Source organism: Pseudonocardia ailaonensis (genome assembly GCF_039531635.1).
GTDB lineage: Bacteria > Actinomycetota > Actinomycetes > Mycobacteriales > Pseudonocardiaceae > Pseudonocardia > Pseudonocardia ailaonensis.
Map to the genome: position 1 here is coordinate 223218 of NZ_BAAAQK010000018.1, position 56704 is coordinate 279921.

Genomic DNA, 56704 nt, shown 5'->3' on the forward strand with positions numbered 1-56704 from the left:
CGCCCGGAGCCTCGGGCTCCGGGCGCGTCGGGTGGACGGGTGGGGTTACTTCTTGGCCTTGGCCTTCTTGGCGGCCGGGGCCGCCTTGGCCGCCGGGGCCTTCTTGGCGGCGGGCTTCGCCTTGGCCGCCGCGGCGGCGGGCTTGGCGGCGGCCGTCTTGGTGGCCGCGGCCGCCTTCGCCGGAGCCGCCTTGGCCGCCGTGGTCTTCGCCGCCGTGGTCTTGGCGGTGGTCGCCTTGGCCGGGGCGGCCTTGGCGGCGGTGGTCTTCGCGGCCGCGGTCCGGGTGGTGGTGGCCTTGGCGGGAGCCGCCTTCGCCGCGGTGGTCTTCGCCGCGGTGGACCGGGTCGTGGCCGCCTTGGGCGCGGCCGTCTTCGTGGCCGTGCTGCGGGTGGTCCGGGTGGTCGTGGTGCCGGCAGCGGCCTTCGCCGTGCCGCGGGTCGTCGTGGACTTGGCGGGCGCCTTCGCCGCCGTGGACCGCGCCGCGGTCGTGCGGGTGCGGCGCGCCGGAGCGGCGGCCTCCTCGCCCGAGAACGACGCCGTGGAACGCGCCGCGGTCGAGCGCCGGGTGCGCGAGGCGGTGGTCCCGCCGGCCGCCGCGCGGCGGGTGCCGCGCTTCGGGCCGGACGAGCTGCCGCTGCCGCTCACCGTCGTCTTGAACGCGGTGCCGGGACGGAACGCGGGCACCGTGGTGGCCGGGACGGCCACGCTCTCGCCGGTCCGCGGGTTGCGCGCGACCCGCGGCGCACGGGCACGGGGCTCGAACACCCCGAAGCCCGTGAGCGTCACCGAACCGCCCGATCCGACCGCGTCGACGATGATGTCCAGGACACCGTCCACTGCGGACGCCGCGGTTCGCTTGTCACCGATGCGCTCCGCCAGGGCTTCCACCAGCTGGGTCTTGTTCATGGCCACGCACCGTAGAGCCTCGAACTCCGTTGCGCCAGAGGGAACACCCGGAAATGTCCTTGTGGCCCAAGGGGAAAGACCAACGCCCAGACGAACGGCCCGCGGAGAGGATCTCCGCGGGCCGCCGTTTCGGCAACGAATCGCCAGGTCAGAGCGTCGTGACGGGCTTGTGCGAGGGCCGGGAGGCCTCGAAGGCGTCGATCTGTGCCGCATGGCGCAAGGTGAGCCCGATGTCGTCGAGTCCCTCGAGCAGGCGCCAGCGGATGTAGTCGTCGATGTCGAAGCGCAGGGTCAGATCCTTGGCCTGCACCGTCTTCTCGGTGAGGTCCACGGTGACCTCCGTGCCGGGCTCGTTCTCGAGCAGCTTCCACAGCAGCTCGACGTCCGGCTGGGCCACCTGCGCGGCCACCAGACCGGCCTTCGCCGAGTTGCCCCGGAAGATGTCCGCGAACCGCGCGGAGATCACCACGCGGAAGCCGTAGTCCATCAACGCCCACACCGCGTGCTCGCGGGAGGAGCCGGTGCCGAAGTCCGGTCCGGCCACCAGCACCGAGCCGCGGTCGAACGGCGGCTGGTTGAGGATGAACGACTCGTCGCCGCGCCAGGCCGAGAACAGCCCGTCCTCGAACCCGGTCCGGGTGACCCGCTTGAGGTACACGGCGGGGATGATCTGGTCCGTGTCCACGTTGGACCGGCGCAGCGGGACGCCGATGCCGGTGTGCGAGCTGAACTTGTCCATCAGTCCAGGTCCTCCGGGCTGCTCAGGGTCCCGCGCACGGCGGTGGCGGCCGCGACGAGCGGCGAGACCAGGTGGGTGCGGCCGCCCTTGCCCTGGCGGCCCTCGAAGTTGCGGTTCGACGTCGACGCGCTGCGCTCGCCCGGGGCGATCTGGTCCGGGTTCATGCCCAGGCACATCGAGCAGCCCGCGGAGCGCCACTCGGCGCCGGCGTCGGTGAAGACCTTGTCCAGACCCTCCTCCTCGGCCTGGAAGCGCACCCGCATCGAGCCGGGCACGACGAGCATCCGCACGCCGTCGGCGACCTTGCGCCCGCCCAGGACCTCGGCGGTGGCCCGCAGGTCCTCGATGCGGCCGTTGGTGCACGAGCCGACGAACACGGTGTCGACCTTCACCGAGCGCAGCGGCTGCCCGGCCTGAAGGCCCATGTACTCCAGCGCCCGCTCGGCGGCGACCCGCTCGTTCTCCTCGACGATCGTCGCCGGGTCCGGCACGTCCGCCGAGAGCGGCAGGCCCTGGCCCGGGTTGGTGCCCCAGGTGACGAAGGGGGTCAACGCATCCCCGTCGACGTCCACCTCGGCGTCGAACACGGCGTCGTCGTCCGTGCGCAGCTCGCGCCAGGCCTCCACCGCCGCGTCCCACTCGGCGCCCTTCGGCGCGTGGTCGCGGCCCTCCAGGTACGCGAACGTGGTCTCGTCCGGGGCGATCATGCCGGCGCGCGCGCCCGCCTCGATGGACATGTTGCAGATCGTCATCCGCGCCTCCATCGACAGGGCGTCGATGACGTTGCCGCGGTACTCGAGCACGTAGCCCTGCCCGCCGCCGGTGCCGATCTGCGCGATGATCGCGAGCACGACGTCCTTGCTCGTGACGCCCGGGCGCAGCGACCCGTCCGCCGAGTTGACGTTGATCGCCATGGTGCGGAAGGGCTTGAGCGGCAACGTCTGGGTGGCGAGCACGTGCTCGACCTCGGAGGTACCGATGCCGAACGCCATGGCGCCGAACGCGCCGTGGGTGGAGGTGTGCGAGTCCCCGCAGACGACGGTGGTGCCCGGCTGGGTGAGCCCCAGCTGCGGCCCGACGACGTGCACGATGCCCTGCTCGGGATCGTTCATCGGGAACAGCCGGACCCCGAACTCCGCGCAGTTGCGGCGCAGCGTCTCGACCTGCGTGCGCGACACGGGATCCGCGATCGGCGCGAGGACGTCGAGCGTGGGGACGTTGTGGTCCTCGGTCGCGATCGTGAGGTCGGTGCGGCGGACCGGGCGACCGGCGAGCCGGAGCCCGTCGAACGCCTGGGGGCTCGTCACCTCGTGCACGAGGTGCAGGTCGATGTAGAGCAGGTCGGGTTCCGAGCCCTCGCCCTTGCGGACCAGGTGCTGGTCCCAGACCTTCTCGGCCAGCGTGCGTCCCACCGCTGCCGCCTCCTTCGTGTGAGCTGAACGTCCCGGTGGTGGATTTCCCAGAGTATGGGACTAAAGTATCGAGACGTGAGACAGTCTAGCGGGATCGGCGTGCTCGACAAGGCCGTGGGTGTACTGCGTGCGGCGGCCGACGAACCCATGGGGCTCGCGGAGCTCTGCGAGGCCACCGGTCTGCCCCGCGCCACGGCGCACCGGCTCGCGGTCGGGCTGGAGGTGCACGGTCTGCTGCGTCGCGGCCCGGACGGGCGCTGGCGACCGGGGCCGACGCTCGCCGAGCTCGCGGGCGGGCACGCGGACCCGCTGCTCGAGGCGGCCGGGGCGGTGCTCCCGCGGCTGCGCGACATCACCGGCGAGAGCGTGCAGCTCTACCGCCGCGACGGCATGCACCGCGTCTGCATCGCCTCCGCGGAGCCGTCGTCCGGGCTGCGGGACACCGTGCCCGTCGGCACCCGGATGCCGATGACGGCGGGCTCCGGCGCCAAGGTCCTCGCCGCCTGGGCGGACCCGGCCACCCAGCGCGCGGTGCTGCCCAACGCCACCTTCACCGAACGCGTCCTGGTCGACGTCCGGCGCCGCGGCTGGGCCCAGTCCGTCGCCGAACGGGAGACGGGCGTGGCGAGCGTCTCCGCCCCCGTCCGGGACTCCGGCGGCCAGGTCGTGGCCGCGGTCTCGGTCTCGGGCCCCGTGGACCGCATCGGCCGCCGCCCCGGCGTCCGCTGGGCCGCCGACCTCCTCGCCGCCGCCGAGGCCCTCCAGAACCGCCTCTGAACCCCACCGCCGGCCCGCGAGCCGCCCCTTCTGCCCCGCGAACCGTCACTTCCTGTCCCGCGAGTCGGCACCTTCGGGAGGCCGAAACACACATCTGCGACGTCGTCGGCGTGGGTTTCGGGCTCCGAGAAGTGCCGACTCGCGGGGGGTGGACGGTGTCACCCACAGTGGTGGTCCGGGTTCGAGGCCCGTGGTGTCAGGATCCCGGGCGTCGGCGCAGATGGGATGCTGTGCGGGCGCGCGCCGCTCCCGGCCGGGCCTCGCACCGAGCGTCACCGAGAGGCCGGCTGCGCCAGGTGGCGCAGCCGGGGTGCCCCCACCCGAACGGACTACGGGCGTAACGCTAACGTGATCTCGAAACCGGTCGATGGACACGACAAGCGGCGCACCGCTCCCCAGCTTCCCGCGCCGACGTAAACGAAGACGGGTGACGATGACCTACCTGCTCGGTATCGACGTGGGCACGACGCGGACCGCCGCGGCCGTGTCCCACCCGGACCGGCCCGGTGCCCCCGAGATGGTCTCGCTCGGCGATCGCTCGCTGGACGTCCCGTCCGTGCTGTTCATCGGCGCGGACGGCGAGGTCCTCGTGGGTGAGGCCGCCGAGCGCCGCGCCGTGACCGATCCGGACCGTGTGGTCCGCGAGTTCAAGCGCCGCGTCGGCGACTCCACCCCGGTGGTCGTCGGCGGTCTGGCCTGGCCCGCGGAGAAGCTGTGCGCCCTGCTCACCCGGTGGGTGGTCGACCGGGTGGCCGCGCTGCAGGGCGGGCCCGCGGACCGGATCGCCGTCACGCACCCGGCGTCCTGGGGCCGGCACAAGCAGGAGCTGATGGCAGACGCGCTGCTCGAGCAGGGCCTCACCGTCACGTTCCTGGCGGAGCCCCAGGCCGCGGCGCTGCACTACGCGGCGGCCGAGCGGATCCCCAGCGGCTCCACGATCGCCGTGTACGACCTCGGCGGCGGCACGTTCGACGCCGCGGTCGTGCGCAAGGACGGCGGCTTCGGCCTGCTCGGCCGCCCCGAGGGCCTCGAGCACCTCGGCGGCGTGGACTTCGACCAGGTCGTGTTCGACCACGTCGTGGCCGGCGTGCCCGAGGCGTTCGAGTCGCTCGACGAGACCGATCCCGCCGCGCTCGCCGCCGTGCAGCGGCTGCGCCGGGAGTGCACGGAGGCCAAGGAGGCGCTCTCCGCGGACACCGAGGTCACCATCCCGGTCCTGCTGCCGGCCTTCCGCGGCTCGGTGCGGCTGCACCGCAGCGAGTTCGAGGAGGCCATCGGCGGCTCCATCGCCGACTCGGTCGACGCGCTGCGGCGGGCCGTCGAGTCGGCGGGCACGGAGCCGGAGCGGCTCACGGCGGTGCTGCTGGTCGGCGGGTCCTCGCGGATCCCGCTCGTGGCGCAGCTGGTGTCGGAGCAGCTCGGGCGCCCGGTCGCCGTCGACACCGACCCCAAGAACGCCATCGCGAAGGGCGCGGTGCTGGCCTTCCAGCCGCAGACGCTCCCGGGCGCGACGGGCTCGTACCCGGCAGCCGGCGGTGGCGCGGCCGGGGTGGCGTTCGGTGCCGCGGGCATGGGGGCGGCGGGCATGGGGGCGGCGGGAGTCGGTGCGGCTGCCTACGAGGGCGGCGGCTGGGGTCCCGCCCCGGTCGGCAACGACGGCGCGGCGACGCCCGGTGGCCAGGACCCGTACGGGGACCCGACCTACGGCCTCTACTCGGGCCAGAACTCGGACGCGGTCACGGACTCCTTCCCCGCCGACGGCCCGACCCGGCTCACCGAGGCACCGTCGCGGCCCGCCCTCGGCGGACTCGGCGCGGGGAACGACGTCTCCTTCGCGGACTACGAGCACGAACCGTCCCGCGGCCGCTCCCCCCTGGTCATGATCAGCGCCGGCGGCCTGGTCGCCGCCCTCGCGGTGGTCGGCACCGTGGTGTTCTGGCCGTCGTCGACCCCTGTGGGCAACGCCACGACGAGGGTCGACACCACGGCGATCGCCCCGGCCCCCACGGACTCGAGCGCCCCGGTCGCCACCCTGGACCCGACCAAGGAGGAGCAGGACCCCACCACCCGCTCCACCACGCGGCCGAGGACGACCACGACCACCCAAGCGGTCCCGCCCCCGGTGGTGACGACAACGACGGCACCCCCGCCGACCACCACCACGACGAAGCCGACGACGACCACCACGACGCCGACCACGACAACGACGACCACCACCACGACCACCACGACTACGACGGCTGCACCGCCGCCGAAGTAGCCCGCGTCGGTCCGCGAGGCCGGTGGAGAAGCTCGCGCGTTTCCCGCGCCTGAGGTCGCCCAGCACCATGATCGCCGGGAGTGCGCGTTCTCGGCCCCTCACGGCCGTTCTCCCGCACTCCCGGCGATCATGCTCGTGCTGGGGCCGGCTCCCACACGCCCGCCGGCCCACTCCCTGCTTCGGCGGCGGGTAGGAGACGTGATCGGCGTCTGTGTGCACTCACGCACCCGGCACATGCCTCAGCGCACCCGAACGACGATCACGCTGCCGCCGCCCCGGCCACCTCGGCCGACCACACTGCACCACGCCGCCGCGCAGGCCGAACCGACAGCACCGCCGCAGCAGCCGGGCCCCGCACGGCCGGTGATCAGCGTTCGAGTGCGCTCACACACGCGGCGCTGCCTGAGAGCACCCGGACGGCGATCATCCCCGTTCGCGAGCCACACCGGGACCCGGCCGGTGGCGCCCCGCTGCGCCGGGCTGTCGCGGCCGCCCCCGATGGCGTGGGATCGACTACCCCCACCGTTCGAACCATTTCCGGGAACGCCGCCGAATGGTGAGGAGCGTCTCCCCGCCCCGATTCCGAATCGGCACCGGAAATGCAGAATCCCCGCCCGGGGCGAACCGGGGCGGGGATTTCGCGAGTAGTCCCGACGGGATTTGAACCCGCGCTACCGCCTTGAGAGGGCGGCGTCCTAGGCCGCTAGACGACGGGACCTCGAACACGCTGTACTGCTGTCTCACCTGCGACGATCCTCGCGAACGAGGACCCTCGAGTAGCCCCGACGGGATTTGAACCCGCGCTACCGCCTTGAGAGGGCGGCGTCCTAGGCCGCTAGACGACGGGGCCGGACTGACCGTGAGGTCACAGGAAACAACGAGTGTTTCCGCTGGGGTACCAGGACTCGAACCTAGACTAACTGAACCAGAATCAGTCGTGCTGCCAATTACACCATACCCCAAGGAGACATCCGGGCAGGCCCGGCGTCCCTCGCAGAGAAGACTCTAGACCACGCCTTCGGCGACCTGAACGGCACCCCCCAGTCGCGCCATCGAGCGCTCCCGCCCCAGCAGTTCCATGCTCTCGTACAGCGGCGGGGATACGGTGCGGCCGCTGATGGCCACGCGCACGGGTCCGAAGGCCTTCCGCGGCTTGAGACCCAGGCCCTCCACGAGGGACGCCTTGAGGGACTCCTCGATCGCCGCCGTCGTCCACTCGGGAAGCTCGGTGAGGCCCTTGACGGCGGCCTCGAGGACCGGTCCGGCGTCCGCACCCAGGTTCTTGGCGGCGGCGTCCGGGTCGATCGCGAAGTCCGCGTCGGACACGAACAGGAAGTGCAGCATCCGGGCGGCGTCCGAGAGCACCACGGACCGCTCCTGGACCAGCGGCGCGGCCGCGACCAGCACCGGGTCGTCCGCCTCGACGGTCACGCCGAGGGCGGCGAGGTACGGGATCACGCGCGCCGCGAAGTCCGCGGGATCGAGCGCCCGCAGGTGCGCGGCATTGATCGCCTCGGCCTTCTTGATGTCGAAGCGGGCCGTGTTCGACGACACGCGTGTGACGTCGAACGCCGCCACCATCTCGTCGAGCGAGAAGACGTCCCGGTCCTCGGCGATCGACCAGCCGAGCAGCGCGAGGTAGTTGAGCAGCCCCTCGGGGACGAAGCCGCGCTCGCGGTAGTGGAAGAGGTTCGACTCCGGGTCCCGCTTGGAGAGCTTGCGGTTCCCCTCCCCCGTGACCAGCGGCAGGTGCCCGTACACGAGCGGCCCCGCGCCGATCCCGACGCGCTGCAGCGCCTCGAGCAGCGCGATCTGCCGCGGGGTGGAGCTGAGCAGGTCCTCGCCGCGCAGGACGTGCGTGATGCCCATCAGCGCGTCGTCGAGGGGGTTGGTCAGGGGGTAGAGCGGGGTGCCGTCGCCGCGGGCGAGCACGAAGTCCGGGACCAGCCCGGCCTTGAACGTGACGTCGCCGCGCACGAGGTCCGTGAACGTGATGTCCCGGTCGGGCATCCGCAGCCGGTAGACGGGCTTGCGTCCCTCGGCCCGGAAGGCCTCGACCTGCTCGGCGGTCAACGCGCGGTCCGCGTTGTCGTAGCCCAGCTTCGGGTCGCGGCCGGCCGCCTTGTGCCGCTCCTCGATCTCCTGCGCCGACGAGAACGACTCGTACACCTCGCCCGCCGCCACGAGCCGGTCGAGCGCGTCCCGGTACAGGTCGCCGCGCTCGCTCTGCCGGTACGGGCCGTGCGGGCCGCCCTTCTCGGGGCCCTCGTCCCAGTCGAGGCCGAGCCAGCGCAGCGCGTCGAGGATCGCCGCGTAGCTCTCGGCGCTGTCGCGCTGGGCGTCCGTGTCCTCGATGCGGAACACGAAGTCGCCACCGGTGTGGCGGGCGTGCGCCCAGTTGAACAGGGCGGTGCGGACGAGCCCCACGTGCGGGGTCCCGGTGGGCGACGGGCAGAAGCGGACGCGAACGGTACTCATGGTGGCGCCAGCCTAACCCTGGTGCTCAGCGCCCCCGCGGAGTACATTTCAACGCATGATGAATAAGACGCGCGTCTGCGTGGCAGGTGGTGGACCTGCCGGAATGGTGCTCGGGTTGCTGCTGGCCCGAGCGGGCGTCGAGGTCACCGTGCTGGAGAAGCACGCGGACTTCCTGCGAGACTTCCGGGGCGACACCGTGCACCCCTCGACCCTCGGCCTGCTCGACGAGCTGGGCCTCGGCGAGCGGTTCGAGCAGGTCCCCCACCGCAAGATGTCCTCGGTCGCAGCGATGCTCGACGGCGGGACCGTCCAGATCGGGGACTTCCAGCTCCTGAAGGTCCCGCACCCGTACATCGCGCTCGTCCCCCAGTGGGACTTCCTGGACATGCTCGCCGCGGCCGCCGAGGAGGAGCCGACCTTCCGGCTGATCCGCAACGCCGAGGTCACCGGCCTGCTCCGGGAGAACGACCGGGTCACCGGGGTCCGCTGGCGCGACCGGGTCACCGGCGCGGAGCACGAGCTGGCGGCCACGCTCACCGTCGGGTGCGACGGCCGGCATTCGCGGGTCCGCGCCGAGTCCGGCCTGCGCAGCCGCGAGTTCGGGGTGCCGATCGACGTCGAGTGGTTCCGGCTGCCCCGCGAGGAGGGCGACCCGGTGGGCGGCCTGGGCCGGTTCACCACGGGCCACTTCGCCGTGATGATCGACCGCGGCGACTACTGGCAGTGCGGCTACCTGATCCGCAAGGGTGGCGACGGCCCGCTGCGCGCCTCGGGGATCGACACCCTGCGCCGGCGGATGGTCCGGCTGATCCCGTGGACCGCCGATCGGGTGGGCACCCTGACCTCGTGGGCCGACGTCTCGATGCTCGACGTCCGGCTGGACCGGTTGCGGCTTTGGTCGCGGGCCGGGGTGCTGTGCATCGGCGACGCCGCGCACGCGATGTCCCCGGTCGGCGGGGTGGGGATCAACCTCGCGGTGGCGGACGCCGTCGCGACCGCCCGGATCCTCGGCCCGGCCCTGAGCGGGGGCGAGGCCTCACCGGCCCGGCTCGCCCGGGTCCAGCTGCGGCGCTGGCTGCCCACGGCCGTCATCCAGACCGTGCAGCGGCTCGCGCACCGGGTCCTGCTGGGCAACCTGGCGTTCGACCCGGACGCCCCGCGCACCCCGGCCACCGAGCTGCCCCGCGCCGTCCGGTTCGTGCAGCGGCATCCGCGCCTGCGCGTCGTCCCGGCCCGGGTGTTCGGGCTGGGGCTGTTCCCGGAGCACGCGCCGGCCTGGGCCCGCCGCCCGGCCGCGGCGCGCGAGCGGGTCGGCTAGGGAGCATCTGACGCCGGCCCAGATGGTGGGAAGACGGTCGTTCGGTAGGCGACCCGCGCCATGATGGGAGGGACCGCGGGACACCGGTGTGCCGCGGCGGAGCCCCGGAGGAAGCGTGTCCGTCTCGCTGACCGTCCTGTACCACCAGCCGGCCGACAAGGCCGCGTTCGACAAGCACTACGACGAGGTCCACGCCCCGCTGGCCTCGACGATGCCCGACCTGCAGTCCTACACGGTCGTCCGGCCCGGTCCCGGCGCCGACGGTGCGGCGCCCGAGTACCACCTGATCGCGACGCTCGTCTGGCCCTCGCCGGCGGCGATGCAGGCCGCGATGGGCAGCCCGGAGGGCAAGGCGGGCAACGCCGATCTCGCCAACTTCGCCCAGGCGGGGACCACGATCCTCGTCGGCGGGGTCGAGCAGGTCGTCTGACGCACGAGAACGGCCCGGGTCGGTGACCCGGGCCGTTGCTCGTCGATGGTGCGTCAGGACTCGCTGCTGGCCGGGGTCGCGTCGTGGCTGGAGACCAGCGCGGCGAGCCGGTCGCCGATCGCCTGGGTGTGCCCGGTGGCGCTGTGGTCCCGGGTGGCCAGGTCGAACGCCACGGCGGCCTCGATCCGGCGGGCCGCGTCCCGCTGGCCGACGTGGTCGAGCAGCAGCGCCACGGACAGCACCGCGGCGGTCGGGTCCGCGATGCCCTGGCCCGCAATGTCCGGCGCAGAGCCGTGGACCGGCTCGAACATGCTCGGGTTGGCGCCGCTCGCGTCGATGTTGCCGCTGGCCGCGAGCCCGATGCCGCCGGTGACGGCCGCGGCGAGGTCGGTGAGGATGTCGCCGAACAGGTTGTCCGTGACGATCACGTCGAACCGGCCCGGGTCCGTGACCAGGTGGATCGTGGTGGCGTCCACGTGCTGGTACGCGACCGAGACGTCCGGGTGCTCCAGCGACACCTCCTCCACGATCCGCGACCACAGGGCGCCGGCGAAGGTCAGCACGTTCGTCTTGTGGACGAGCGTGAGGTGCTTGCGCGGGCGGCGCTCGGCCCGGGCGAACGCGTCCCGCACCACGCGGTCGATGCCGAACGCGGTGTTCTGGCTGACCTCGGTGGCGATCTCGTGCGGGGTGTCCTTGCGGAGCAGGCCGCCGGTGCCGACGTACGGCCCCTCGGTGCCCTCGCGCACGACCACCAGGTCGATCTCGGGATTGCCGGAGAGCGGGCCGCGGACACCCGGGTAGAGCCGCGCGGGGCGCAGGTTCACGTGGTGGTCGAGCTCGAAGCGCAGGCGCAGCAGCAGGCCGCGCTCCAGGATGCCGCTGGGCACCGACGGGTCGCCGACCGCGCCGAGGAGGATCGCGTCGTGCTGCTGCAGCTCGGTGAGCACGGACTCGGGGAGCAGCTCACCGGTGGAGTGCCACCGGGCGGCGCCCAGGTCGTAGGTCGTCGTCTGGACGTCCGGCGAGACCTCGGTGAGGACCTTCAGGGCCTCGTCGATGACCTCCGGCCCGATGCCGTCGCCGGGAATGACCGCAAGGCGCATGCTGCGATAGATCCTCTCTCGATACGGCCCGGTCGCATTCTGGTGACCGAGCGGCGATCGAACGCTACCCGCTGCAGCGGCGGGCGATCTCCGCCCTCCACCCCATCGGGGTCACCCGGGACGGTGAACTCGTGCCGACGAGAGCCGATCCGGCGCCCGACACACCCCCGAGTGGGTCGAATTGTGCGCCTCCCACCTGCATCGCCCGACGGCGGGTCCCGCCCGCCGAGCGGCTCCTCACCCGTTCGGCCTACCTCCTGGACTGTTCGATGCAGCTGCCGCAGGGCCGTCCGGCGTCACCACGTGGTGGCCGACCGGGTTCTGCGGGAGGACGACCATCAGCGGCCCGGAGGGGGCCGGGAGGCGGGTGCCGGGATCGGCCGGTCGCAGCAGCGGGCCGGTGCCGGTGGGCTCGGCGAGCGGGTCCCACGCGGCCGGGACGACGACGGTGTCGACCGGGGCGCGCGGAGGCGCCGTCGGGTCGGCGACGTCCATGGGCCCGTAGTCCCCCTCGACGACCACCTGCATCCGCAGCGGCGCCGCCGTCGCGGTCGGCGGGATCCCGAGTGCCGACAGCCGCACCGGCAGCACCCACGTGTCGGTGTCGAAGACGGTGGTGTCCGTGTCGCCCTCGTCGCCGTTCACCGGCTGGGTGTCGATCTCGGCGAACCCGTCCGCGGTGTGCTTCGCGAGGTCGACGAGCCGCGCGACCAGGACGTCGGAGTCCGGCAGCTTCACGAGCCCGACGGCCCGGTCCGGCCGCCCGTCGCCGTTCGTGTCGAAGCCCACGGTGGGCACGGTCGTCGCGCCGACGTCCGGGAGCGGACCCCACATCGAGAGGGCGATGCCGATGGTGTCGCCGGAGCGCGCGGCGCCGACCCACCGGACGTCGCCACCCGTGCCGGTCTCCCCCGTCACGCAGCCGGCGACGATCCCGGCCGCGCACCGCGGCTGCTGCGGGCTGGTCGCGAGCAGCCGGAACACCCCGGCGCGGGAGCGGTAGGCCTGGGCCCCGGCGCCCTGGTCCACCCCGGTCCCGCCGAGCACGACCTCGTTCCCTTGCACTCCGGCGGTCAGCGCGGAGACGGGCTTGGGCGCCGAGGTCACCGGCACCCGCAGGGCCGGTCCGGTGGCCGGGGTGAGGACGATCCGGCCCGAGGCGTCCGCCAGGTACTGACGGGCGCGACCACCCTGGGTGAGCGCCATCGTCGGGTCCGCGGTGCGGCGCAGCGCAGCGGAGTCGGCGGTCAGCGTCACGGTGACCGTGGCCCGCGAACCGGGTTCGACCTGCACCGATGCCGGCGACACCGCGATGGTGACGCCGGGCATGGCGGTGATCGGCTCGTACGTGGCCGAGAGCGTGCCGCTGCCCTGCACGGTCACGGCGCGACGCTGCGTGACGGTCTTCCCGGCGGGCACCTCCACCGCGCCGAACGCGACGCCGACGGTGCCGGGCACCGCCGAGTCCCCGGCGAGCGCGGTGGTGGAGACGGCCGCGCGGGCGTCCACCCGCCCGGACCCGCCGCGCATCGGGGCGAGCAGCGGGCCGCCCTGTGCTGACCGGACGTCGCCGTCCGCGGTGTTCACGATCGCGGTCTTGACCTCGTCCGGGGTCCAGTCCGGATGGGTCTCGCGCACCAGCGCGGCGACGCCCGCGACGAACGGGCTCGCCATCGAGGTCCCCGTCTTGCTGGCCCGGCCGGTCCCGGTGCCGACCGCCGCGGACACGATCGACTCCCCCGGCGCCATCACGTCCGGCTTCACGCCGGGGCCGCGGCCACCGCGGGCGCTGCTGTCGCTGACGGTGTCCGCGATGCCCGGGACCTGCACGGACGCGGTCTGCGCGAGCTTCCCGTCGAGGTGCACGCGCAGGGTGCCGGCGGCGAGCGCGGGGCGCAGGGCGGCGGTGGAGGCGCCGTCGAGCTGGAACATCGGGACGCTCTCGTTGCCGGCGATCTGGGCGCCGCCGGGGTCCGCGCCGGTCGAGGTGAGCAGGACGCCTGCGGCACCGGCGGCCTTCGCGTTGTCGGCGCGCGGCGTGGATCCGCAGGTGCGGGTGTCGCCGTCGGTGGGCCACTCCAGCCAGACGATCTTGCCCCGGACTCCCTTGCCCTCGGCGTCGGAGTAGGGGGCACATCCCTCGGCGTTCGCGGTGGGCAACGCCACGACGTCCCCGGTCGCGTCCGGGGTGCCGGAGAAGTCCACGCCGTACTGCCCGGTGACCCGGCGCGGCACCGGGGCCAGGACGTCGGCGCCGTCGAGCAGCACGCCGGCGTCCCGCACGTTGCCCACGGCCAGCACCCGCGGATCGGTGGCGGGAGCGCCCACGGCGTCCGTGACGTCGCCGCCGTTCCCGGCCGCCGCGACGACCGTCACCCCATTGTCGATCAGCCGGTCCACGAACTCGTTCACCGGGTCGTCGGCGGGCGCGAAGTCCGAGCCCAGCGAGAGATTGACCACGTCGAGCCGGTCGGAGAAGTCGCCGTCGCCGTTCGGGTCCAGGGCGCGGTCCAGCGCGAGCGGGGTGAGCGAGGTGGCCCCGGAGCAGCCGAAGACGCGGATGGCGTAGATCCCGGCCTGCGGGGCGGCGCCGGGGCCGATGGACATCGCGTTGAGGGCCGCGGGCGTCAGGGCGTGGTAGTCGCCCCTGAAGGTGCTGCCGTCGGCGTTCACGCCGTACCCGGCCGCGGTGCCGGCGACGTGGGTGCCGTGGCCCTGGCAGTCGAGGGGATCGTCGTCGGGCTGCGGGGTGGTCCTGGCCGGGTTGTCGCTGTCGGAGTCGTAGGTGTCCCCGGCGAGGTCGACGCCGCCGATCACCTTCGCCGTCGGGAAGGTCCCCTTCCCGTCGCGGGCGGCGTCGTAGGCCGCGACGGTGCCGGGGCCGCCGAAGTCCGCGTGGGTGTAGTCCACGCCGGTGTCGATGATCCCGATGCGGATCCCCCGGCCGAGACGTCCGGTGTCCTGCCAGGTCTGCAGGGTGCGGCCGAGCTGGTCCGCGCTCGCGTTGGACGGGCGGGCGCTGGTGATCCGGCGGACCGAGCGGACGCCGGGCTCCTGCGCGAGCCGGCGGGCGGTGGCGGCGTCGGCGCGGACGGCGACGCCCGGGACGGCGTTGGTGGTGCGGTAGAGCTCACGCTCGCCCTCGGCGCCGCGGAGCTTCCCGAGCACGCCCGCGATCTTCTGCGCGACCCGTTCCTTGGCCTCCGCCGACTTCTGCGCGGCGATCTGCCTGCCCAGCGGGAGGGCGGCGGAGTAGTCGTCGAGCGCGGAGGTGTCGTCGAACTCCACGAACACGGCCTGCGCCGGGAGCGGGGTGGCCGCGGCGGCGGGGCCCGCCGCGAGGACGACCAGCGATCCGGCCAGCAGGGCCGCGGCACTCGCAACGGTCACCCTCCGCCACCACGAGCCTCGCACCGACCGTCCCTTCCGCCGACCGGCGGGCGCGGTGCGGCGCAAGGAAACCTAGATCGGCAGACGCAGCGTGATCAGACCCGCGACCGGATCGGGTGATCCGATCCCACCCGCCCGGGCGGCTGACGGGGACACACGACAGCGCCCCCGTGGCAAGGCCGCGGGGGCGCCGGAGAGCGCGAGGCTCAGTCGTCGAAGCTGATCAGGCGGGTGGTGGTGGCGCCCACCGAGGCGCCGATCGGCTCCAGCACGCCCGGGTCGATCGCCCGGTCCACGCGCAGCAGCATGATCGCGTCGGTCCCGTCCGTGGTCTGGCTGATCTGGGCGGCCTCGATGTTCACCGCGGCCTCGCCGAGCAGCGAGCCGACCCGGCCCATCACGCCCGGGCGGTCGGCGTACTCGAGGAGCAGCACGTCGCCCTCGGCGCGGATGTCGAAGTGCCGGCCGTTGACCTCGACCAGCTTCTCGACCTGCGCGCGGCCGGTGAGCGTGCCGGAGACGGTGATCGCCGCGCCGTCGGGCATCGCGGCCCGCAGCTGCACCACCGAGCGGTGGTTCTCCGACTCGGGAGCGGTGGTCAGCTCGACGCTGACACCCCGCTCGGCGGCCAGCGACGGCACGTTCACGAAGGTGACCTGGTCCTCCACGACGTGGGTGAACACGCCGCGCAGGGCCGCCAGCGACAGCACCGAGACGTCGTCGGAGGCGAGCTCACCGGACACGTCCACCGTCACCGAGGTGGGCAGCCGGCCGGCCACGGCGTAGAGCACGGTGCCCAGCTTCTGCACCAGCGGCAGCCACGGCCGGACCTCCTCGCCGACCACGCCGCCGACCTGGACGTTCACCGCGTCCGGCACGAACTCGCCGGCGAGGGCGAGCTGCACGGAGCGCGCCACGTCGGTGCCCGCGCGGTCCTGCGCCTCCGACGTCGAGGCGCCGAGGTGCGGGGTGACGGTGATGTTCTCCAGCTCGAACAGCGGGCTGGAGGTGGTGGGCTCGGTGACGTAGACGTCCACACCCGCGCCGCCGACGTGACCCGAGCGGACCGCCTCGGCGAGCGCGTCCTCGTCCACCAGCCCGCCGCGGGCGGCGTTGACGATGATCACACCCGGCTTGGTCAGCGCCAGCTGGTCCTTGCCGATGAGGCCGAGGGTCTCGGGCGTCTTCGGCAGGTGGATGGTGATGAAGTCGGCGACCCGGAGCAGGTCGTCCAGCGGCAGCAGCTCGATGCCGAGCTGCGCGGCGCGGGCCGGGGCGATGTACGGGTCGTACGCCACGAGGGTGACCCCGAAGGCGCCGAGCCGCTGCGCGACCAGCTGGCCGATCTTGCCGAGGCCGACGACGCCGACGGTCTTGCCCTGCAGCTCCACGCCGTTGTACTGCGAGCGCTTCCACTGCCCCTGGCGCAGCGAGGCGTCCGCGGCGGGGATGTGCCGCGCGGTGGCCAGCAGCAGCGCGACCGCGTGCTCGGCGGCGGAAACGATGTTCGAGGTCGGCGCGTTGACGACCATCACGCCGCGCGCGGTGGCGGCGGGCACGTCCACGTTGTCCAGGCCGACGCCGGCGCGGGCCACGACCTTGAGCCGGGTGGACGCGGCGAGGGCCTCGGCGTCGACCTTGGTGGCGGAGCGCACGAGCAGCGCGTCCGCATCGGCGATGGCCGCCAGCAGGGCGGGGCGGTCCGTCCCGTCGACGTGGCGGATCTCGACGTCGGATCCCAACATCTCCACCGCGGAGGGCGCGAGCTTCTCCGCGAGCAGGACGACGGGACGGGTCGGAACGGCTGCGGTACTCACGACGGCGCGATGCTCCACGGTTGGACGTGCACGACTGCGGACACCCCTGAGTCTAGGTGGGCCCATCGACGGCCCCGGCCTCGGGAGGAACTGTCCGGTTCGCTACCCCGCGCGCCGCGCCGTCACGAGCGTCGTCGCCACCCACGGCCCGCCGTACCAGAACCGCGGTCCCAGCCTCCGGCAGCGGACGCCGGTCGCCCCCGCACCGCGCAGCACCCGGGCGTAGGTGCGGGCGTTGCGGATGTCGGCCAGCAGGATCCGCCCACCCGGCCGCACCACCCGCAGCGCCTCGGCGACCGCCCGGGCCCGCGCCGGGGTGGACGGGATGTTGTGGATCGCGAGGGAGGACACCACGACGTCGAACGCCCCGTCGTCGAACGGCAGTTCCGTCATGTCGCCCGTGCACAGCTCCACCCGCGCCGACACGCCCTCGGCCTCGGCGTTGGCCCTGGTCGCGGCCTCGGTGTTGCCGGACTGGTCGACCGACCGCCAGAGGTCGACGCCGACCGCGTGCCCGTTCGGCAGCCGCTGGGCGGCGAGCAGCAGCACCGCACCGCGCCCGCAGCCCAGGTCGAGGAGCCGCTCGTCACCGCGCAGGTCCAGGCCGTCGAGCAGCCCGGCCCAGACCCGGAACGTCCCGCGCCGGGTGGTGTAGAGGTACGACGACGCGGAGAGGATCAGGTACCCGCCCACCGCGAATGCCCAGATGGTCCAGCCCAGCACCGCGCCCACGGGCCGCGTCGAGAGCAGGACGAACCCGAGGACCAGGAGCAGCACGCCGACGCCGCCCATCGACGCGGGCACCGCCGGCGCGTCGATCCCGTACTCCCCGCGCCGCGCCCCCGCGCGGGCCTCGCCGACCTCGGCCATCGACCACCGCCTTCTCGTGCAGGCAGGAAGCGTGGCCCGGCCGCCCCGGCAAGGCGACGGCATGTGCCCGGCTCGCGCCGGACGTCCGGAAAATCCCCCGGTCGGCGGCGCTGATCGGGCAGCACCGATCAGGCAGCACCGATCGGGCAGCACCGATCAGGCGGCGACGGCGGCCCGTTCGGCCAGCAGCTCGAAGGAGCGGAACCAGGCGGTCCGGTCCACGACGGGACAGGCGACGATCAGCTCGTCGAGCCCGACCCGCGCCGCGAGGTCCTCCAGCCAGGTCTGCACCGTCTCCGGGGTGCCGACGGCCGTGTACTTCATCATCCCGAGGATCTGCCGGCCGGAGGGCGTGCTGAGCACCGCCTCGGCCTCGGTGTCCGTCAGCCGGTTGCCGCCGCGGGAGAGGAACAGCTTCACCCGGTTGACCTGCGCCTTGTGCTGCAGGTCCGCGGCCTCCTGCGCGCTGTCCGCGGCGATCACGTTCACGCCCGCCATCACCCGCGGCTCCGCGAGCTGCGCGGACGGCCGGAACTCGGCCCGGTAGGTCTCGACGGCCTGCTCGAGCTGCTCCGGCGCGAAGTGCGAGGCGAAGGCGTAGGGCAGGCCGAGGATCGCGGCGACCTGCGCGCCGTAGAGGCTCGACCCGAGGACGTAGAGCGGCACGCCGGTGCCGCGGCCCGGGTAGGCGTTGACGCCGGGCACCAGGCTGTCGGAGCCCAGGTAGGCCGCGAGCTCCTGGACGTCCTGCGGGAACGTCTCCGACGCCCGCGGGTCCCGGCGCAGCGCCCGGAAGGTGTTCTGGTCGGTCCCCGGCGCGCGGCCCAGGCCGAGCTCGATCCGCCCCGGGTGGAGCTCGGCGAGGGTGCCGAACTGCTCGGCGATCTGCAACGGCGAGTGGTTCGGCAGCATGATCCCACCGGCGCCGAGGGTGATCGTGGACGTCTGCGACGCGACGTGGCCGATCATCACGCTCGTCGCCGACGAGGCGATGGAGCGCATGTTGTGGTGCTCGGCGTACCAGATCCGCCGGAAGCCCCACCGCTCCGCGCGTTGCGCCAGCTCGACGCTGGCCTGCAGCCCCTCGCGGACGCTCTCCCCCTCCGCGACGGTCGCCAGGTCGAGGATGGACAAGGGGGGCAGGGACACGACGGCGCACCTCTCCGCTCGGGGTCAGTCACCGGTGTCAACACCCGACCGCACGGATCTCTTCCGGCCGGGCATCCATCCGCTTCGACACCTACTTCGCCCTCAAGACCGGACTCGAGAATCTCCTCGGCCACGAGGTCGACGTGGTCATGGCTGACGCCCTGGAAACCCGTACGTCCGCACCGCAGTCCTCGACGAGCGACAGAGCCTCTATGCCGCGTGACCCACGCGCATACCTCTGGGACGCTGCCCGCGCCGCCTCGCTCATCGAGGAGTTCACGGACGGCCTCTACGAGGCCGACACCTGAGCGAACGCCCTCGTCCGCTCAGGTGTCGAGCGGCAGTTCGAGATCCTCGGCGAGGCCCTCAACCAGCTGTCCCGGGTCGCGCCCGAGATCGCCGCACGCGTTCCCGGCCTGGCACAGATCATCGGCTTCCGCAACATCCTGATCCACGGCTACGCCGTCGTCGACGACGGGCTGGTCTGGGATGCCGTCACGGCGAAACTGCCCGGGCTACGTACAACGCTGACTGCCCCGCTGGCCGAGGGCGCCTGAACACACGAACGGCGCCCCCGGGAGTCCGGGAGCGCCGTCGAGGTCGTGAGTGGCGATGGTCGCCAGAGCGACTATCGCCACTCACGGGGTGTCACTTGGCCTTCTCGCCCACCCAGCTCATCAGACCGCGGAGCTTCTCACCGACGACCTCGATCGGGTGCTCGGTGCCCTCCTTCTGCAGGCGGGTGTAGTTCGGGCGGCCCGCCTCGTCCTCGGCGACCCACTCGTTCGCGAAGGTGCCGTCCTGGATCTCGCCCAGGATCTTCTTCATCTCGGCCTTGGTGGCGGCGTTGACCACGCGCGGGCCGCGGGTCAGGTCGCCGTACTCGGCGGTGTCGGAGATGGAGAAGCGCTCGTTGGCGATGCCGCCCTCGTACATGAGGTCGACGATCAGCTTGAGCTCGTGCAGGCACTCGAAGTAGGCGATCTCCGGGGCGTAGCCCGCCTCGGTGAGCACCTCGAAACCGGTCTGCACCAGCGCGGCCGCGCCACCGCAGAGGACGGCCTGCTCGCCGAACAGGTCGGTCTCGGTCTCCTCCTTGAAGGTGGTCTCGATGACGCCCGCGCGGGCGCCGCCGATCCCGGCCGCGTAGGAGAGCGCGATCGCCTTGGCGTTGCCCGACGGGTCCTGCTCCACGGCGATGAGCGCCGGGACGCCCTTGCCGTCGACGTACTGGCGACGGACCAGGTGGCCCGGGCCCTTCGGCGCGATCATGATCACGTCGACGTCCGCGGGGGCCTTGATCAGGTCGTAGCGGATGTTGAAGCCGTGCCCGAACGCGAGCACGTCGCCGCTCTGCAGGTTGGGCGCGATGTCGTCCGCGTAGATGAAGCGCTGCTTCGTGTCGGGCGCCAGGATCATGATCAGGTCGGCCCACGCGGACGCCTCGGCCGGGGTGAGCACCTCGAGGCCCTCGTCGGTGGCCTTCTGGCGGCTCTTGCTGCCCTCGGGGAGGCCGATCTTCACCTCGACGCCGGAGTCACGGAGCGAGAGCGCGTGCGCGTGCCCCTGCGAGCCGTAGCCGATCACGGCGACCTTGCGGCCCTGGATGATCGACAGGTCGGCGTCGTCGTCGTAGTAGATGTTGACACTCATGACGGGTGAGAAATCCTCTCGAAGCGGGTCTTGCGAAGAGTATTAGCGGGCCGAGGCGGCGGTGATGGACCGGGGTCCGCGGCCGACGGCCACCATCCCGGACTGCACCAGCTCCCGGATCCCGTAGGGCTCCAGCACGCGGAGCAGCGCGTTCAGCTTGTCCATGGTGCCGGTGGCTTCGATCGTGAGCGCCTCGGGTGCCACGTCCACCACCTTCGCGCGGAACAGCTGCACGGTCTCCAGGACCTGGCTGCGCACGCCGGCGTCGGCGCGCACCTTGACGAGCATCAGCTCCCGCTGCACGGACGCGGTGGGCTCCAGCTCGACGATCTTGATGACGTTGATCAGCTTGTTCAGCTGCTTGGTGACCTGCTCGAGGGGGAAGTCCTCGACGGACACGACGATCGTCATCCGGGAGATGTCCGGCGCCTCGGTCTGGCCGACGGCGAGGGAGATGATGTTGAAGCCGCGCCGCGAGAACAGCCCCGCGACGCGGGCCAGAACGCCGGGCTTGTCCTCGACGAGGACCGACAGTGTGTGCGTCTCGATCACGACTGCGACGCGCCTTCCTCGAGGGCACGCTCGGTGACCTCGTCGATCGCCTCGACACCGGCCGCCAGCTCGTCGCCCTCGAACAGCGGACGGATGGTGCGGGCCGACATGATCTCGTCGTTGCCGGTGCCCGCGGCGACCATCGGCCAGACCTGCGCGTCCGCGCCGACGGTGAAGTCGATGACGACGGGCTGGTCGTTGATCTCCATCGCCTGCCGGATGACGCGGTCGACGTCCTCCTTCGACTCCGCGCGCAGGCCGACGCAGCCCATGGCCTCGGCGAGGAGCGTGAAGTCCGGGATGCGGTGCTTGTGGGTGCCGAGGTCGGTGTTGGAGTAGCGCTTGTCGTAGAACAGCGTCTGCCACTGCCGGACCATGCCGAGGTTGCCGTTGTTGATCACGGCCACCTTGATCGGGATGCCCTCGATGGCGCAGGTGGCGAGCTCCTGGTTGGTCATCTGGAAGCAGCCGTCGCCGTCGATGGCCCACACGACCTTGTCCGGCGCGCCGACCTTGGCGCCCATGGCCGCGGGGACGGCGTAGCCCATCGTCCCGAGGCCGCCCGAGTTCAGCCAGGTCCGCGGGTTCTCGTACTTGACGAACTGCGCGGCCCACATCTGGTGCTGGCCGACGCCCGCGGCGTAGAGCGCCTCCGGGCCGGCGATGGCACCGATCCGCTCGATGACGTACTGCGGCGACAGCGAGCCGTCGTCCGGCCAGTCGTAGCCGAGCGGGAAGGTGTCGCGCCACTCGTCGAGCTGCGCCCACCAGGCGGTCAGGTCGGTGAGCTGCTCCCCGCGCACGGCCTCGATCAGCTCGACCAGGATCTCCTTGGCGTCGCCCACGATCGGGACGTCCGCACGCCGGTTCTTGGAGATCTCGGCCGGGTCGATGTCCGCGTGGACGATCTTCGCCTCGGTCGCGAAGCTCGACAGCTGGCCGGTGACCCGGTCGTCGAAGCGCGCGCCGAGGGCGATCAGCAGGTCGGACTTCTGCATCGCGCCGACCGCCGACACCGTGCCGTGCATGCCCGGCATCCCGACGTGCTGGCGGTGGCTGTCCGGGAACGCGCCGCGCGCCATCAGGGTCGTGACGACCGGGATGTTCGTCAGCTCGGCGAGCTCCATCAGCTCGGGCGACGCCTCGGCCTTGAGCACCCCGCCGCCGACGTAGAGCACGGGCTTGTGCGCCGCGGCGATGAGCTTGGCCGCCTCGCGGATCTGCTTGCTGTGCGGGCGGGTGGTGGGCCGGTACCCCGGCAGCTTCAGCTCCGGCGGCCACGAGAAGACGGTCTGCGCCTGCTGCACGTCCTTGGGGATGTCCACCAGCACCGGGCCGGGTCGGCCCGTCGACGCCAGGTGGAACGCCTCGGCGATGGCCCGCGGGATCTCCGCCGGGTCCGTCACCAGCATGTTGTGCTTGGTCACCGGCATGGTGATGCCGGTGATGTCGGCTTCCTGGAAGGCGTCCGTGCCGATCAGCGCCTTGGCCACCTGCCCGGTGATGGCGACGACGGGGACCGAGTCCATGTGCGCGTCGGCCAGCGGGGTGATGAGGTTGGTCGCCCCCGGCCCGGAGGTGGCCATGCAGACCCCGACCCGGCCCGTGGCCTGCGCGTACCCCGTCGCCGCGTGCCCCCCGCCCTGCTCGTGGCGGACCAGCACGTGGCGGACCGTCGTCGAGTCGAGCAGCGGGTCGTACGTCGGCAGGATGGTGCCGCCGGGGATCCCGAAGACGACCTCGCAGCCGATCGACTCGAGCGAGCGGACGATGGACTGGGCGCCGGTGACCTGCTCGGGGCCGGATCGCGGCCCGGGCACGGTGCCGGCTACGGCGTCGGTCTTCTCTCGCTGCCCCGGGGCGCCGGTCGGGCGTCCCGCGGGCACTCCGGTGCGTCCCGGCGGCGGCGCCGGTTTCGGTCCCGGGGTGCCGGGACGGGGAGTTGCGGTGGTCATCTGCTTCCTCGCTGATCACGTGCCGGACATGAAGCCCGGACACAAAAAAGCCCCCGTCGCCCGGAGCGGGCGGAACGAGGGTGGCGCGTCTCTGACCGAGTACTCGAAAGCCTCAGGCGGAGACGCGCCTGAGAAGTACGAGAATTCGGCGGGCGGACATGACAGCGAACCTAGCACGCGGTCGACGGCGGGCGTCAACCGGCTGGGACGCGATGTCCCGGATCGTGAGAGCAGGTGGGACGATGGCACCCGTGAGCTCAGACAAGTCCAGGCCCGGTATCGCCGAGGGGCGCGTCGCCTCGGCCAACAAGCTGAGTGCGGGGGCGGTCCCGGAGCGGCTGGTGTTCCGGCGGTCCCCGCTCGCCCTGGCCGGCGCCGCCTTCTTCCTGGTCGCGGCCATCCCGTTCGCGTTCGGCGCGCCCTGGCTCTGGCTGGTGTACGTGCTGCCGGTCGCGTTCACCTACTGGACCGTGCGGCCGCGCACCGTGGTCGACGCCTCGTCGGTCACGGCACGTCGTCTCCTGTCGAGCAGGCGCGTACCGTGGTCGGAGATCAGCTCGCTGCGCCTGAGCTCGAGATCCCGGGTCAGCGCGGTGCTGACGGACGACTCGGAGCTACCGCTGCCCACCGTCCACATCCGCGACCTTCCCGCGCTGGCCGCCGTCTCCGGCGGCAGGCTGCCCGATCCGGCTGGAGAGTAGAGACAGATGCCGGCTCTTCGTTCCCGAGTCACCACCCACGGCCGCAACGCCGCCGGTGCCCGTTCCCTGTGGCGCGCCACCGGGATGGGCGACGACGACTTCGGCAAGCCCATCGTCGCCATCGCGAACTCCTACACCCAGTTCGTGCCCGGCCACGTGCACCTCAAGGACATGGGCGACCTGGTCGCCGGCGCGGTCCGCGAGGCCGGCGGCGTCGCCCGCGAGTTCAACACCATCGCGGTCGACGACGGCATCGCCATGGGCCACGGCGGCATGCTCTACTCGCTGCCCTCGCGCGAGCTGATCTCCGACGCCGTCGAGTACATGGTCAACGGCCACGCCGCCGACGCCCTCGTCTGCATCTCGAACTGCGACAAGATCACCCCGGGGATGCTCAACGCCGCCATGCGGCTCAACATCCCCACGGTGTTCGTGTCCGGCGGGCCGATGGAGGCCGGCAAGGCCGTCGTCGTCGGCGGGGTCGCGCAGGCGCCCACGGACCTGATCACCGCGATCTCCGCCTCGGCGTCGGCCCAGGTGGACGAGGAGGGCCTCGACATCGTCGAGCGCTCCGCGTGCCCGACGTGCGGCTCCTGCTCCGGCATGTTCACCGCGAACTCGATGAACTGCCTCACCGAGGCCCTCGGGCTCTCCCTGCCCGGCAACGGGTCCACGCTGGCCACCCACTCCGCGCGCCGCGAGCTGTTCCTCAACGCCGGCCGCACCGTGATGGACCTGGCCAAGCGCTGGTACGAGAACGACGACGAGTCGGCCCTCCCCCGCAACATCGCCACCAAGGCGGCGTTCGAGAACGCCATGGCGCTCGACGTCGCGATGGGTGGCTCCACCAACACGGTGCTGCACATCCTCGCCGCCGCGCAGGAGGGCGAGATCGCGTTCTCGCTCGCGGACATCGACGCGATCTCGCGGCGCGTCCCGTGCCTGTCGAAGGTGTCCCCGAACTCGGACTACCACATGGAGGACGTGCACCGGGCCGGCGGAATCCCCGCGCTGCTGGGTGAGCTGAACCGGGCGGGGCTGCTCAACACCGAGGTCCACTCGGTGCACTCGCCGACCCTGGAGCAGTGGCTGTCGGAGTGGGACATCCGCAGCTCCGCGCCGTCCGAGACCGCCGTGGAGCTGTTCCACGCCGCTCCCGGCGGGGTCCGCACCACCGAGGCGTTCTCCACCTCGAACCGCTGGTCCTCCCTCGACACGGATGCCGCCGGTGGCTGCATCCGCGACAAGGAGCACGCCTACACGGTCGACGGCGGCCTCGCGGTCCTGCGCGGCAACCTCTCCGAGAACGGCGCGGTGATCAAGACCGCCGGCATCCCGGAGAACATCTGGCGCTTCGAGGGCCCCGCCGTGGTCCTGGAGTCCCAGGAGGACGCCGTCTCCGCGATCCTCCACAAGGAGATCAAGGCCGGGGACGTGCTCGTCATCCGCTACGAGGGCCCCGCGGGCGGGCCGGGAATGCAGGAGATGCTGCACCCCACCGCCTTCCTCAAGGGCTCGGGCCTGGGCGCGAAGTGCGCGCTGGTCACGGACGGCCGCTTCTCCGGCGGCTCCAGCGGCATCTCGGTGGGCCACGTCGCCCCCGAGGCGGCCGCCGGCGGCGTGATCGGCCTGGTCGAGAACGGCGACCGGATCCTGATCGACGTCCGCGAGCGGACCCTCGCGGTCCTGGTCGACGACGAGGTCCTCGCCGAACGCCGCGCCAAGATGGACGCGAGCGAGCGCCCCTGGACCCCGAAGGACCGCCAACGAGTGGTCAGCAAGGCCCTGCGCGCCTACGCCGCCATGGCGACATCCGCGGACACCGGCGCCGTCCGCCAGGTCCCCTGATCCGTCCGTGAGTGGCGATAGTCGCCATGGCGACTATCGCCACTCACGAGGGGACTGCGGGCGTAGCGTCCGTCCCATGACGCTTCCTTCCCGCACGCTCGGCTCCCTGACGGTCTCGGCGCAGGGGCTCGGGTGCATGGGGATGTCCCAGTCCTACGGGGCCGGGGATCCCGACGAGTCGGTCGCCACCATCCACCGCGCCCTCGATCTCGGCGTGACCCTGCTCGACACCGCGAACGTCTACGGCCACGGCGCCAACGAGGAGCTGGTCGGGCGGGCCATCAAGGACCGCCGGGACGAGGTCGTGCTCGCCACCAAGTTCGGCATCGTGTGGACGGACGGTGTGCAGGGCGCCCGCGGCGACGCCGCCTTCGTGAAGAAGTGCTGCGACGAGTCCCTCGCACGCCTCGGCGTCGACCACATCGACCTCTACTACCAGCATCGCGTGGACCACTCGCTCCCGATCGAGGAGACCTGGGGCGCGCTGGCCGAGCTGGTCGCGGCGGGCAAGGTGCGCCACCTGGGGATCTCCGAGGCGGGTGCGGACACGATCCGCGCCGCGCACGCCGTCCACCCGGTCACCGCGCTGCAGAGCGAGTGGTCACTGTGGACGCGCGGGCTGGAGGAGTCCGTCATCCCCGCGTGCGAGGAGCTGGGGATCGGCGTGGTCCCCTTCTCCCCCTTGGGCCGCGGCTTCCTCACCGGCGCACTGACGTCCACGGCGCAGCTCTCCGAGGACGACATGCGCCGCAACCTGCCCCGCTTCAGCGACGAGAACTTCGCCGCCAACCTGGGGATCGTCGAGACGCTGACACGGCTGGCCGCGGAGCGCGGGGTCACGCCCGGCCAGCTCGCGCTGGCGTGGGTGCAGAGCCGGGGCGAGCACGTCGTCCCGATCCCGGGCACCAAGCGCCGCACCTATCTCGAGGAGAACGTCGCCGCCGCGACCCTGGAGCTCACCGCGGACGAGCTCACGGCGATCGCGGCCTCCGTGTCGACGGTCGCGGGCGAGCGCTACCCCGCCGCCCTCCAGGCGAACACCGGCCGCTGAGCCGCCCCGCCGCGCCCCGGCCCGGCCCCGCCCTCGCCCTCGCCCTCGCCCTCGCCCTCGCCGAGATGAACCTCAGGCACATTCGATCATGGTCGGAGGGTGCCTGAGGTTCATCTCGGCGCGGCGGTGAGGGCGGGGCCCAGGCGGGCCAGGGCCTCGGCCGCGGTGTCGAGCATCTCGGCGACCCGGGCGGCTCCCAGATGGTCGGCCGCGAACCCCAGGTACTGGACGTGTGCGTGGACCCGGGCCCATTCCCGTTCCACCTCGGCGAGGGGTCCCTCCGGGAACAGCACCCGGTAGGGGCCGAGATCCACGGCGCCCTGGGCCTCGATCACCGCGAGGTCCAGGCCCGCCGGTGCCACCCGGGCGTTGCCCCAGTCGATCAGGTGGTCGCCGAGCATGTTGCCGCGATGGGCGTCGCCGTGGCAGAGGGTCTTCGGCAGGAGGGCGAGGGCGGCGACGATGCGCGGGTCCTCCGCCCAGGCCGTGACCTGCGCGATCGCCGTGGGCCAGGGTTCCGGGGCGGTCCGGGCGCCTGACGGAGCGGCACTGCGACCGGCCGGAGCGGCGCTGCCACCGGCCGGAGCGGCACTGCCACCGGCCGGAGCGGCGCTGCTGCCGGCCGCGTCGGGGTCGCCCGGGGCCACGACCGCCCGTTCCGCCGCCCCGCGCAGCGCCACGAGCACGTGCGCGCACAGCCCCCGCCACCAGGAGGCGTCGACGACCGGGAGGCCGCGGGGCCGCTTGCGGAACCAGTGCCGGTGCACCGCGGCGAGGGTCCGCAGGACCGGCTCGCGCACCTCGCCGTCCGCGGCACCGTCGACGAACTCCAGCACCAGTGGATCGGTCGCGAGCATCCGCGGCACGGCGACCAGCTCGGGATCGACCACCGCGACGGCCCGCATCGCCGCCACCTCGACGGGATCCGCCGGCTTGAGGACCACGGTGTGCACCCGGCCGTCGACCAGCAGGTCCACCCGTTCGACGACGCCCGAGGCGTACCCGCCGGTCAGCGGAGTGCGGGCGACGATCTCGGGGGTCCCGCCCAGCCGTCGTCCGACGCCGTCCAGCCAGGTCACCGCAGGACGAACAACACCAGGACCGCGACCGCCGCACCGAGGACCAGGAAGAGCGTGGCCCACGGCAGCGGGCGCCGCTGCCAGGTGCGGCCGGCGTCGAGCGCGATCCGCCCGGCCCCGGTGAACAGCAGCGCGGCCAGGCCCGCGGCCAGCGCGACGTCGAGCTCCAGGGCGTTCGGGGCCGCGGCGGCGAAGAACGGGCCGCCCCACTTCACGGTGATCGCGACGGCCTTCACGGCGAGCAGCCCGGCGGCCGCGAGAGGCGTGAACAGACCCAGGACCAGCAGCCCACCGAGGATCAGCTCGCCGAAGCCGAGCACACCCGCCAGGATCGAGGTCGCGGAGAACCCCTGGCCCTCGAGGATCCGGGCGGTCTCGCCGAGGCCCAGCCCGCCCCACAGCCCGAACGCCTTCTGCACGCCGTGCGCGACGAACAGCCCGCCGATGCCCAGGCGCAGCAGGAGCATCCCCAGGTCGGCGCCGCTGTTCCAGGCGACCGGGCGCCGGTCCGAGTCCGGTGCGGCCGGCGGCTGGGTGCCGCCGAGCCTGCCGATGTCGAACTGCTGCGTGGGTTCGGTCATGGTGCGAGGGTATCGGCGCGGGATCCACGGGGCCGGGCTCCCGACCAGCGTGTTCGCCAACGATCCGGCCACGATCCGGTGGCTCCCGGGTCACCCGCACCGGCGGCGGACGGCCCGCGCGAACGGCCCCCGCGTCGCGGGGGCCGTTCGGTCGCGCTGTCGGTTCAGCGGTGGGCGCCGGCTGCGAAACGCTCGTCCAGGAACGCGACCGCTCCGGCGATGCCGTTCTGCTGCTCGCCCTGGTGGTTCTGCCCCGCGTCCTCGACGAACCGGACCTGGACACCCGCCGCGCGGTACTGCGCCACGAGCTCCCGGGCCCCGTCGACGGGGATCAGCTCGTCGGCCGTGCCGTGGTACATGTACACGGGCGCCGTCGGGACACCGGCGTAGCCGACCGGGCTGGCCGAGTGCAGGAAGTCGTGGAACGGTCCGGCGGTGAGCGAACCGGGCTGTGCCTCCAACGAGGCCAGGGACACGTTGTGCGGGCCCGTGACGACCGCCGTCCCGAGGCAGGTGTGCGACACGGCGTCGGCGTAGGACTTCCCGGACGCGTTGACGTACTGGTCGACGTTCGCCTGGGGGTAGGCGTTGCGCACGGAGGCGATCGCGAAGGGCAGATAGCTCGAGAGCGCGCCGCCGCTGACGGCCTGCAGGCTCCGGTTCAGGTCGGAGATGACACCGCCGGCGGCGATGCCGCTGATCCTGAGCTCGGGCGCGTAGGCGGCCTGCTTCTTCGCGGCCGCGGTGGTGGCGAAACCGCCACCGGAGTAGCCCCACAGACCCAGGGGCGCCTTCCGGTCCACGTGCGCCGGAGCGAACGAGCGCGCCGCCCGGATCCCGTCGAGGACGCCGTACCCGGCCGCGTTCGCGCCCAGGAACTGGGAGCCGGGCCCTTCGTAGTCCGGGACGACGACGGCCCAGCCGTGGCTCACCGCGTCGGCCACCCGCTGACGGTCGAACTGGACCTGCGCGGCGGAGACGGCGGCCACCTCCGCGCCCGCGCGCTGCACGTAGGAGGGCGCGCAGACGGTCGAGAGGCCGTCCTCGGGCACCTGGTAGGACACCAGCGGCCGGGCTCCGGGGCCCGTCCAGCGCGCCGTGGGGACCAGGAGCGTCGCGACGGTGGCGGTGGGCTTCCCGGCGTTGTCGCGGGTCTTGTAGAGCAGCTGCCACACCGCGGCGGGCGACGGGACGGCCAGCGCGTCGGCCGGTAGCCGCCGCGACCGCAGCACCGCGCCGTCCCGCGTGGCGCCCAGGTGCGCGGGCACCGAGTAGAAGGGATCCTGGTCCGGCTGCGCGAGGGCCGCGGCATGCGACACCGCGGGAGCGGGGGCGGATGCGGACGCGGCGGGTGCGGCGGCGAGCGTGAGGCCGGCGCCGGCCACCACGGTCGCGACCAGCAGCGCGACCGGTCTCGGCAGGTGAACAGACATGGGAAGGGCCTTTCTCAGAGGTAGCTGACGCCGGTCAGGGCCTCGGCGGCCGTCCACAGCCGGCTACCGAAGGCGGGATCACCGGCCTGCTCGCTCGGACGGACCTCGGCGACGTGCCCGCGCCGCTCACCGCGGGCGGCGGGCCCGAAGAACTGACCGCCGCGGACCCCCTGGGCCGTCGCGGCGTAGAGCTGGGGCAGTGTGCCCTGGTCGACGGACTGCGTGGTGAGCACCGCGGCGACGCGGGCGACGGCCCGCGCGACCGCGCCACGGTGTTCGAACGCACGCGGGGTGAGGTTGGTCCTGGTCATCCCGGGGTGCGCGACCACGCCGATGACCGGCGACCCGGCCGCACGCAGGCGTCGGTCCAGCTCGAGGCCGAAGGCCGTGGTGGCCAGCTTCGAGCGCCGGTAGGCGCGGCTGCCGTCGAAGTCCCGGTCCGACATCAGGTCGTCCAGGTCCACGGTGACGCTCTTGTGGACGATCGAGCTCAGGTTGACCACCCGGGGTGCGTCCCCGCGGTCGAGGGCGCCGAGCAGGTGCCCGGTCAGCGCGAAGTGGCCGAGCATGTTGGTGCCCATGTGCAGCTCGAACCCGTCGGACGTCTCCCGCCGGGAGTCGAGGATGACCAGGCCGGCGTTGTTGACGAGCAGGTCGATCCCCCCGACGTCCGCCGTCAGCTTCTCGGCGAACTCGCGGACCGACGCGAGCGAGGCCAGGTCGAGCTTGCGCACCTCCAGCTCGGCCACCGGTGCGACCGCCCGGATCGAGGCCGCCGCCTGCTCGCCCGAGTCGGTGTTGCGCACCGCGAGCACGACCTTGGCGCCGTGCCGGGCGAGCTCGGTCGCGGTGACCAGCCCCAGCCCCGAGTTCGCGCCGGTGACCACGGCGAGCCTGCCGCGCTGGTCGGGAATGTCCTTCGCCGTCCAGTGGGACATCTGTGACATCTGAGATCTCCTGACGTGTCGTTGTCGATGTTGTATCGCGACCGTAGGAGCGTTTCCGGAGATCTCCGTCGTCCGTGTGAACCTGGGTCCGGGAGACCTACCCTGGCTGCCCGACGGCTCGGCAGACTGGCCGCATGTCCCACGACGACCCGTACGCGCGCGAGCTCGGTGAGTTCCTGCGCACCCGCCGGAACCGGCTGCAGCCCCAGGACGTGGGTCTCGAGCCGGGCGGCAGGCGCAGGGTCCCCGGCCTGCGCCGCGAGGAGCTCGCCGTGCTGGCCGGCGTCAGCACGGACTACTACCAGCGCATGGAACAGGGCCGCGAGGTCCGGCCCTCCGACGACCTGCTCGACGCGATCGCCGCCGCCCTGGAGCTCGACGACGAGGAGCGCCGGCACCTGTTCGCCCTGGCGCACGCGGTCCGGCGGGCCGGCGCGGGCGCCCGGGCGCGCAGCGACGACTCCGTCCCGGACAGCACCGTGCACCTGCTGGACGCCATGAACACCCCCGGCCTGGTGCTGAGCCGCCACCTCGACGTCCTCGCCTGGAATCCGCTGGCCGTGGCCCTGCTCGGCGACCCGGAGCAGCTGCCGGCCGGGCAGCGCAACCTGCTCCTCGCGCTGTTCACCGACCCGGATGTCAAGGCACGCTGCGTCCGCTGGGAGGACTTCGCGATGCAGTACATCGGGATGCTGCGGACCGCCGCCGCGGTCGACCCCACGCACCCGCGCGCCACGGCCATCGTCGGCGAGCTGAGCATCCGCAGTGCGGAGTTCCGGCGGCTGTGGGACCGCTACGAGGTGCGGGAGACGGTGCACGGCACGAAGGCCTTCCACCAGCCGGACGTCGGCGAGATCACCCTGACCTGGGACACCTACCCGCTGCCGGGAAGTCCCGGCCCCATGCTGCTGGTCTACACCGCCCGCCCCGGCAGCCCGGACGCCGAGCGCCTCCAGATCCTCGCGTCCCTCCATGCCACCCGGAGGCGGTGACCCCGGGAGCTGTCAGTAGCTCCCGCGCACCAGGTTCGGCGGCTGCTCACCGCGGGCGAAGTAGCCGATCTGCTCGGCCGCGACGGTGAACGCCCGGCTCAGCGCCGCCGGCACGCTCCCCCCGACGTGCGGGGTGATGAGCAGGTTCGGCGCCTCCCACAGCGGGTGCCCGGCCGGCAGCGGCTCGGGATCGGTGACGTCGAGTGCCGCCCTCAGGCGCCCGCCCTGCAGCTCCGCGAGCAGCGCGTCCGTGTCGACGACGGGCCCGCGGGCGCCGTTGACCAGCAGCGCGCCGTCCGGCATCGCGGCCAGGAACCCGGCGTCGACCAGGCCGCGGGTCTCGTCCGTCAGGGGGACGATCAGCACACAGGCGTCGTGCTGCGGGAGGAGCTCGTGGACCTCCCCGATGGCGTGGACGCCGTCCCGCGCCCGGCGGCCGACCAGCGTCGTGCTCACCTCGAAGGGCTCGAGGCGACGCACCACGTGGTCGCCGACGTCGCCCGCGCCCACGACCAGCACCCGCTTGCCGGCCAGCCCCTCGGTGGGGTGCTGGGTCCACTCGCCGCGCTCCTGCGCCCGCACGAACCCCGGGATCTCCCGGTACACCGCGAGCAGCACGGCCACCACCCACTCGGCCGTCGCGGCGCTGTGGGCGCCCTTGCCGTCGGAGAGCGCGACGCCCTCGGGGAGGTTGCCGACCCAGGCGTCCGCACCCGCGGTGAGCAGCTGGACCAGCTGCAGCTTCGGCAGGCGGCGGGCGAGCGCGACGGCCTCGCCGGTCGCGAGGAAGGGCGGCACGAGCACCTCGGCCTCCTCGGCGCCCTCGGGCAGGGACCGCGTCGCGTCGTAGACCAGTGTCTCGACGCCCGGGACGTCGGCGAGGTACTCCTGACCGCGGGGATGGGGGACGAGCACGAGGGTCATGGCCCGACCCTAACCGGCCGCTCACCTCCTCCGCCCTAGCCTGGACGACGTGCCCGCCCGCCCGTCCCGCCCCCGGCTCCTGCTGGTCGTGCTGGCCGGGCTGCTCGGACTGCTCCTCGCCGGCTGCGCGACCTTCCCGGACGAGGGCCCGCGGGACTGGCAGGCGAAGACCGAGGGGCAGGGCGAGCTCGGCGGTCCGCCCGCGGCGCAGGATCCCGCGGACCCCGGGAACGAGGCCGGCCAGCCGCCCACCACCGGTCCGACCCAGCCCGGGGCGCCGAACGGCTGCGACGATCCGGACCCCCGGGTCGTCGCCACCTGCCTGGACCCGGTCGCCGCGGTCGCGCCCCTGCCCGGGACGGACGCCGCGCTCGTCGCGGAACGGTCCACGGGCCGCATCCTGCGCGTGCAGCGGGGGACGGATCCCCAGGTCGTGACCATCATCCCGGTGGACCCGGCGGGCGGCGGCCTGATCGGCATGGTCCTGTCCCCCGGTTACCAGGAGGACCGCCTGGTCTACGCCTACATCAGCACGCCGGAGGGCAACCAGGTCGTCCGGCTGCCGCCGGGGGAACCCGCCAAGCCGATCTTCACCGGGATCCCGCGCGGCGCGCCGGGCGTCGGCGGGCTGAGCGTCGACCGGGACGGATTCCTGCTGGTCGCCACCGGTGCGCAGGGTGGGGACCCGGCGGACCCGCGGTCGCTGGCCGGGAAGGTCCTGCGGATCGACACGCTCGGCCGGCCCTCCCCGCGCAACCCCGACCCGACCTCGCCGGTGCTGAGCTCGGGGCTGCGCAACCCCGCGGGCGTCTGCGCGGACCCGAGCACCTCGACCACGTGGGTCACGGACCGGACCGGCAGCCGGGACGTCCTCTACCGGATCAGTTCCGGCCCGGTGGGCGTACCCGCGTGGAGCTGGCCGGACCGGCCCGGCGTCGCCGGATGCGTGGCGCAGCCCGGCACGGTCGGGGTCGCGATGACCACCGGCGCGGTGCTCGCCCTGCTCCGCCCCGGCGACGACGGCCGCTTCACGGCCCCACCGGAGAACCTGCTCGCCAACACCTACGGCCGCCTCAACGCCGCCGCCCTCGGCTCCGACGGCCTGGTGTGGCTGGGCACGGTGAACAAGGCGGGGGGCAAGCCCGTGGCCAGCGACGACCGGGTCATCCGGCTGCCCCTGCTCTCGGGCGGCGGCGCGGACCGGGCGTGAGACCCGTGATCGCTGCCCGAGCCGCGGGCCCGTGTCGTCGCGCCCCAGGCCGACCTCGTGAGTGGCGATAGTCGCCAGAGCGACCATCGCCACTCACGGGGGTCAGCTGCAGCGCTCGATGATCAGCTCGCGGACCCGCTTGGCGTCCGCCTGGCCCTTCGTGGCCTTCATGACCGCGCCGACGATCGCGCCGGCGGCCTGGACCTTGCCGCTGCGGATCTTCTCGGCGACGTCCGGCTGGGAAGCCAGGGCCTCGTCGACCGCGGCGATGAGCGCGCCGTCGTCGGAGACGACCTTGAGGCCGCGGGACTCGACGACCGCGTCCGGCTCGCCCTCGCCGGCCAGCACACCGTCGACCACCTGGCGGGCCAGCTTGTTGTTCAGGTCGCCGGCCGCGACCAGCTCGATCACCCGGGCCACCTGGGCCGGGGTGATCGGGAGCTCGTCCAGCTCGACGGACCGCGTGTTCGCCTGCTGGGCGAGGTAGGCGACCCACCAGGAGCGGGCCTCGCCGGCGGGCGCGCCCGCGGCGACGGTGGCCTCGATGAGCTCGAGCGCACCCGCGTTGACCAGGTCGCGCAGCTCCTCGTCCGAGAGGCCCCAGGCTTCCTGGATCCGCGTGCGGCGCTCCCACGGCTTCTCGGGCAGGGTGCCGCGCAGCTCCTCGACCCACTCGGCCGGGGGCGCGATCGGGACCAGGTCGGGCTCCGGGAAGTACCGGTAGTCCTCCGAGGTCTCCTTGATCCGGCCCGCGCGGGTGGTGCCGGACTGCTCCTCGAAGTGCCGCGTCTCCTGCACGACCGAGCCGCCGGCGTCGAGCACGCCGGCCTGGCGCGACATCTCGTGCCGGACCGCCCGCTCCACCGAGCGCAGCGAGTTGACGTTCTTGGTCTCGGAGCGGGTGCCCAGCGCGCCGGAACCCTTGGGCGCCAACGACAGGTTGACGTCGCACCGCATGGAGCCCTGGTCCATCCGGACGTCGGAGACGTCGAGGGACTTGATCAGGTCGCGGAGCTGCGTGACGTACGCGCGCGCCACCTCGGGCGCCCGCCCGCCGGTGTCCGGGATCATCTTCGTGACGATCTCGATCAGCGGCACGCCGGCCCGGTTGTAGTCGAGCAGCGAGTAGTCCGCGCCGTGGATCCGGCCGGTGGCGCCGCCGACGTGCAGCGACTTGCCGGTGTCCTCCTCCATGTGCGCGCGCTCGATCTCCACGCGCACCGTCGACCCGTCGTCGAGCAGGACGTCCATGTACCCGTCGACGCAGATCGGCTCGTCGTACTGCGAGGTCTGGAAGTTCTTCGGCATGTCCGGGTAGAAGTAGTTCTTCCGGGCGAACCGGCCCCAGGGAGCGATCGAGCAGTTCAGCGCCAGGCCGATCCGGATGGCCGACTCCACCGCGGTGCGGTTGACGACCGGGAGCGAGCCGGGCAGACCGAGGCAGGTCGGGCAGACCTGCGTGTTCGGCTCGGCGCCGAAGGCCGTGGGGCAGCCGCAGAACATCTTGGTGTTCGTGGACAGCTCCACGTGCACCTCGAGCCCGAGGGTGGGATCGAAACGGGCGACGACGTCGTCGAAGTCGACGAGGACGGGGGCAGTCACTTCGCGACCTCCGGAGCGATGAGCGCGCCCTCGTCCGCGAGCCGCGAGGCCTCGAACGCGGCGCCGACGCGGTACATCACGGCCTCGCCCAGCGCGGGCGCCATGATCTGCAGGCCGACCGGCAGCCCGTCCTCCTCCGCGAGCCCGGACGGCACGGACATGCCCGCGACACCGGCCAGGTTGGTGGGGATGGTGGCCAGGTCGTTGAGGTACATGGCCAGCGGGTCGTCCACCTTCTCGCCGATGGGGAACGCCGTGGTGGGTGCCGTCGGCGAGACGAGGACGTCCGCCTGGGCGAACGCCGCGGCGAAGTCCCGGCTGATCAGCGTCCGGACCTTCTGGGCCTGGCCGTAGTAGGCGTCGTAGTAGCCCGACGACAGGGCGTAGGTGCCCAGGATGATCCGGCGCTTGACCTCGGGGCCGAAGCCGGCCTCGCGGGTGAGCGCCATGACCTCCTCGGCGGAGGCTCCCTCGTTCACGCGCAGGCCGTAGCGCATCGCGTCGAACCGGGCGAGGTTCGAGGAGACCTCCGACGGGAGGATCAGGTAGTACGCGGCCATGCCGTACTCGAAGTGCGGGCAGGAGACCTCGACGATCTCCGCGCCCAGCTTCTCGAGCCGCTGCAGCGCCGCGTCGAACGACGCGCGGACGCCGGGCTGGTAGCCCTCGCCGCCCAGCTCGCGGACCACGCCGACCCGGAGCCCGGAGAGATCCCCCTGCGCGCCCAGCCGCGCCGCCTCGACGACGGACGGCACGGGCGCGTCGATCGAGGTGGAGTCGAGCGGGTCGTACCCGCCGATGACCTCGTGCAGCAGCGCCGCGTCGAGCACGGTGCGGGCGCAGGGCCCGCCCTGGTCCAGCGACGACGCGCAGGCCACGAGCCCGTAGCGGGAGACCCCGCCGTACGTCGGCTTGACGCCCACGGTGCCGGTGACGGCCGCGGGCTGGCGGATCGAGCCGCCCGTGTCCGTGCCGATCGCGAGCGGCGCCTCGAACGCGGCCAGCGCGGCCGCGGAGCCGCCGCCGGAGCCGCCCGGGATCCGGGAGAGGTCCCACGGGTTGTGGGTGGGCCCGTACGCCGAGTGCTCCGTGGAGGAGCCCATGGCGAACTCGTCCATGTTGGTCTTGCCCAGGATCGTGATGCCCGCGCCGCGCAGCCGCGCCGTGACGGTGGCGTCGTACGGCGGGCGCCAGCCCTCGAGGATCCTCGATCCGCAGGTGGTGGGCATGTCGCTCGTGGTGAAGACGTCCTTGAGCGCGAGCGGCACCCCCGCCAGCGGCCCGAGCTCGGCGCCGGCGGCGATCTGCTCGTCGACAAGCGCGGCGTTGGCCAGCGCGGCCTCGGTGCCGACGTGCAGGAACGCGTGCACCGCGCCGTCGACCTCGGCGATCCGGTCGAGATGGGCCTGGGCGGCCTCGACCGCGGACACCTCGCGGCTCTTGATCTTCTCCGCCAGCTCGGCGGCGGTCAGCCTGATCAGATCGCTCACGCCTCCTCCCCCAGGATCCGCGGCACGCGGAAGCGGCCCTCCTCGGCGGCGGGCGCACCCGCCAGTGCCTGCTCCTGGGTCAGCCCGGGGCGCAGCTCGTCCGGCCGGAAGACGTTCTCCAGCGGGACCGCGTGCGAGGTCGGCGGGATGTCCTCGGCGGCCACCTCGCCCACGCGGGCGACGGAGCCGAGGATGACGTCGAGCTGGCCCGCGAAGGTGTCCAGCTCGTCGTCGGTCACGGCCAGCCGGGCCAACCGGGCGAGGTGCGCGACCTCGTCCCGGGAGATGGCCCCGGTTTCTGAAGGCAAGGTGTGACTCCGGGTTGTCGGGAAATGGGGTGTCGAGCCCGTGGTGGGGGTCCGAGGCGAGTCTATTCGCGCCCGCCGACAGTTTCCGCAGCCCCTGTCAAGCCCCCGGCCCGGCGCTGCGGAAGCCCCGGTCTGCCAGGATCATCTCCGTCGGCGCCCCCGCTAGTCGTGGGTGGGCGCCGATCGTCGTGCGAGAGAGGAGTTCGCGGGTGTCGTACCTGCTCCGGGTGGTCCTGCCGGACAAACCGGGCATCCTGGGCGCGGTCGCGACGGCGCTGGGCAGCGCGGGCGCGGACATCCTCGGCGTCGACGTCGTGGAGCGGGTCGACGGCCAGGCCGTCGACGACCTCTCCGTCGAGCTCCCCTCCGGCCGCCCGCCGGACGTCCTGATCACCGCCGCGGAGTCCGTCCCGGGGGTGCAGGTCGAGTCCGTGCGGCCCTACAGCGGCCGCCTCGACACCCATCGCGAGCTGCAGCTCGTCGACGAGATCGCCGGCGACCCCGGGCACGGCCTGGCCATGCTCGCCGAGGAGGTCCCCCGGCTGTTCCGGGCGGGCTGGGCGATCGTCGCGGTCCGCGAGGAGGGTCGCTCCTACCGGGTCGCGGAGAGCTCCGCGGCGCCGGAGACGCGCGCCGGGGACCTGCCGTGGCTGCCGCTGGACAAGGCGATGGTCGTCGATCCCGAGATCCACTGGGTGCCGGAGCCGTGGCGCGCGCTGGACACCGAGCTCGCCGCCGCGCCGTTCGGCGTGGCGCTGCCGCCCAAGGCCCTGGTCGTCGGACGGCCGGGCGGGCCGGGGTTCCGGCCGTCGGAGCTGGCGCGGCTGACCCACCTGGCCGGCATCGTGGCCACGGTGCTGGGAACATGAGCTGATGGAGCGGCCCTGGTCGCGGGTGCCCGCCGAGGCCGGCCGGGCCCTGCGTCCGTACCTGGTCGGGGCCACGGACGAGATCATCACCGCCGTCCGCGCCCAGGTCCCGGACTACCAGCGGCCGCTGCAGGGCAACTTCGGCACCCGGATCACCCGCGGGGTCACGTACGCGCTGAACCAGTTCGTCGGGCTCCTCGGCTCGGACACGGACCTGCCCGACACCCGGATCTACGCCGAGCTCGGGCGCGTGGAGCACCAGGAGGGCCGCACCCTCGCGGCGCTGCAGTCCGCGTACCAGATCGGCACGCGCACGGCCTGGCGTGCGATCGGCGAGAGCCCCGTGGCGGAGTCACTGCCCGCCGGGGTGATCTTCGAGCTGGCCGAGGCGCTGTTCTCCTACGTGGAGCAGCTGTCGGCGGCCTCGGTCGCGGGCTGGGCCGAGGAGGAGGCGGTGCGCGCGGGGTCCCTGCGGGCCCGCCGGCACGCGCTGGTCGACGCGCTGGCGGCCCAGTCCGATCCCGCCGAGATCGAGAAGCTCGCGACGGCGGCGGGCTGGATCGTGCCTGCCCGGCTCGCCGCGCTGGTCGTCGAGGACGCGGTGGAGGTCGCCTCCCGGATCCCGGGCTCGGTCGCGGCGGACGGGCCGCCGGCCGGCATCGCGTTCGTCCCCGCGGTGCGCGACGACGTCGAGGCCGTGGTCCGGGCCGCGGTACGGGACCGGCCCGCGGTGCTCGGCCCGGTGGTCGGGGTGGGCGAGGCCCAGCGCACCGCCGCACGGGCCCGGGCGGCCTGGTCCGCGCATGCGGCCGGGCACATCTCGCAGGAGGGCGATCCGCTCCTGCTGGCCGACGCGCGGCTCGTCGAGCTACTCCTCGCCGCCACCCCGGACCTGGCCTCGGACCTGCGGGAACGGGTCGTGGGGCCGCTGCGGGAGATGCCGTCCGGCGCGGCCGCGCGGGCGATCGAGACGCTGCGGGCCTGGCTGGACGAACACGGCGACGTCACGGCCACCGCCGCCGCCCTGCACGTCCATCCCCAGACCGTCCGCTACCGCCTGGCGGGCCTGCGCGAGGTGTACGGGGACGCCCTGGACCATCCCACTGGCCGCCTCGAGCTCCTCCTCGGCCTCCGCACGCCCCGCCCGTCGTAACCCGCGAGTCGGCACGCGGGCGGAGCCCGCCATCGGACGCGGGCCAGGAGGCCGAAACGCACGGTCACGACGACCTCGTGACCGTCACATTCGGCCTACCGAAAGTGCCGACTCGCGGGTTCTCGGTCGGTCAGGCGGCGATGCGGGCGGGGGTCTTGCGGACCCGGTCGCGCAGCCTGGCCACGGTGGCGCGGGGCGCGGTCGGGGCGCCGTAGCGCTCGTGCCCGCCCGGGAACGCCAGCCGGATGATCTTCTTCCAGACCTTCGCGTACTGCGTCGGCAGGGGGCCCGCGTTGTACGGCAGCCCGTAGCGCCGGCAGATGTCGCGCACCTTCGGCGCGATCTCGGCGTACCGGTTGCTGGGCAGGTCCGGGAAGAGGTGGTGCTCGATCTGGTGGCTCAGGTTGCCGGTCATGATGTGCATGGCCTTGCTGCCGGTCAGGTTGGCCGAGCCCAGCATCTGGCGGATGTACCACTCGCCCTGGGTCTCGCCCTCGAGCCGGTCCTCGTCGAACGTCTCGGTGCCGTCCGGGAAGTGGCCGCAGAAGATCACGGCGTGGCTCCACACGTTGCGCACGGTGTTCGCCGTGAGGTTCGCGACGAGCGTCGAGACCGCCGACGGGCCCGAGAGCAGCGGGAACAGCACGTAGTCCTTCGCGGCCTGCTTGCCGATCTTGCGCAGCGTCGTGGCGATCTGCGGCTTGGCCTCGGCCCAGGTCTTCTCGCCGCTGCGGATCTTGTCGGTCTCGACGTCGTACATCGCGATGCCGTACTCGAAGATCAGCGAGAGACCGAGGTTCGTGAGCGGCTGGATCAGGTCGGCGGGCTTCCACTCCTGCTCCGGGGTGATCCGCATGATCGTGTAGCCGAGATCGCGGTCCTTGCCCCGGACGTTGGTGAAGGTGTGGTGCTCGAAGTTGTGCGAGCGCTTCCAGAACTCGGCCGGGTCGACGTGGTCCCAGTCCCAGGTCGTCGAGTGGATCTTCGGATCGCGCATCCAGTCCCACTGCCCGTGGAGGATGTTGTGCCCGAGCTCCATGTTCTCGAGGATCTTGGCGACGGACAGCGCCGCCGTCCCCGCGATCCACGCCGGCGGGAACTTCGAGAAGAGCAGCAGGGCCCGGCCGCCGAACTCGAGGCCGCGCTGGGTGCGGATCACCGCGTGGATGTAGCGGGCGTCGCGCTCGCCGCGGGAGGCCTCGACCTCGGCCCGGATGGCGTCGAGCTCGGCGCCGAGGGCGTCGACCTGGGCCGGGGTCAGGTGGGCGGCGGCCGAGACGGGCGGGCCGGCGGCGGGCCTTGCGGGGGCACGACGGAGCATGGGGCGGTTCTCCAGATCTGATGCGGACGACGCCGGGGCGCCGCTCACAGAGCGAGGGTGATGTCGCCGGCGGGGGCGTTCACGCAGGTGCGGACGGGGCGGCCGGGCTGGTCGGCGGAGTCGATCAGCTCACCGGTCTGCAGGTCGCGGACGGCGCCGGCCTGCAGCTTCCCGACGCAGGTGTGGCAGATCCCCATGCGGCAGCCGCTGGGCATCAGCGCGCCGGCGGCCTCGGCGGCGGTCAGGACGGGAGTGTCGGGGGCGGCGTCGGCGACGATGCCGCTGGTGGCGAGGGTGATCCGGCCGCCGGTGCCGGCGGTGTGCGCGACCCGCTTGGGCGCGAACCGCTCGACCCGGACGTCCGGCCAGGCCTCGGTGACGGCGTCGAGCAGGCCGGCGGGGCCACAGGCCCAGGTGGTGCGGGCGGCGCGGTCCGGGACCAGCTCGTCGAGCAGCGCGGGGGTGAGCCGGCCGCGGGTCGCCGAGTGGTGCTCGACGTACTGCAGCCCGCGCATCGCGCGTAGCTCCGGGCCGAACACGACGTCGTCCGCCGTGCGATCGGAGTGCACCAGCACCACCCCGGCAGGGTCGAGCGTGCGGAGCATCCCCATGACCGGCGTGATCCCGCTGCCCGCCGTGACGAACAGCAGCTTCTCGGGGGTCGGCTCCGGGAGGACGAACTCGCCGGCGGCCGGGGCGATCCGCAGGACCGTCCCGGCGGGCGTGCCGTGCGCGAGCCGTTCGGACACGAGGCCGCCGGGCACCGCGGTGACGGCGACCGCCAGCAGCGGGTCCCCCGGGCGCGAGGTGAGCGAGTAGGTCCGCCAGTGCAGCACGCCGTCGACCCGCAGCCCCAGTCCGACGTACTGCCCGGCCCGGTGCTCCGCGAACGGGGTGCCGGGGCGCAGGTACAGGGTCGTGGTGTCGGCCGTCTCGCGGACCGTGCGGACCACGCGGGCCTGCGGCGTGCGCCGCGACCACATCGGGTTGACGGTGCCGAGGATGTCGTCGGGGAACAGCGGGGTGGTCAGAGCACGCGCCAGCCCACCCATTCGGTGGCGGAATCCGGTTGCGTTGCTCATGGCATCAACGCTAAGGAGCGGAACGGGCTCCGGGCCACGGCCTCGACCACGGGTCGCGGCGGCTTTCTGTTGCGCGACCAACAGCCTCGGACCTCGGGAACCCTGGCCCGCCGCCGATCGTTGGGGGCCGCACACGTCGCCTTCCGGCGCCCGGGCGTTCGTCCGTGTGGCACGAGCGATCCGGCGGGCGGCGAGGTGAGCGACCAGACGATTCGTGGCCGCACCAACACGGTGCGTGACGGGCTGGCGGCCCGGCCCGCCGGACGTCAGACGCGGATGGCGAGAGCCGCGCGGACCAGGTCGTCGTTGCCCGTGGCGAGCCAGCCGTCCGGGCGGACCAGGACGTCCTCGAAGCCGATCCGGGTGTCGACGCCCATCCGCACCGCGTACTCGAGGACCGGCCAGGCGCCGTCCTCCTCGCCGTGGAGCAGCACCGGCACCGGGAGCTGGCCCAGCGCCCGCACGATCCGGACCGCCTCGGCGACCGCGGTCTCCGGGTCCGACACGACCGTGGACTCGGCGAGGACCCGCACCGTCATCGGCGGGACGCCGCTCTGCCGCAGGGTCACCGCGTCCCCGCTGGTCCACACCCCGAGCTCCACGCCGATCCCGACCGACGCCGCGGCCTTGCAGACCTCGACCCAGCCCTTCTCGTGCACGTTGACCGAGCAGACGTCCGGCTTGCCGATGCCGAGCTGGCCCCAGTTCAGCACCGCCTCGATGCGCTTGTTGGGGTCCGGCTGGATCCAGCGGCCGGTGGTCACGCCGATCTCGATACCCGGCGCCTCCTGGCGGATCAGCGCGACGACGTCCCCGACGTGCACCGGGTCGATCGTCTCGTGGCCCTGCCCGTCCCGCGGGTGCACGTGGACGGAGCGGACGCCGAGCCGGGCGACGGAGCGGGCGTCCCGGGCGAGGTGCCGGGCGAGCACGGGCAGCGCCGGGTGCGCGTCCTCCGGACGCGAACCGTTCAGAACCGCCTGCAGCACCCGTGCCTCCTCACTGTCAGTGTCCGTCCTCCGCGCCCGCCCGGTTCGCCGGCGTGACGACCGGCACACCGGGAGCGGGGAGCAGAAGCGCAGAGCCTAGTGGTGCACCGGCACCCCACCGCGCGACCGACGCGGCCGCCGCCACCAAGAGCTGATCATCGTCACTTTTCCGGGGCGTTCACGGCGTGTCGTGTGGCCTCCTCCGGGCCGTCCGCGAGCAGCACGCGGAAGCCCTCCTCGTCGAGCACCGGGACGCCCAGCTCGATCGCCTTGTCGTACTTGGACCCGGGCGCCTCCCCGGACACGAGGAACGCCGTCTTCTTCGACACCGAACCGGCGGCGCGGCCGCCGCGGGCCAGGATCGCCTCCTTGGCCTCGTCCCGGGACCAGTTCTCCATGGACCCGGTGATGACGACGGACAGTCCCTCGAGGGTGCGGGGCACCGACTCGTCGGCCTCGTCGACCATCCGCACGCCCGCGGCCCGCCACTTGTCGACGACCTCGCGGTGCCAGTCCACGGTGAACCAGTCCCGCACCGCGGCGGCGATGGTGGGCCCCACGCCCTCCACCCCGGCGATCGGGGCGAGCGCCGCCGCGACCGCCTTGGCCTTCTCCCGGGCGGCGGCCCTGGCGGCCTTCTCGGCCTGGGCGACCGCGGCCTCCGCGGCATCGTCTGCGTCATCGCCTGCGTCATCGTCGGCGTCATCGTCGGCCTCGGCGGTCGCGTCGTCGGCATCGTCCGCGACCCCGCCGGCGGCAGCGGCCCCGCCGGCACCGGTTTCGGTGGCACCGGCTTCGGTGGCCGCGGCCTCCGCCGCGTCGACATCGCCCTCGGCCGCGGCGGCCTCCACCGTCGCGGAGGCGCCGCTCCCCGGCTCCTCGTCCGCCGATCCGTCGCCGGTGATCTCCACCCCGGCCCGCTCGGTCTCGACCCGGGCGGTCTCGGCGGCCGCCTCGATCGCCTCCATCGAGCGGAACTCCCGACCCAGCGCCTGGGCCGCGGTGGGCCCGACGTGCCGGATGGACAGCCCGACCAGCACCCGCCACAGGGGCCGGTCCTTCGCCGAGTCCAGGTTCGCCAGCAGCTTGCCGCCGTTGGCCGTGAGCACGCCCGCCTTGGTGCGGAACAGCTCCGTGCGGAGCAGGTCCTCCTCGGTGAGGGAGAAGACGTCCCCCTCGTCCTGCACCACCCCGGACGTCAGCAGCGCCACGGCCGCCTCGTAGCCCAGACCCTCGATGTCGAAGGCGCCGCGCCCGGCCACGTGGAACAGCCGCTCCCGCAGCTGCGCGGGACAGGAACGCGCGTTCGGGCAGCGCTGGTCGACGTCGCCCGCCTTCTGCCGCACCAGCTCCGTGCCGCACTCGGGGCAGTGGGTGGGCATCACGAACTCGCGCTCGGCACCGGTCCGCACGTCCGTGACCGGGCCGAGGACCTCGGGGATCACGTCCCCCGCCTTGCGGATGACCACCCGGTCCCCGATCAGCACGCCCTTGCGGCGCACCTCGTCGGCATTGTGGAGGGTGGCCATGGACACCGTGGAGCCCGCGACGAGCACCGGCTCCATCACCGCGAACGGGGTGACCCGGCCGGTGCGCCCGACGTTGACCTGGATGTCCTTCAGCGTGGTGAAGGCCTCCTCCGGCGGGTACTTGTAGGCGATAGCCCACCGCGGCGCCCGCGAGGTGGTGCCGAGCCGGCGCTGCAGCGCCACCTCGTCCACCTTGACCACCACACCGTCGATCTCGTGCTCGATGTCGTGGCGGTGCTCGCCCCAGTACGCGACGTGCGCCACCACGTCGTCGATCGCGGTGAACACCGTCGTGCGGGTGGAGACGGGCAGGCCCCAGGCCTGCAGCGCCTCGTACGCGTGGGACTGGGTGACCGGCGTGAAGCCGGCCCGCTTGCCCAGCCCGTGACAGATCAGCCGCAGGTTGCGCGACGCCGTGACCCGCGGGTCCTTCTGCCGCAGCGAGCCCGCCGCGGTGTTGCGCGGGTTCGCGAAGGGCGGCTTCCCGGCCTCGACCAGCGACGCGTTGAGCCGTGCGAAGTCCTCCAGCCGGAAGTAGACCTCGCCGCGCACCTCGACCAGCTCCGGCACCGGGAAGTCCTTGGTGCCGGTCAGCTTCTCGGGCACCTCTTCCAGGGTGCGCATGTTGAGCGTGATGTCCTCGCCGGTGCGCCCGTCTCCGCGGGTGAGCGCCCGGGTGAGCGCCCCGTTCTCGTAGAGGAGGTTCACCGCGAGGCCGTCGATCTTGAGCTCGCACAGGTAGTGGGGGCTCCCCACGTCCCTCACGACCCGGTCCGCCCAGGCCCGCAGGTCCTCCTCGCTGAACGCGTTGTCCAGGGAGAGCATGCGTTCGAGATGGTCGTGCGCCGTGAAGTCCGTGGAGAACTGGCCGCCGACCTTCTGGGTGGGCGAGTCCGGCGTGCGGAGCTCCGGGAACTCGTCCTCGAGCGCGTTCAGCTCGCGCCAGAGCGCGTCGAACTGGCCGTCCGACACGACGGGCGCATCGAGCACGTAGTAGCGGAACTGGTGGTCCGCGACCTCGGTGGCCAGCGCGGCGTGCCGCTCCCGCGCGGTGTCGAAGTCTGCGGGGTCGGGAACGGTGCTGGTGGGAGGGCTGTCCGGGCTCACGGGTGCAGGTTAGTGGGCGCCACCGACAGTTTCCGCCAGGCGCTCCACCTGATCGGGGTCCGTCGACCAGCAGTAGAGGACGACCTCGTCCGCACCCAGGTCCTCGAAGGCCCGGATCCCGGAACGCAGGGCGGGGGCCTCGGTGACCAGCCCCGCGACCATCCGTTCCGGGGTGCCGGTGAAGGCGTAGTAGGCGCCCAACGACTCCCGGGCGGCCGGGGCGTCGGCGCCGAGGGCCACGTTCAGCTGCCCGACGATCCGGGGCCGGCCCTCGCGGCCCGCCTCGGCCCACTGCCGGCGCAGGGTGCCGATCAGCCCGCCGGCCCAGGAGGGCGCGGCGGCGCAGATCAGCCCGTCCCCGGCCCGGGCGATCCGGGCCAGGGCCTTCTCGTGGAAGGCACCGAAGAGGATCTCCGGCCCTCCGGGCGTCGCCGGCTCCGGCCCGATCCGCGCCCCGGCCGGGCCCTCGTCACCGACCGGGCCGCCGAACTGCGCGCGCAGCCGGTCGATCTGCCCGTCCAACCGCGCGCCCAGCCCGCGCGCGGGGATCCCCGCGGCGGCCAGGTCGTCCGCCCGCCCGCCGAGCCCCAGGCCGAGGGTGAACCGCCCGCCGGACAGCCGGTCGAGTGTGGCGGCCTGCGCCCCGAGCAGTGCCGTGGAGCGCAGCGGGGCGAGCAGCACCTCCGTCTGCAGCCGGATCCGCGTGGTCGCCCCGGCCAGCACACCCAGGGTGACCAGCGGTTCCGGGTTGTGCCAGACCAGGCGGTCGAGCAGGGCGAGGGTGCGGAAGGGGCCGGCGTCGGCGCGCCGGGCCCAGTCGAGCAGGACGTCCGGGTCGTCGACGGGCAGGCCGAGTCCGATGTGCATTGGAAACCTCCGGGTGGGCAGCGGAACCGAACCGCCCGCTCCTCACCAGCGACAGGTGGGTGGTCCCGCTGCTGCGGCATCCTTCTCGGGGACCACGACCCGGAGTGGGGCCGAGACTACGTGTCCGCGAGCCCCGCGAGAAGCCGTTTCAGGATCACGTCGAGCCGCGCGCGGTCCGCGGCCGACAACACGGACAGCAGCTCCCGCTCGTTGGCCACGTGCTCCCCCACCACCCCGTCGACCATCTCCAGCCCGGCCGGCGTCAGCGTGACCAGCATGCTGCGCCGGTTCTCCGGGTCCAGCCGCCGGTCGACCCGCCCGGCCGCCTCCAGCTTGTCCAGCCGGTTCGTCATCGCCGCCGGCGAGAGCATCAGCTGGCGGGCCAGGGCGGTCGGCGTGAGCGTGAACGGCTCCCCGCTGCGGCGCAGCGCGGCGAGCACGTCGAACTCCCCCGTCGCGAGCCCGTGCCGCACGAACACCCGTCCGACCAGCGGTTCCGCGACCTGCGCCAGCCGCCCGAGCCGGCCGAACAGCGCCATGGCCGCCAGCTCCTCGTCGCCCAGGTCCGGCCGTTCGGCCCGCCACTGCCCGACGATCCCGTCGATCGCGTCGTCCACGCCCGTCACCCTACTTGACGACGAATATTTCGATATCGTACTTTTCGACGCATGAACTCCGCCGACATCGCCCTCCGGCTCTACACCGCGGTCGCCGCCCGGGACACCGCCGCGGCCGCCGACCTGATCGCCGAGGACGTGGTGCTCCACGATCCCGGCTCCCACGACCACGGCGGCGACCATCGCGGCCGTGCCACCGTCCTCGCCCTGCTGGGCGGACGACCGGGGTGGTGCGCACCGAGGTCCTCGACGTCCTCGGCGGGCGCGACCACGCCGCCGTCTACTGCCGCGTGCAGGCCCCCGGCTTCGACAACTTCTCCGTCCACCTGCTGCGGATCGTCGACGGCCGGGTCGCCGAGGCCTGGTTCCACAACCGCGACCAGGCCCACGTCGACGCGTTCTGGGCCGCGGCATGATCGAGTTCGAGGCCACCGCAGAGGTGCCCGTGCCGGCGGAACGCGCGTGGGCCGTCGTCGCCGACTACGCCCGGGACGCCGAGTGGCGGGCCCAGGTCGTCAGCATGCAGCCGAGCCCACCGGGCCTCGCACACCCCGGCCAGCGGACCGCCGAGGTGATGCGGTTCGCGGGCCGCACCCTGCGCAACGACGGCGAGGTCGTGACCGGCGACGGCACGAGGTTCACCTGGCGCACCACGACAGGTGTCGACGCCGAGGGCGCCCGCGAGGTCCGCCCGCTCGCCCCCGACCGCTGCCGCATCACCCTGCACACCCGCGTCCGCCCGACCGGCGCGGAGCGCTACTACGCCCCGCTCGCCCGGTTCGTCCTGGAGCGGGGCCTGCGCAAGGACCTGCGCCGGCTCGTGGAGCTGCTGTAGGGAGCGTCTGACGGACCACCGCCGGCCCGCGACGCCCCAGGCGGACGCCCCGCGGCGTTGGCGACAGGCCCGAATACGCCCGGTATGAGGGCCCGTCGCCGCCTTGCGGCGCATCCACTTGGAACGCCGCGGACTCGACGGCGATCCGTCAGACACTCCCTAGGGGCCGGTCCCGGAACGCGTCGTGGAGCGCCGACCGCTACGGGACCGGCACCGCCCCGACCCGGCCGGCCACCTGCGCACATGCGCTCATCGCGAACCCGGCGAGCACGAACACCGCGCCGAGGGCGAGCCAGCCGAGGGTGCCGCCGCCGAGCACCAGACCCGTCAGCAGCAGGGGGCCTGCCGCGCGGGCCACCGAGCTGCCCATCGCGAAGAACCCCTGGTGGGCACCCTGCGCATCGGCCGGGGCGAGGTCGAACGAGAGCTGCCAGCCGCCCGCGGAGAGCAGCACCTCGCCCGCGACCTGGAGCACCGCGGCACCGAGCAGGACCGCGGTGGCGACCCACGGACCGGCGCCCAGCGCGGAGGCCGCGAAGGCGACGCAGGAGGCCAGCAACAGCACCCCGGCGCGGCGGACCGCCCGGCCCGCGGTGCGGACGTCGCGCACGGTGCGGCCGGCCCGGACCTGCGTGAGCACCACCCCGGCCGTGTTGACGACGAACAGCACGGCCACGACCCACGCGGGCGCGGCGGTGCGGGAGGCGATCCACAGCGGCGCGACGACGCTCAGCATCGGCATGTAGAGCAGCATCAGGCTGTTGAGCAGGGAGATCGCGGCGTAGCGGGGGTGGATGCGGGTGGCGGCGGGGGCGGCGGTCCCGACGTCGGCACCCGCGGTGTCGGTACTCGGGGCTCCGGTGCCCGGGGCTCCGGTGCTCGGGGCTCCGGTGCTCGGGGCTCCGGTGCTCGCCGGGCCGGTCCTCGCGGGGTCGGGGATTCGGTGGGCGCCGTCGAGGCGCTCGTGGCGCGGGGACCCGGCCGGCAGGCCGCGGAGCAGCACGGCCGCGGCGAGGAAGCCCAGCGCGTCGAGCGCGAAGACCGCCTCGAAGGCGAGCGGGGCGTCGGCCAGCAGCGCGAGGCCGCCGATCGCGGCGCCGATCCCGATGCCCGCGTTGGCCGTCGCCTGGATCCGGGCCCGCGCGGCGGTCCGCTCCGCCGGCGCGACGACCAGCGCCAGCAACGCCTGGCGCGCGGCACCCGAGCCGGTCTGCGCCGCCGCGTAGGCGACGCAGGCCAGCGTGAAGGCCACCGGCCCGTCGACCACGAGGAACACGGCGATCGCCGCGGCCGTCACCACGCCCGTGCCGATCGCGACCGGGCGCGGGCCGAGCCGGTCCGCGAGCCGCCCGACCGGGACGCCGGCGAGCAGGCCGACGGCCCAGCCGACCGTCAGGCCGGTGCCGATCTGCAGCGCGGAGAGCCCCACGACGTGGGCGAAGAACAGGGCGGAGGAGACGTAGAAGGCACCGTCGCCGATCGAGTTGACCAGCTGGGCCGTGGCCAGGGTCCGTGTCGGAGTGCGCATGGGACGACGGTAGGGCGACAATCGGTCCACTCGAAGAGCCGATTCCGCGCGATCTGATTGGACCAATCCCGATGGACTGGCAGCTCGTCGCAGGACCCCGCGGGGACCGGGCCACGGCCCTCTACCAGCAGATCCGTGCCGCGGTGCTCGACGCCAGGCTCCGCCCGGGCGATCGCCTGCCCGCCACCCGGGAGCTCGCGGGGATCGTCGCGGTGTCCCGCGGCACCGTCACCGCGGCGTACGAACGCCTGACCGCCGAGGGCTTCCTCGTCGGGAAGGTGGGCGCCGGGACGTTCGTGGCGCGCGGGGTCCGGCCGGAGCGGAGGCGGAGGGCGCCGGGCGGGGCGGTGCGGCCACGGACGGGATTCCCGGCGACCGCTCCCGCCACGGTCGTCCCTCCCGCGGTCCGCGTCGACCTCTCCGTCGGCATGCCCGATCCGTCGCTGTTCCCCCTCGCGACCTGGCGCCGGCTCGTCTCCGCCGAGCTGCGGCCGGGGCGGATCGGCGCCGTCGCCTACTCCGAGCCCGGCGGGCAGCCGGCCCTGCGCGCCGCGATCGCCCGGCACCTCGGCCTCGCGCGCGGGCTGCGCGCCGGGGCGGACGACGTCGTCGTCACCTCGGGTGCGCAGCAGGCGTTCGACCTCGTGGGGCGGGTCCTGATCGAACCCGGCGACGTCGTGGCCGTCGAGGAACCGGGGTATCCCCCGGTGCGGCAGCTGTGGGAGTCGTCGGGCGCCACCGTCGTCGGGGTCCCGGTCGACGAGGACGGCCTGCAGGTCGACGCCCTGCCTGCGCGGGCGCGGCTCGTCCACGTCACGCCCTCGCACCAGTTCCCGCTCGGCCCCGTGCTCGCGCCCGCGCGGCGGGTGGCCCTGCTGGAGTGGGCCGAGCGGCGGGGCGCGGTGATCGTGGAGGACGACTACGACAGCGAGTACCGCTACGCCGACCGCCCGCTCGAGCCGCTGCAGGCGCGCGATCCGCACGGCCGCGTCGTCTACGTCGGGACGTTCTCGAAGACCCTGCTGCCCATGCTGCGCCTCGGCTTCCTGGTCGCCCCGGCCTCGCTGCGCCCCGCGCTGCTGACCGCCCGCCGGCTCGCCGACTGGCACGGCGATCCCGTCGCCGAGTCCGCGCTGGCCCGGTTCATCGACGAGGGTCTGCTCGCCCGGCACGTCCGCCGGACCGCGAAGGAGTACGCGGCCCGCCGCACCGCCCTACTCGACGCCCTCCCGGAGGGCTGGGTGCCGTGGCCCTCCGCCGCCGGCCTGCACATCGCCGTCCGGGTCCCGGACGCCGCGGCGGTCGCCGATCGTGCTGCGGCACAGGGCATCCGCCTCGAGACCCTGGACCGCTACTGCGCCGGCCCACCCCTCGACGGCCTCGCCCTCGGCATCGGCCTCGCCCGAGCCGACGTGATCACCGAAACCCTCACCCGTGAGTGGCGATAGTCGCCAGGGCGACCATCGCCACTCACGAGACGGGGCCCCAGCCGGCAGCCCCGCCGCTCGGCGAGTTCCCGCAGCCGTCGGGGCGAAGATCATCGACTCGGTGCCCTCAGGCATCCCCGACCAGCCCCACGACACACAGACGCCGATCACCAGCCTCGCCACCGACCGACGGCCCGGAGGCGCGGTCGCCGCGGACCCGGAGCACGCGCCGGATCGCCGCCGACCCGGCAGCCCGATCGGACAGTGCGACCCCGGTCCCACCACCCGTCATGATCGTCGAGGTGGTGCTCGGAGGGCTGCGGCCCACGCTTCACCGCACCAGATCGGCGATCACGAGGCTCCCGGCGAGGTGGACCGGGAGCCACAGCAGTCGGTCCGGCTCGTCCTGACGTCGGCCGACGGACCGCTAGGACCGAACCTCGGGGCCGTCCGCCGGCGGGATCTCGTCCGGGTCGAGGAAGGCGGCGCCGAGGTCCCGGCAGAGCTCCATCGCCCGGCGGGCCCACTCCGGCGTGCTGCGGGCCAGGCCCGCGGCCGGGGTGGGCACGGCGAGGGTGGCGAGCTTCGCGCGGTCGAAGCCGAGCCGGTCCGCGAGGTCGAATCCCTTGCGCGCCAACGCCGGCGTCTCCAGGGGCGCGCCCGGGTCCCGGACGGGGACCAGCCCGAGGAGCAGTGGCACGCCGGCGTCCCACACCTCGCCGACGGCGTCGAGCGCCGCCGGGACCGCGGTGTCCCCGGAGATCGACGGGCGGGTGGCGTCGATCGCGAGCGCGGCGGCACCCACGTCGCGCACGACCGACAGCGGCGGGCGGTCCCCCGGCAGGCGGATGATCACCGGCACGCCGAGCGCGGAGATCATGTCCCGCAGGGCGTCCTGGACGTCCGGCTCGGCCACGGAACGGACCGTCCCGTAGCCGGAGGCGGTGGGCAGCGAGCCGGCGATCACGGCGGACAGCCGCGGCTCGTCGAGCTGCACGGCGACCTTCGCGCCCGTGCGGGCGGTGATCTCGGCGATGTGGGTGCGCAGGCCCTCGGTGAGGCTCGACGCGAACTCGCGGACGGCACCCCGGTCGGTGAGCACCCGGTGCCCGGCGGCCAGCTCGACCGCCGATGCCAGTGACCACGGCCCGACGACCTGCACCTTCACCCAGGCCGGGCGCGTGCGGTCGCAGGCCTCGTCCAGGGCGTCGAGATCCGCGCGGAGCAGGTCGACGGCCCTGCGATGGTCCCGGCCCGGACGCGCGGTGACCCGCCAGCCGGACGGCACGACCTCCACCGCGAGATCCACGAGCATTCCCGCGGTGCGCCCCACCGGATCCGCCCCGACGCCCCGGGCCGGCAGCTCGGGCAGGTACGGCAGCAGGGGCAGCTCGCCCGCGACCAGCTCGGCGGCCTCCCGCGGATCCGTGCCGGGCAGCGACCCGACGCCGGTCGCGGCGCCCGCCGGCCACAGCTCGAGCGGGGTGTCGTCCTCCGGTTCGGGCGCGGCGGTGACCTCGAACCGGGGCGCGGGCGGCGGGGGCGCCTCCCCCGGCCTGACGTCGGCGAGCCCGGCCGCGGCGAGGGCGGCGGCCAACGGGTCGTCGGCGGGCTCCTCCGGCTCCCCCGCCAGTCCGGCGGCGGCGAGAAGACGGGCCAGCGGATCGTCGGGAGCGCTCACGCGCCGAGTCTCACACCCACCCCACCCCACCTCCCCCGCGGGTCACCCACCCGCGAGTCGGCCCGCGGGGGAGCCCGCCATCGAGCGGATCCGGGAGGCCGAAACACACATCTGCGATGTCGTGGTGGGCCGTGCGCGGGTCCGCTCTCCGGTCGGCCGACACCTTCCCGGCTCACCGGCATCCGTCGCGCGAGCCGGCAGCACGGGAGCACCGGTCAGCCTCGCGCCGCCCGCACCACTCGCGCGATCCCCCACCCCGCCAGCCCGGCCACCAGGCCGAAGCCCAGGTGCGAGAGCGCGACCGGCCCCAGCCCCGGCAGGCTCCCCGACAACCCGACGCCCACCCGCGCGCTGCGCGCGATCGGGACGACGAGCGCCACCAGGTGGATCGGGGCCGCGAGCAGTGCGAGGAGGACGGGACGGCGGCGGATCACGCCCGCACCCAGGGCGAGGTCGAGGAGCAGTGCCGCGAGCACGTACGGCACTGCTCCGAGCGGTCCGCCGTTCCCGATCCCGACGACGGCCACGGTGCCGGCGGCCAGCAGCCCGGCCGCGGTCGCGGGACCCGGCCGGCGGGCGATCAACGCCGTCGCGACGAGGGCCGTGAGCCACAGCAGGCCGCGATGCCCGGGGAGCTGCAGCGGGACGCGGACGTCCGCCGCCACCACCACGACCGCCGCCGCGGCGACCGCCAGCAGCGCCGACGGAGCCACGGTGCGCAGCCGGGTACCGATCGAGATCGTCACGGGACCTCCGTCCACCCGATCCGGGAAACAGGACCGAATCCGATGCTACTGTCCGCGATCGCGGACCACACCCCCTTCGTGCTCCGCACCTTCGGACTCTCAGGAGTGGCATGCGCGCGAGACTCGCGGCGGCCGTCACGGTCCTGGTCACCGCCCTGCTGCTCGCGGCCTGCGGCGGCGGGACGGGCACGGGTGGCGGCAACGGACACGGCAGCGGCACCGGGACCGGTAACGGCGGCGGGGCGTCCGCGGCCGGCAGCGGGAGCGGGAGCGGAACCGGGAGCGGCGCTGGGAGTGGCAGCGCCTCCACCACCGGCTACGCGGTCACGATCCACATCGGCACGAGGACCGAGCGGTTCGACACGGCGAAGCTGGGGACGCTGCCGTCCGTCACGGTCGACACGCCCGCGTCCGACGGGGCCACCCAGCAGGCCGGCCCCACCCTCGCCTCCGTGCTGGGCGCCGCCGGCGTCACGACCTACACGAAGCTCCACGTCGTGGGCCCGAGCGAGTCGCTCGACCTCACCCCCGCCGACGTCACCCCGCAGCTCGTCCTCGCGCAGACCAAGCGCGGCACCGTGAAGCTGGCCGGGCCCGGCGTCGAGCCCTCGAAGTGGGTCCGGGACGTCACGGACGTCGAGGTGACGGGATGAGGGTCGCCGACGCCGACCTCCTGATCGCCATCGACGACACGGACGACCGCGTCTCGCGCGGCACCGGCTGGCTCGCGCAGCGCCTGATCGAGGAGCTCGCCGCGCAGGGCCTCGGCGAGTGCGGGGGCGCGACCCGTCACCAGTTGCTGCGCGACCCGCGGATCCCGTACACCTCGCACAACAGCAGCGCCTGCCTCGCGTGGTTCCGCGCCCCCGGCGTCACCGCGGCCGACGTCGCCGCGGTCGCCGGGCCGTTCCTCGCCGAACGGTCGGCGCCCGGCTCCGATCCCGGGCTCGCGGTGGCGGAGCGGCGGACGGTGCCCGAGCTCGTCGCCTTCGGACGGGCGGCCAAGACCGAGGTCCTCGAGATCGACGCGGCCCGGGAGCTCGCCCGCGCCCACGGCGTGCACCTGTCGGGACACGGCGGCACCGAGGGCGGGGTGCTCGGCGCGTTGGCCGCCGTGGGCCTGCACCTCTCCGGCTCGGACGGCTTCTTCCTCTGGATGCCGGGCCTGCGCGACCTCCCCGCCGCTCTCCCGCTGAGTGCCCTTCGGAAGGCGTTGCCGATCGACGAGGTGGACGGCGGCCCGGCCGATGGCGACGTGATCGACCTCGGCGACTGGGTCCGCCCGATCTGGCGCGACGGCCGGGCGGTGCTGCTGCTGGAGCAGACCGCGGAGGGCTGGCGGGTCGCCCCGCGCTACGTCGTCCACGCCCACTGAGGCGGCCGCGGAACGACCCCGGCCCCGTGCCGCGTGGGACCCAGCGGACCACACCCCCACGACGTCGCAGATGTGTGTTTCGGCCTCCCGAAAGTGCCGACTCGCGGGTTTTCGCGGGTCAGCTCGCCGCGGTGATGGTGGCGGAGCCGAGGACCACGTCCCCGGACGGGTCCGGGCGATAGAAGGCGACCGCCTGGCCGGGGGCGACGCCTTCGAGGGGCTCCGCCAGGGTCACCGTGACCCCGTCCTCCACCAGGACGATCTCGGCGGGGGCGGTGCCGCCGTGGGCGCGGACCTGGACCGTGGCGGCGAAGGGGCCGTCGGGGGCGCCGCTGCACCAGATCGGGCGGCGGGCGGAGATCGTGCGGACCGACAGCGCGGCCCGGGGCCCGACCGTGACCGTGCCGCTCACCGGTTCGATGCCGAGGACGTAGCGGGGGCGGCCGTCCGCGGCCGGGCGGTCCACCCCGATCCCCTTGCGCTGGCCGATCGTGAAGCCGTGCACGCCCTCGTGGCGGCCGAGCTCCTCGCCCGAGACGTCGACGATCGGGCCGGGCTGCGCTCCCAGGCGGGCGGTGAGGAATCCCCGGGTGTCGCCGTCGGGGATGAAGCAGATGTCGTGGGAGTCCGGCTTGGCCGCCACCCGCAGACCCAGCGCCGCCGCCTCGTCGCGGATCGAGGACTTGACCGTGTCGCCGACCGGGAACAGCGCGTGGGCCAGCTGGTCCGGGCGCAGCACCGAGAGCACGTAGGACTGGTCCTTGCCCGCGTCGACGGCCCGGCGGAGCACACCGCCCGCGAGCTGGGCGTAGTGCCCGGTGCACACGGCGTCGAAGCCCAGGGCGAGCGCCCGGTCCAGCACCGCGGCGAACTTGATCTTCTCGTTGCAGCGCAGGCAGGGATTCGGCGTCTGCCCCGCCGCGTAGCTCGCCACGAAGTCCGCCACCACGTCCTCGGCGAACTCCTCCGACAGGTCCCACACGTAGTACGGGATGCCCAGCACGTCCGCGACCCGGGCCGCGTCCGCCGCGTCCTCCCGCGAGCAGCAGCCCCGCGAGCCGGAACGCAGCGCGTCCCGGGTGCGGGAGAGCGCCAGGTGCACGCCGGTGACCTCGTGTCCGGCCGCGACGGCGCGGGCCGCGGCGACCGAGGAGTCGACCCCGCCCGAGAGCGCGGCGAGCACTCTCACAGAACCGCCGCCCGGCGGCGCCCGGAGCCGGCGCGCCGGGCCCGCTCGACGACCGCCCCGATCGCGCCCACCACCGCGTCGACGTCCGCCTCGGTCGTGGTGTGCCCCATGGAGAACCGCAGCGATCCCCGCGCGACCGCCTCCGACGCACCCATGGCCAGCAGCACGTGGCTGGGCTGGGAGACGCCGGACGTGCAGGCCGAGCCGGTGGAGCACTCGATGCCCTGGGCGTCGAGCAGCATGAGCAGGCTGTCGCCCTCGCAGCCGGGGAACGAGAGGTGCGCGTTGCCGGGCAGCCGGGACGGGCCGCCGGCGATCACGGTGTCCCCCGGGTCCCCGTTGAGCGTGGCGTCCGGGACGATCCCGCGCACCCGCGCCACCAGCTCGTCCCGCATCGTGGCGAGGACGGCGGCGCGTCGGGGCGCGTCGGCCACCGCCTTCTGCACCGCCGTGGCCAGCCCGACCACGGACGGGGTGTCCAGGGTGCCGGAGCGGACGTCCCGCTCCTGGCCGCCGCCGTGGAGCAGCGGCACCGCGGCGATCTCGCGGCCCAGCAGCAGCGCGCCCGCGCCGTACGGGCCGCCGAGCTTGTGCCCGGTCAGCGTGAGCGCGTCGGCCCCGCTGGCGGCGAAGTCGATCGGCAGGATCCCGACGGCCTGCACCGCGTCGGTGTGCAGCGGTACGTCGAACGAGTGGGCGATCGCGGCCAGCTCGGCGATCGGGTTGACCGTGCCGACCTCGTTGTTCGCCCACATCACCGAGACGAGCGCGGTGCGGCCGGGGGCCTGCTCCAGGGCCGACCGCAGGACCTCGGGCCGCACCCGGCCGACCTCGTCGACGGGCAGGAGCACCAGCTCGGCGCCCTCGTGCTCGACCAGCCACTCGGCGGACTCGAGCACGGCGTGGTGCTCGATCGCGCTGACCAGGACCCGGTTGCGGCGCGGATCCGCGGCCCGGCGGGCCCAGTAGATCCCCTTGACGGCGAGGTTGTCGCTCTCGGTGCCGCCGGTGGTGAACACCACCTCCGACGGCCGCGCGCCCACCGCCGCGGCGATGCCCTCGCGGGCCTCCTCGACCTCACGACGGGCGCGGCGGCCCGCCGAGTGCAGCGACGACGCGTTGCCCGTCCGGCCCATCGCCTCGGCCATGGCGGCGACGGCCTCGGCGAGCATCGGCGTGGTCGCGGCGTGGTCCAGGTACGTCACGGCCTCGGAGCCCGCTCTCCGGGGCCCCGTGGGCGCAGTCTCCTGGGCGTTCATCACCCCTCAGGGTAGACGCCGCGCCCGCGGATCATGCACGGCTCACCCCGTGACGGCCCGCTCGGCCGCCCGGGCCAGGCTGCGCCGATCACCCACCGGGGCGATCTCCGGCAGGACGGTCAGCGTGCAGTGCAGCGCGGGCAGCCGCAGCA

Annotated in this window: 49 protein-coding genes, 3 tRNA genes and 1 pseudogene (1 of these 53 running past the window's edge); 18 read left to right on the top strand and 35 right to left on the bottom strand. The window is 73.8% G+C overall.

Going from position 1 to position 56704, the window contains the following annotated elements; genetic code table 11:
* Positions 1–45: 45 nt before the first annotated feature.
* The 3 genes from ABD324_RS23320 to leuC form a co-directional block, all read right to left on the bottom strand.
* On the bottom strand, positions 46–906 hold the full coding sequence (locus ABD324_RS23320) for an HU family DNA-binding protein (protein WP_344420885.1): 861 nt from the start codon (positions 904–906) through the stop codon (positions 46–48).
* 148 nt (positions 907–1054) lie between these two features.
* Positions 1055–1645 carry a 3-isopropylmalate dehydratase small subunit gene (gene leuD / locus ABD324_RS23325; RefSeq protein ID WP_344420888.1) on the bottom strand — a complete coding sequence of 197 codons (591 nt, stop codon included), beginning with the start codon at positions 1643–1645 and terminating at the stop codon, positions 1055–1057.
* Positions 1645–3057 carry a 3-isopropylmalate dehydratase large subunit gene (gene leuC / locus ABD324_RS23330; RefSeq protein ID WP_344420891.1) on the bottom strand — a complete coding sequence of 471 codons (1413 nt, stop codon included), beginning with the start codon at positions 3055–3057 and terminating at the stop codon, positions 1645–1647. The genes leuD and leuC overlap by 1 nt, the downstream gene beginning before the upstream one ends.
* Positions 3058–3132: 75 nt before the next feature.
* Here leuC and ABD324_RS23335 point away from each other — a divergent pair, with 75 nt between their 5' ends.
* Positions 3133–3834: an IclR family transcriptional regulator gene (locus tag ABD324_RS23335; protein WP_344420894.1), complete on the top strand. Its 702-nt coding sequence runs from the start codon at positions 3133–3135 to the stop codon at positions 3832–3834.
* A gap of 433 nt (positions 3835–4267) precedes the next feature.
* On the top strand, positions 4268–6094 hold the full coding sequence (locus ABD324_RS23340; RefSeq protein ID WP_344421816.1) for an Hsp70 family protein: 1827 nt from the start codon (positions 4268–4270) through the stop codon (positions 6092–6094).
* Positions 6095–6739: 645 nt separating this feature from the next.
* Here the strand turns inward: ABD324_RS23340 and ABD324_RS23345 are convergent.
* From ABD324_RS23345 to gltX, 4 genes are all read right to left on the bottom strand, one after another.
* A tRNA-Glu gene (locus ABD324_RS23345) sits at positions 6740–6812 on the bottom strand.
* 59 nt (positions 6813–6871) lie between these two features.
* Positions 6872–6944 (bottom strand) — tRNA-Glu (locus ABD324_RS23350).
* Between the two features lie 40 nt (positions 6945–6984).
* Positions 6985–7056: transfer RNA gene (locus ABD324_RS23355), tRNA-Gln, on the bottom strand.
* Between the two features lie 43 nt (positions 7057–7099).
* Positions 7100–8572 carry a glutamate--tRNA ligase gene (gene gltX / locus ABD324_RS23360; RefSeq protein WP_344420897.1) on the bottom strand — a complete coding sequence of 491 codons (1473 nt, stop codon included), beginning with the start codon at positions 8570–8572 and terminating at the stop codon, positions 7100–7102.
* Between the two features lie 55 nt (positions 8573–8627).
* Here gltX and ABD324_RS23365 point away from each other — a divergent pair, with 55 nt between their 5' ends.
* On the top strand, positions 8628–9890 hold the full coding sequence (locus ABD324_RS23365; protein WP_344420900.1) for an FAD-dependent oxidoreductase: 1263 nt from the start codon (positions 8628–8630) through the stop codon (positions 9888–9890).
* A gap of 115 nt (positions 9891–10005) precedes the next feature.
* A complete protein-coding gene (locus ABD324_RS23370) occupies positions 10006–10320 on the top strand; it encodes an EthD family reductase (protein WP_344420903.1) in 315 nt (104 codons plus the stop codon).
* Between the two features lie 53 nt (positions 10321–10373).
* Here ABD324_RS23370 and ABD324_RS23375 read toward each other — a convergent pair whose 3' ends face one another.
* The 5 genes from ABD324_RS23375 to ABD324_RS23395 form a co-directional block, all read right to left on the bottom strand.
* On the bottom strand, positions 10374–11426 hold the full coding sequence (locus ABD324_RS23375) for a 3-isopropylmalate dehydrogenase (RefSeq protein WP_344420906.1): 1053 nt from the start codon (positions 11424–11426) through the stop codon (positions 10374–10376).
* 237 nt (positions 11427–11663) lie between these two features.
* Entirely contained in the window at positions 11664–14816 is a 3153-nt protein-coding gene (locus tag ABD324_RS23380; RefSeq protein WP_344420909.1) for a S8 family peptidase, read from the bottom strand.
* A gap of 206 nt (positions 14817–15022) precedes the next feature.
* Complete coding sequence (serA, locus tag ABD324_RS23385) at positions 15023–16633, bottom strand: phosphoglycerate dehydrogenase (RefSeq protein WP_344420912.1); 1611 nt, start codon at positions 16631–16633, stop codon at positions 15023–15025.
* Positions 16634–16735: 102 nt separating this feature from the next.
* The gene (locus ABD324_RS23390; RefSeq protein ID WP_344420915.1) at positions 16736–17503 is read right to left on the bottom strand and encodes a class I SAM-dependent methyltransferase; all 768 of its coding nucleotides are present in this window, start codon (positions 17501–17503) and stop codon (positions 16736–16738) included.
* Between the two features lie 156 nt (positions 17504–17659).
* Positions 17660–18652 (bottom strand): LLM class flavin-dependent oxidoreductase, encoded by a 993-nt coding sequence (locus ABD324_RS23395; RefSeq protein WP_344420918.1) that lies wholly within the window; start codon positions 18650–18652, stop codon positions 17660–17662.
* A gap of 374 nt (positions 18653–19026) precedes the next feature.
* On the opposite strand from ABD324_RS23395, the gene ABD324_RS23400 reads away from it, so the two are divergent.
* A complete protein-coding gene (locus ABD324_RS23400; protein ID WP_344421820.1) occupies positions 19027–19209 on the top strand; it encodes a HepT-like ribonuclease domain-containing protein in 183 nt (60 codons plus the stop codon).
* A gap of 91 nt (positions 19210–19300) precedes the next feature.
* On the opposite strand, the gene ilvC is transcribed toward ABD324_RS23400, so the two are convergent.
* From ilvC to ABD324_RS23415, 3 genes are read right to left on the bottom strand one after another with little or no spacing between them, the layout of a single operon-like run.
* Positions 19301–20305, bottom strand: a complete 1005-nt coding sequence (ilvC, locus tag ABD324_RS23405) for a ketol-acid reductoisomerase (RefSeq protein WP_344420921.1) — start codon at positions 20303–20305, stop codon at positions 19301–19303.
* Between the two features lie 42 nt (positions 20306–20347).
* Positions 20348–20854, bottom strand: a complete 507-nt coding sequence (gene ilvN, locus ABD324_RS23410) for an acetolactate synthase small subunit (protein ID WP_344421822.1) — start codon at positions 20852–20854, stop codon at positions 20348–20350.
* The gene (locus ABD324_RS23415; protein WP_344420924.1) at positions 20854–22812 is read right to left on the bottom strand and encodes an acetolactate synthase large subunit; all 1959 of its coding nucleotides are present in this window, start codon (positions 22810–22812) and stop codon (positions 20854–20856) included. Before ABD324_RS23415 ends, ilvN begins: the two co-directional genes overlap by 1 nt.
* A 251-nt stretch (positions 22813–23063) precedes the next feature.
* On the opposite strand from ABD324_RS23415, the gene ABD324_RS23420 reads away from it, so the two are divergent.
* The 3 genes from ABD324_RS23420 to ABD324_RS23430 all read left to right on the top strand — a co-directional run bounded on the left by ABD324_RS23420 (position 23064) and on the right by ABD324_RS23430 (position 26412).
* Positions 23064–23513 (top strand): PH domain-containing protein, encoded by a 450-nt coding sequence (locus ABD324_RS23420; RefSeq protein ID WP_344420927.1) that lies wholly within the window; start codon positions 23064–23066, stop codon positions 23511–23513.
* Between the two features lie 6 nt (positions 23514–23519).
* Complete coding sequence (ilvD, locus tag ABD324_RS23425) at positions 23520–25361, top strand: dihydroxy-acid dehydratase (protein ID WP_344420930.1); 1842 nt, start codon at positions 23520–23522, stop codon at positions 25359–25361.
* 76 nt (positions 25362–25437) lie between these two features.
* Positions 25438–26412, top strand: coding sequence for an aldo/keto reductase (locus ABD324_RS23430; protein WP_344420933.1), 975 nt, complete (start codon positions 25438–25440; stop codon positions 26410–26412).
* A gap of 110 nt (positions 26413–26522) precedes the next feature.
* Here ABD324_RS23430 and ABD324_RS23435 read toward each other — a convergent pair whose 3' ends face one another.
* The 4 genes from ABD324_RS23435 to ABD324_RS23450 all read right to left on the bottom strand — a co-directional run bounded on the left by ABD324_RS23435 (position 26523) and on the right by ABD324_RS23450 (position 30452).
* Entirely contained in the window at positions 26523–27491 is a 969-nt protein-coding gene (locus tag ABD324_RS23435; RefSeq protein ID WP_344420936.1) for a phosphotransferase family protein, read from the bottom strand.
* The gene (locus tag ABD324_RS23440) at positions 27488–28072 is read right to left on the bottom strand and encodes a DoxX family membrane protein (protein ID WP_344420939.1); all 585 of its coding nucleotides are present in this window, start codon (positions 28070–28072) and stop codon (positions 27488–27490) included. The genes ABD324_RS23435 and ABD324_RS23440 overlap by 4 nt, the downstream gene beginning before the upstream one ends.
* A 164-nt stretch (positions 28073–28236) precedes the next feature.
* Positions 28237–29505, bottom strand: a complete 1269-nt coding sequence (locus ABD324_RS23445) for a lipase family protein (RefSeq protein WP_344420942.1) — start codon at positions 29503–29505, stop codon at positions 28237–28239.
* Between the two features lie 14 nt (positions 29506–29519).
* Positions 29520–30452 (bottom strand): oxidoreductase, encoded by a 933-nt coding sequence (locus ABD324_RS23450; protein ID WP_344420944.1) that lies wholly within the window; start codon positions 30450–30452, stop codon positions 29520–29522.
* Positions 30453–30586: 134 nt separating this feature from the next.
* Between ABD324_RS23450 and ABD324_RS23455 the strand changes: the two genes are divergently transcribed.
* The gene (locus tag ABD324_RS23455) at positions 30587–31444 is read left to right on the top strand and encodes a helix-turn-helix transcriptional regulator (protein WP_344420947.1); all 858 of its coding nucleotides are present in this window, start codon (positions 30587–30589) and stop codon (positions 31442–31444) included.
* Positions 31445–31456: 12 nt separating this feature from the next.
* Here ABD324_RS23455 and ABD324_RS23460 read toward each other — a convergent pair whose 3' ends face one another.
* A complete protein-coding gene (locus ABD324_RS23460; RefSeq protein WP_344420950.1) occupies positions 31457–32368 on the bottom strand; it encodes a 2-hydroxyacid dehydrogenase in 912 nt (303 codons plus the stop codon).
* A gap of 49 nt (positions 32369–32417) precedes the next feature.
* Between ABD324_RS23460 and ABD324_RS23465 the strand changes: the two genes are divergently transcribed.
* The gene (locus tag ABD324_RS23465) at positions 32418–33578 is read left to right on the top strand and encodes a PQQ-dependent sugar dehydrogenase (protein ID WP_344420953.1); all 1161 of its coding nucleotides are present in this window, start codon (positions 32418–32420) and stop codon (positions 33576–33578) included.
* A gap of 102 nt (positions 33579–33680) precedes the next feature.
* On the opposite strand, the gene gatB is transcribed toward ABD324_RS23465, so the two are convergent.
* The 3 genes from gatB to gatC are packed head-to-tail and all read right to left on the bottom strand — an operon-like array spanning position 33681 to position 36978.
* Positions 33681–35180 (bottom strand): Asp-tRNA(Asn)/Glu-tRNA(Gln) amidotransferase subunit GatB, encoded by a 1500-nt coding sequence (gatB, locus tag ABD324_RS23470; RefSeq protein ID WP_344420956.1) that lies wholly within the window; start codon positions 35178–35180, stop codon positions 33681–33683.
* Positions 35177–36670, bottom strand: a complete 1494-nt coding sequence (gene gatA, locus ABD324_RS23475; RefSeq protein ID WP_344420959.1) for an Asp-tRNA(Asn)/Glu-tRNA(Gln) amidotransferase subunit GatA — start codon at positions 36668–36670, stop codon at positions 35177–35179. Before gatA ends, gatB begins: the two co-directional genes overlap by 4 nt.
* A complete protein-coding gene (gene gatC / locus ABD324_RS23480) occupies positions 36667–36978 on the bottom strand; it encodes an Asp-tRNA(Asn)/Glu-tRNA(Gln) amidotransferase subunit GatC (protein ID WP_344420962.1) in 312 nt (103 codons plus the stop codon). Before gatC ends, gatA begins: the two co-directional genes overlap by 4 nt.
* A gap of 209 nt (positions 36979–37187) precedes the next feature.
* Between gatC and ABD324_RS23485 the strand changes: the two genes are divergently transcribed.
* Positions 37188–37847 (top strand): ACT domain-containing protein, encoded by a 660-nt coding sequence (locus ABD324_RS23485; RefSeq protein WP_344420966.1) that lies wholly within the window; start codon positions 37188–37190, stop codon positions 37845–37847.
* Positions 37848–37851: 4 nt separating this feature from the next.
* Complete coding sequence (locus ABD324_RS23490) at positions 37852–39000, top strand: helix-turn-helix domain-containing protein (protein ID WP_344420969.1); 1149 nt, start codon at positions 37852–37854, stop codon at positions 38998–39000.
* A gap of 130 nt (positions 39001–39130) precedes the next feature.
* On the opposite strand, the gene ABD324_RS23495 is transcribed toward ABD324_RS23490, so the two are convergent.
* From ABD324_RS23495 to ABD324_RS23520, 6 genes are all read right to left on the bottom strand, one after another.
* A complete protein-coding gene (locus ABD324_RS23495) occupies positions 39131–40321 on the bottom strand; it encodes a fatty acid desaturase family protein (RefSeq protein WP_344420972.1) in 1191 nt (396 codons plus the stop codon).
* 44 nt (positions 40322–40365) lie between these two features.
* A complete protein-coding gene (locus ABD324_RS23500; RefSeq protein WP_344420975.1) occupies positions 40366–41403 on the bottom strand; it encodes a ferredoxin reductase in 1038 nt (345 codons plus the stop codon).
* 266 nt (positions 41404–41669) lie between these two features.
* Entirely contained in the window at positions 41670–42392 is a 723-nt protein-coding gene (locus tag ABD324_RS23505) for a 3-keto-5-aminohexanoate cleavage protein (protein ID WP_344420978.1), read from the bottom strand.
* Positions 42393–42553: 161 nt separating this feature from the next.
* Positions 42554–45028 (bottom strand): NAD-dependent DNA ligase LigA, encoded by a 2475-nt coding sequence (ligA, locus tag ABD324_RS23510; protein ID WP_344420981.1) that lies wholly within the window; start codon positions 45026–45028, stop codon positions 42554–42556.
* A 9-nt stretch (positions 45029–45037) separates the two neighbouring features.
* Complete coding sequence (locus tag ABD324_RS23515; protein ID WP_344420984.1) at positions 45038–45895, bottom strand: LLM class flavin-dependent oxidoreductase; 858 nt, start codon at positions 45893–45895, stop codon at positions 45038–45040.
* Positions 45896–46011: 116 nt separating this feature from the next.
* A complete protein-coding gene (locus ABD324_RS23520) occupies positions 46012–46512 on the bottom strand; it encodes a MarR family winged helix-turn-helix transcriptional regulator (RefSeq protein WP_344420987.1) in 501 nt (166 codons plus the stop codon).
* A 51-nt stretch (positions 46513–46563) separates the two neighbouring features.
* On the opposite strand from ABD324_RS23520, the pseudogene ABD324_RS37385 reads away from it, so the two are divergent.
* The 3 genes and pseudogenes from ABD324_RS37385 to ABD324_RS23530 all read left to right on the top strand — a co-directional run.
* A pseudogene (locus tag ABD324_RS37385) lies at positions 46564–46716 on the top strand (nuclear transport factor 2 family protein); the annotation flags it as partial.
* 23 nt (positions 46717–46739) lie between these two features.
* The gene (locus tag ABD324_RS23525) at positions 46740–46928 is read left to right on the top strand and encodes a hypothetical protein (RefSeq protein WP_344420990.1); all 189 of its coding nucleotides are present in this window, start codon (positions 46740–46742) and stop codon (positions 46926–46928) included.
* A complete protein-coding gene (locus ABD324_RS23530) occupies positions 46925–47347 on the top strand; it encodes an SRPBCC family protein (protein WP_344420993.1) in 423 nt (140 codons plus the stop codon). The genes ABD324_RS23525 and ABD324_RS23530 overlap by 4 nt, the downstream gene beginning before the upstream one ends.
* A gap of 199 nt (positions 47348–47546) precedes the next feature.
* Here ABD324_RS23530 and ABD324_RS23535 read toward each other — a convergent pair whose 3' ends face one another.
* Positions 47547–48875, bottom strand: a complete 1329-nt coding sequence (locus ABD324_RS23535) for an MFS transporter (RefSeq protein ID WP_344420995.1) — start codon at positions 48873–48875, stop codon at positions 47547–47549.
* Between the two features lie 71 nt (positions 48876–48946).
* On the opposite strand from ABD324_RS23535, the gene pdxR reads away from it, so the two are divergent.
* Positions 48947–50323 (top strand): MocR-like pyridoxine biosynthesis transcription factor PdxR, encoded by a 1377-nt coding sequence (pdxR, locus tag ABD324_RS23540; RefSeq protein WP_344420997.1) that lies wholly within the window; start codon positions 48947–48949, stop codon positions 50321–50323.
* 406 nt (positions 50324–50729) lie between these two features.
* Here pdxR and ABD324_RS23545 read toward each other — a convergent pair whose 3' ends face one another.
* Together ABD324_RS23545 and ABD324_RS23550 are read right to left on the bottom strand one after the other, a co-directional pair.
* On the bottom strand, positions 50730–51983 hold the full coding sequence (locus tag ABD324_RS23545; RefSeq protein WP_344421000.1) for a uroporphyrinogen decarboxylase/cobalamine-independent methonine synthase family protein: 1254 nt from the start codon (positions 51981–51983) through the stop codon (positions 50730–50732).
* A gap of 215 nt (positions 51984–52198) precedes the next feature.
* Positions 52199–52729 (bottom strand): hypothetical protein, encoded by a 531-nt coding sequence (locus ABD324_RS23550; RefSeq protein WP_344421003.1) that lies wholly within the window; start codon positions 52727–52729, stop codon positions 52199–52201.
* A 110-nt stretch (positions 52730–52839) separates the two neighbouring features.
* On the opposite strand from ABD324_RS23550, the gene ABD324_RS23555 reads away from it, so the two are divergent.
* Complete coding sequence (locus ABD324_RS23555; RefSeq protein WP_344421006.1) at positions 52840–53382, top strand: hypothetical protein; 543 nt, start codon at positions 52840–52842, stop codon at positions 53380–53382.
* Positions 53379–54104, top strand: a complete 726-nt coding sequence (locus ABD324_RS23560; protein WP_344421007.1) for a hypothetical protein — start codon at positions 53379–53381, stop codon at positions 54102–54104. Before ABD324_RS23555 ends, ABD324_RS23560 begins: the two co-directional genes overlap by 4 nt.
* A gap of 118 nt (positions 54105–54222) precedes the next feature.
* Here ABD324_RS23560 and mnmA read toward each other — a convergent pair whose 3' ends face one another.
* The 3 genes in view from mnmA to ABD324_RS23575 are tightly spaced (at most 42 nt apart) and all read right to left on the bottom strand, a layout consistent with a single transcriptional unit that may run on beyond the window.
* On the bottom strand, positions 54223–55293 hold the full coding sequence (mnmA, locus tag ABD324_RS23565; RefSeq protein WP_344421009.1) for a tRNA 2-thiouridine(34) synthase MnmA: 1071 nt from the start codon (positions 55291–55293) through the stop codon (positions 54223–54225).
* On the bottom strand, positions 55290–56552 hold the full coding sequence (locus ABD324_RS23570) for a cysteine desulfurase family protein (RefSeq protein WP_425565886.1): 1263 nt from the start codon (positions 56550–56552) through the stop codon (positions 55290–55292). The genes mnmA and ABD324_RS23570 overlap by 4 nt, the downstream gene beginning before the upstream one ends.
* Before the next feature lie 42 nt (positions 56553–56594).
* Positions 56595–56704: the 3' end of a lysophospholipid acyltransferase family protein gene (locus tag ABD324_RS23575; RefSeq protein WP_344421012.1), read on the bottom strand. It continues 1003 nt past the right edge of the window; only the last 110 of its 1113 coding nucleotides appear in the window; its start codon lies off the right edge, out of view — the gene reads right to left on this strand; it ends in the stop codon at positions 56595–56597.

Excerpts from the sequence above, each read along its gene's own strand:
- ABD324_RS23320 (WP_344420885.1), bottom strand. The coding sequence starts at position 906 with ATGAACAAGACCCAGCTGGTGGAAGCCCTGGCGGAGCGCATCGGTGAC.
- leuD (WP_344420888.1), bottom strand. The coding sequence starts at position 1,645 with ATGGACAAGTTCAGCTCGCACACCGGCATCGGCGTCCCGCTGCGCCGG.
- ABD324_RS23340 (WP_344421816.1), top strand. The coding sequence starts at position 4,268 with ATGACCTACCTGCTCGGTATCGACGTGGGCACGACGCGGACCGCCGCG.
- gltX (WP_344420897.1), bottom strand. The coding sequence starts at position 8,572 with ATGAGTACCGTTCGCGTCCGCTTCTGCCCGTCGCCCACCGGGACCCCG.
- ABD324_RS23365 (WP_344420900.1), top strand. The coding sequence starts at position 8,628 with ATGATGAATAAGACGCGCGTCTGCGTGGCAGGTGGTGGACCTGCCGGA.
- ABD324_RS23375 (WP_344420906.1), bottom strand. The coding sequence starts at position 11,426 with ATGCGCCTTGCGGTCATTCCCGGCGACGGCATCGGGCCGGAGGTCATC.
- ABD324_RS23390 (WP_344420915.1), bottom strand. The coding sequence starts at position 17,503 with ATGGCCGAGGTCGGCGAGGCCCGCGCGGGGGCGCGGCGCGGGGAGTAC.
- ilvC (WP_344420921.1), bottom strand. The coding sequence starts at position 20,305 with ATGAGTGTCAACATCTACTACGACGACGACGCCGACCTGTCGATCATC.
- ABD324_RS23415 (WP_344420924.1), bottom strand. The coding sequence starts at position 22,812 with ATGACCACCGCAACTCCCCGTCCCGGCACCCCGGGACCGAAACCGGCG.
- ilvD (WP_344420930.1), top strand. The coding sequence starts at position 23,520 with ATGCCGGCTCTTCGTTCCCGAGTCACCACCCACGGCCGCAACGCCGCC.
- ABD324_RS23430 (WP_344420933.1), top strand. The coding sequence starts at position 25,438 with ATGACGCTTCCTTCCCGCACGCTCGGCTCCCTGACGGTCTCGGCGCAG.
- ABD324_RS23440 (WP_344420939.1), bottom strand. The coding sequence starts at position 28,072 with ATGACCGAACCCACGCAGCAGTTCGACATCGGCAGGCTCGGCGGCACC.
- ABD324_RS23445 (WP_344420942.1), bottom strand. The coding sequence starts at position 29,505 with ATGTCTGTTCACCTGCCGAGACCGGTCGCGCTGCTGGTCGCGACCGTG.
- ABD324_RS23450 (WP_344420944.1), bottom strand. The coding sequence starts at position 30,452 with ATGTCACAGATGTCCCACTGGACGGCGAAGGACATTCCCGACCAGCGC.
- ABD324_RS23455 (WP_344420947.1), top strand. The coding sequence starts at position 30,587 with ATGTCCCACGACGACCCGTACGCGCGCGAGCTCGGTGAGTTCCTGCGC.
- ABD324_RS23460 (WP_344420950.1), bottom strand. The coding sequence starts at position 32,368 with ATGACCCTCGTGCTCGTCCCCCATCCCCGCGGTCAGGAGTACCTCGCC.
- ABD324_RS23490 (WP_344420969.1), top strand. The coding sequence starts at position 37,852 with ATGGAGCGGCCCTGGTCGCGGGTGCCCGCCGAGGCCGGCCGGGCCCTG.
- ABD324_RS23495 (WP_344420972.1), bottom strand. The coding sequence starts at position 40,321 with ATGCTCCGTCGTGCCCCCGCAAGGCCCGCCGCCGGCCCGCCCGTCTCG.
- ABD324_RS23500 (WP_344420975.1), bottom strand. The coding sequence starts at position 41,403 with ATGAGCAACGCAACCGGATTCCGCCACCGAATGGGTGGGCTGGCGCGT.
- ABD324_RS23515 (WP_344420984.1), bottom strand. The coding sequence starts at position 45,895 with ATGCACATCGGACTCGGCCTGCCCGTCGACGACCCGGACGTCCTGCTC.
- ABD324_RS23530 (WP_344420993.1), top strand. The coding sequence starts at position 46,925 with ATGATCGAGTTCGAGGCCACCGCAGAGGTGCCCGTGCCGGCGGAACGC.
- ABD324_RS23535 (WP_344420995.1), bottom strand. The coding sequence starts at position 48,875 with ATGCGCACTCCGACACGGACCCTGGCCACGGCCCAGCTGGTCAACTCG.
- pdxR (WP_344420997.1), top strand. The coding sequence starts at position 48,947 with ATGGACTGGCAGCTCGTCGCAGGACCCCGCGGGGACCGGGCCACGGCC.
- ABD324_RS23555 (WP_344421006.1), top strand. The coding sequence starts at position 52,840 with ATGCGCGCGAGACTCGCGGCGGCCGTCACGGTCCTGGTCACCGCCCTG.
- ABD324_RS23560 (WP_344421007.1), top strand. The coding sequence starts at position 53,379 with ATGAGGGTCGCCGACGCCGACCTCCTGATCGCCATCGACGACACGGAC.
- ABD324_RS23570 (WP_425565886.1), bottom strand. The coding sequence starts at position 56,552 with ATGAACGCCCAGGAGACTGCGCCCACGGGGCCCCGGAGAGCGGGCTCC.